Genomic DNA, 57,671 nt, shown 5'->3' with positions numbered 1-57,671 from the left:
GCAAGGCAAAACCGTGTTATTAGCAAATAAAGAAGCTTTGGTGATGACCGGCGAGCTCTTTATGCAAAAAGTGGCAACACATGGTGCGCGTTTGTTGCCGATTGACAGTGAACATAATGCCATTTTTCAATGTTTGCCCGCGCATTTGCAGCAGCAGTGCTATAAGGCAGACTTATCAGCACAAGGTATAGCGCGGCTATTATTAACCGGTAGTGGCGGGCCCTTTTTGCAGCGGCCGCTAGATAGCTTTAAGCAGATCAGCGTAGCCGAAGCTGTGGCGCATCCGAACTGGAACATGGGGCAAAAAATTTCCGTCGACAGCGCGACCATGATGAACAAAGGCCTGGAGTTTATTGAAGCGCGTTGGTTGTTTAATTGCCCGGCAGCGGCAATACAGGTCGTTATTCACCCGCAAAGTATTATTCATTCAATGGTGCAATATACTGATGGCTCAGTGCTGGCGCAACTGGGGCAACCCGATATGCGCACGCCAATTGCTCATGCGCTGGCTTATCCGGAGCGGATCAGCAGCCCGGTAGCTGCGCTGGATTTTTTCAATTTACCTGCCTTTAGCTTTAGCGCCCCTGAGCCTGAACGTTATCCTAATTTATATCTGGCTATCGCGGCGTGTAGCGCCGGACAGGGCGCCACCACGGCGTTAAATGCTGCTAATGAAGTGGCAGTAGCGGCTTTTCTGGCACAGCAGCTGAGCTTTACCGGCATCCACCGTGTTAATGAAAGCTGCCTCAACCGGTTTCTGGGGTATCATGCACAGTCACTGGATGATATATTAGCGCTCGATGCAGAGGCCCGCGCCTTTGCCAAGCAACAGCTGAGGGTGTTAAGTTAATGTCGGTTTTTTTGTGGAATGCGCTGACCTTTATCGTGGCGTTAGGTGTGCTGATTACCGTACACGAGTTCGGCCACTTTTGGGTAGCGCGTCGTAACAACGTGTTAGTTAAGACGTTCTCTATTGGTTTTGGTAAAGCACTGTTTAGCTGGCGGGATCGTCAGGGCACTGAGTTTATTATTGCCGCCATTCCATTAGGTGGCTATGTCCGAATGCTGGATGAGCGGGTTGATCCGGTATTGCCGCAATTTAAGGATCTAGCCTTTAACCATAAAACCGTGTGGCAACGCATGGCTATTATTGTGGCTGGCCCGGCTGCTAACTTTATTTTTGCTATTTTTGTGCTCTGTATGATGTATCTGATTGGCGTACCAGAGGTGAAGCCTGTGGTGTCCTCGGTGCAGCCGCAGTCCATTGCCGCGTCAGCCAGACTCAGTGAAAATGATCAGATTGTCAGTGTCAACGGCCATCCGTCCCGTGATTTGCGTACCTTAAATTTGCTGTTAGTGGAGCAAATTGGCCGTGCTGATATTCGCTTAGGTGTTGAGGATAGCAGAGGTGTTCGCACTGAGCGGCTACTGGATACCCGGCAGTGGCAGTTTAATCCTGAGCAGCAAACGGTATTTGACAGCCTGGGGATCAATTTACAAGTGCCTGAACGTACCACAGAGTTGGCGCATATTAGCCCGGGCTCTGCTGCGGAACGAGCTGGCTTGCTGGCAGGTGATAAAATATTGATGGCCAATGGTGAGGCGATACTCAGTTGGTTGCCGTTTGAACAAGCTATTCAGAATAGCCCTGAGCAACCACTGGAATTGCTGATTGAACGTGATGGTCAAACGCTGACGCTGACAGCGATACCGGAGCGTGCTGTACGCGCAGATGGTTTTAGCCAAGGTTTATTAGGGGTGTTACCTGTCGTTACAGACTGGCCAGAAGGGATCCGTTACACTCAGCGCTATGGTCCTGTGGCGGCATTGACAGAGGGCGTGGCGCAAACCTGGCAATTGACCCGTTTAAGCTTTGCTATGATTGGCAAGCTGCTTACTGGCAATGTATCGGTTAAGCATTTAAGCGGGCCCATTTCTATTGCTCAGGGCGCAGGTGCCACGGCTAGTATAGGGCTTATTGCCTTTTTATCCTTTTTAGCGCTGATCAGCGTTAATCTGGCAGTTATTAATTTATTGCCGTTACCTATTCTGGATGGCGGGCATTTAATGTATCTTGTGGTGGAACTAATACGCGGTAAACCTGTCTCTGAGAGAGCGCAGGAAATAGGTTTTCGCTTCGGTGCTTTAGTCCTGCTGATGTTAATGGGAATTGCGCTGCTCAACGATATTTCTCGTTTGTAATAAACTAATCATAAGTAGTTCAAATAATGACAATTAAACGATTAGTAGCTGCGATGTTGCTTGCTACAGGCAGTAACTCGGTGCTTGCTGAAGAATCTTTTACCGTACAGGACATTCAGGTCGAAGGTCTGCAACGTGTTGCCTTAGGAGCTGCGTTGAATAACCTACCGTTCAGTATTGGCGATAATGTGACAGACTATACGCTGTCGCGCAGTATCCGTACGCTATATAGCGCCGGTCATTTAGATGATATCCGGGTGTTTCGCGACGGTAATACTATCATTTACCGCTTAAAAGAGCGGCCTACCATCAACAATATTGAGTTCTCTGGCAACAAAGATATTAAAGAAGAGCAGCTAAACGAAAGTTTGGCTGGTAATCGTATTCAGGTGGGTGAACCACTGGATAAAACCATTCTGAAAAATATCGAAAATGGTTTAACCGAATTCTATCATGGCGTGGGTAAGTATCAGGCTAAGGTGGAAGTACAGGTCACTTATTTACCGCGCAACCGGGTAAACCTGAAGTTTGATTTTGTTGAAGGTGATGCGGCTTCCGTACGGCAAATCAATATTGTTGGCAATGAGTTGTTCTCAAATGAAGAATTGCTCAGTGTCATTGAGTCGAAACAAGATCTGCCATGGTGGCGTTTTTACCAGTCTGATCGTTATCAGAAGCAAACCTTGCAGGGCGATTTTGAAAAAATTAACAGTTACTATCTGGATCGGGGCTACCTGCGCTTTAGCGTAGACTCATCTCAGGTTTCGGTAAGTCCGGATAAGACGGCCGTTTACGTGACATTAAATGTTACTGAAGGCGAGCAATACAAAATCAGCGGTGTCAGTTTTGTTGGTGATTTAATCGGTCAGGATGAACTGGTCAAAGCCATTTTACCGCTGCGCGAAGGCCAACTTTATAACGGTGCTCTGGTTACCTTTACAGAAGAAAGCATTGGCCGTTTAATGGCGCGTTTTGGTTACGCTAACTCTCAGGTTCGTACTATCCCCAAAATTGATGAAGAAAATAAAGAAGTTGAGTTAACCATCAATGTGGATCCGGGCAAACGGGTCTATGTCAGAAGGATCGACATCAAAGGAAATAGTAATACCCGTGATGAAGTTATTCGTCGCGAATTACGGCAAATGGAAGGCGCCTGGTTGTCAAATGACTATCTGGAAATGTCTAAAAACTGGATCCAACGTTTGCCTTACATCGAAGATGTCAATTTTGACACTTCGCCTGTAGCTGGTGTCGATGATCAGGTTGATGTAGCCTTTACTATTAAAGAACAGCCTTCAGGCAGCTTTAACGCTGGTATTTCCTATGGCTCTTATCAGGGATTGTCATTCCAGGTGGGGGTACAGCAGGAAAACTTTTTTGGTTCCGGCAACAGTGCCGGTATCAGCCTGAGTACCAATAAATTTCAAAAATCGATCAGCCTGAGTTACACCGATCCGTATTACACTCTGGATGGTGTCAGCCTGGGTGGTCAAGTCTTTTATATGGATACAGACTACAGCAGTGCGGCGTCTAACCTGGAAGCCTACAATCAGCGCCGTTATGGTATAGGTGCTAATGTGGGTTACCCGATAAGCGAGTTTAACAGGTTGAATTTCGGTGCTAACTATGTAGTTAACAAAATTAACTCGATTCAGGAATATGATCAGTTGCGTCACTTCAGGGCCGTGCTATTAGATGCGCAAAACCCGGATGGTGGTTACAACTTCACTAACTATGAACTGAGTGCCGGCTGGATGCACAGCACATTAAACCGTGGCTTGTTCCCTACAGCGGGGCGGATGGTTAGCCTGAATATTCGCGCGACCACCCCTAATTCAGATTTGCAGTACTTTAAAACCATGTTTGATGCACAGCAATATATTCCGATTAGCTTTGATCATCAGTGGACCTTCCGCACTAAGTTAGAACTGGGCTATGGGAATGGTTATGGTAGTAAAAATGGTTATGATTACACCTTACCCTTTACCGAAAACTTTTATGCTGGCGGCTATAACCTGCGCGGATTCGAAAACCGTATTATCGGGCCTCATGCCATTTTCCGCCAGGCCAGCATAGTACCGGGCGTGCCAGATCCTGTTGCCGGCGGTGGCGCTTTCCCGTCAGATCCCTCTAATGATCAATTTCAGGTTTCGCAACGTTCGATTGGTGGTAATGCTATGGGCGTGCTGACATTGGAGTTAATCACGCCAACGCCGTTTTTAAAAGATGAAAATCGTAACTCAGTGCGCACCAGTGTGTTTATTGATGCGGGTAACGTCTGGGATACCGAGTTTGATATTAACCGGTACGCTGCTTTGCAACAGGTTCGTGGTTCTGACCGCGAACCACCGTTAATTGACTACGCAGATCCGAGTTTTATTCGGGCGTCAGCTGGTGTATCGTTACAATGGATATCGCCAATGGGGCCGTTAACCTTCAGTCTGGCAAAAATCATCAGAAAATATGATGGCGATTTGCAAGAAAATTTCAGTTTCAACATTGGTACAACATTCTAATTAAAGGTATAAGGAAAATGATGTTTAATAATTCTCTGACAAAAGCTGCAGTATTGTTGGCCGCCACACTGTTTATGGCTTCTACTGCCATGGCCAATACGGTCAAAATTGGTTTTGTGGATGTGCAAGCCGTTGCTGCCAGTATCCCTCAGTCTGCCACTATGCAAGAAACACTGCGCACCGAATTTGCTGCTCGCATTGAGCAAGTAAATCAACTGGAAACAGATATCGGTTTTAACATGGAAAAATTGCGTCGCGACGGCCCGACCATGAGTGAACAACAGCAGCAAGAGCTGGCAAAAAAGATTGGTGAACTGCGCCAGCAATATGAAACCCTGGCCCGGCCATTAGATGAGCAGATGCGTGCACGTCAAAATGAAGAGCGTAATAAAATTTTAGGTTTAATTAAAACTGCCATTGACGTGGTTGCTGAGCGCGAAAAATTTGATATCGTGCTCAATGCCACCTCTGCAGTATACGCCAAGCCACAATATGATATTTCAGATGCTGTTGCGGCCCAGGCCAGTAAAGCTAAGTAATGCAAGTGTTAACCCTGGTAAGCCTGGCTGAGCAGCTTAAGGCGCAATTAATTGGAGACGCCGCTTGCGGCGTCTCTGCCGTTGCCTCGTTAGAGCATGCTACCGTCGGTCAGATAAGCTTCCTGTCAAACAGTAAACTTCGTCATTATCTGGCCAACACTCAAGCTTCTGCCGTGTTGGTTAAGCAAGAAGATGTTGCTTTTGTGCCGCCCGGTGTCAATATCCTGGTGTTGGCCGATCCTTATGTAGGTTTTGCCAAAGTCGCCAGACTGCTAGATACCACACCTATGGCCGCTACAGCGGTACATCCGTCTGCTATAATTGATGCTGAAGCCAGTGTAGCGTCCACTGCCAGTATCGGGGCAAATGCGGTTATTTCTGCCGGTGCAGTGATTGCTGAACAGGTGCAAATTGGTGCTGGTTGTTTTATCGGTGAGAATGCTCAGATTGGCGCGGGTAGCAGGCTGTGGGCTAATGTTAGTGTTTACCACAATGTGGTCATGGGTAAAAACTGTACAGTGCAGAGCGGTGCCGTAATAGGTTCAGATGGCTTTGGTTTTGCCAATGAGCGTGGTCAGTGGCTGAAAATTCCGCAAACGGGTGCTGTTCGTATTGGTGATGATTGTGAAATTGGTGCCAATACCTGTATCGATCGTGGTGCTATTGAAGATACGGTTATTGGTAATAACGTGATTATTGATAACTTATGTCAGATTGCGCACAACGTGAAAATTGGTGATCATTCAGCCATAGCTGGCGCCACAGCGGTTGCGGGCAGTACTCAGATAGGCCGATATTGTGTTATTGGTGGTGCAGCCGTCATTAATGGGCACATTACTATCTGTGACGGTGTTCAAATCACTGGCATGAGTATGGTAATGAAGTCCATTACCGATAAAGGTGTGTATTCTTCTGGTATTCCAGCTACCGCAAATAGTGACTGGCGCCGTAATACCGCTAAAATAAGACAAATAGAGCACCTATACCAGCGTGTTAAACAGCTGGAAAAACATCTGCCGGCAGCTGATGCTGTCGAAGCAGGGTTATCGCCTACAGAGGATTAATTTTTGGCTAACCAACTTAATACCCTGCAAGTGCAGGACATTATGGCTTTATTGCCACATCGCTATCCCTTTTTACTGATTGACAGGGTGTTAGATTACGTTCCGGGTGAGTCTTTGACTGCACTTAAAAATGTCACTATTAATGAGCCGATTTTTACCGGACACTTTCCGGGTATGCCAATATTTCCTGGTGTTTTGATCCTTGAAGCTATGGCGCAAGCTACAGGTATTCTTGGTTTTAAAACGGTGACTGAACGTGATCCTAATGAGTTGTATTTGTTTGCCGCTATAGATGAAGCCCGTTTTAAAAAGCCGGTGGTGCCCGGTGATACTATGATAATTGAAGTAAAATTTTTAAAAGAACGCCGCAATATGTGGAAATTTTATGCTGAAGCTAAGGTTGAAGGGCAGGTGGTCTGCTGCGCTGAACTAATGTGTGCCAGAAGGGTAATATCGTGATCCATGCTACTGCTGTCATAGAATCTACTGCTAAAATTGGCAAAAATGTCAAAATTGGTGCTTTTAGTTATATAGGCCATGATGTCGAGTTAGGCGATGACTGTATTGTCGAGTCGCATGTAGCGATAAAAGGCCCGAGCATTATTGGTAAGGGTAACCACTTTTTCCAGTTTGCCAGTATTGGCGAAGCTTGCCAGGACAAAAAATACAAGGGTGAAGCCACCCAGTTGCTTGTTGGTGATTACAATGTGTTTCGCGAAGGCTGTTCGGTACATCGCGGCACAGTGCAAGATCAGGGTAAAACGATTATTGGCAGCCACAACCTCTTTATGAACACTACCCATGTGGCGCATGACTGTGTGATTGGCAGCCATATCATTTTCGCCAGTGGAGCTCAGGCTGCAGGCCATGTGCATGTGGGAGACTGGGCGATCCTGGGTGGTATGACTGGCGTGCACCAATTTGTGCATATAGGTGCTCATAGCTTCTGTGGTGGTGGCTCTATTGTACTAAAAGATGTGCCGCCTTATTTGATGGTGCATGGTGCGCCTTGTCAGCCGGCCGGTATTAACAGCGAAGGCTTAAAACGCCGGGGCTTCAGCCCTGAAGCGCTGTTGGAAATTCGTCGTGCTTACAAAGAAGTGTACCGCAAAGGGCAAACTGTCAGTGAGGCGTTAGCGGCGCTGACAGACAAAGCTGAGCAACTGCCAGAGCTGAAGGTATTTACCGATTTTATTGCGAATGCCAGTCGCGGTATAGTGCGGTAATGTCATCCAAACCGTCTTTACGTATTGCTATTATCGCCGGGGAACACTCCGGCGATATTTTAGGCGCTGATCTGATTAAAGCGTTGCAGCGGCATCACCCTGATGCAGTATTTTACGGCATTGGTGGCCCACGTATGCAAGCGCTTGGCTTTGATGCCTTGTTTGACATGGAAGAATTAGCGGTAATGGGCCTGGTAGAAGTATTAGGTCGGCTGCCGCGCTTATTGAAAGTAAAGCGCGATATAATAGCGGCACTATTGCGCGATAAACCGGATGTGTTTGTCGGCATAGACGCGCCAGATTTTAACCTGCCGGTAGAATTACAGTTAAAAAAAGCGGACATTAAAACCGTGCATTATGTCAGCCCTTCTGTTTGGGCCTGGCGACACAAGCGTATTTTTAAGATTGCTAAAGCCACCAACATGGTGCTGTCGCTGCTGCCGTTTGAAAAAGCCTTTTACGATAAGTATCAGGTGCCTTGTACCTTTGTCGGTCATACCATGGCAGACAATATGCCACTTGACGTGGATAAAGCCGCCGCCAAGGCAAGCCTGGGTTTAGACTCACAACAGCCGGTGCTGGCAATCATGCCGGGAAGCCGTAGTAACGAAATAAAACTGCTGGCCGGCGATTTTTTACTAGCCGCAAAGCAACTGCAGCAACAGATGCCCCAGCTGCAGTTGGTGACTAATATGGTTACCTTGGCTAAAGCTGAACAATTTAATGCTATTAAACAGCAGATAGCCCCGGAGCTTAAGATTACAACCTTTACCGGTCAGGCGCGTGACGTGCTGCTGGCTGCTGATGCCACCTTTATTGCCTCGGGTACCGCCACGCTGGAGGGGATGCTGGCAAAATGCTTAATGGTGGTCGCTTACCGGGTTAACTGGTTAACCTATCAGATTGGCTTACGCTTAGTGACGCTAAAACATTTTAGTTTGCCCAATTTGCTGGCAGACCGGGCGCTGGTCACGGAATTACTGCAACACCAGGTCACGCCAGACGCACTCTGTGCGGCGATGATGCCGTTATTGCAAACTGACAACACGGATGTTATCGCCGACTATCGGCGTTTGCACCAGAGCATCCAATGCCAAGCCAGTGAAAAAGCGGCAGAAGCTATACTTGAGGTTATTCATTCTGATGTTGTATCAACGACCTGACGTAAAACTGCTGTGTGGTGTCGATGAAGTCGGTCGCGGCCCTTTGGTCGGCGCTGTGGTCACTGCTGCGGTGATCTTAGACCCTTTGCGGCCGATAGTGGGCTTAACGGATTCCAAAAAGTTATCTGAAAAACGCCGGGACGAGCTAGCGCAGCTCATTAAGCAGCACGCTTTGTGCTGGGCGCTGGGACGGGCTGAGCCGCATGAAATTGATCAGTTAAATATCTTACATGCCACTATGCTGGCGATGCGCCGTGCCGTCGCAGCGCTGAGTATGACCCCTGACTGGGTGTTAGTAGATGGTAATCGTACTCCGGATTTTGGTCTGCCTGCCAGTAGCGTAATAAAGGGCGATTTATTGGTGGCGGAAATCAGCGCCGCTTCCATTTTAGCCAAGGTCGCGCGGGATGCCGAAATGCAGGCATTGCATCAGCAGTACCCGCAGTATGGTTTTGACAACCATAAAGGCTACCCAACAGCCGCGCATCTGCAGGCAATAGCCCAGCATGGCATTATTGACCAGCACAGACGCAGTTTTAAGCCGGTGCGTATGTTAGTTCAGCAGGAGCCATAACATGGCAGAACCGGCCTTTGTGCACCTGAGGGTACATAGTGACTTTTCCATGATAGATGGGGTCGCCAAAATAAAGCCGATTGTCAAAGCCGCCGCCGCAGCAGGTATGCCGGCGTTGGCGCTGACCGATCAGATGAACCTTTGTGGCTTGGTGCGCTTTTACAGTACAGCGCATGATGCCGGTATTAAACCGTTAGTGGGTGCCGACTGCTGGGTACGACATCCGTTGTTTCCGAATGAAGCCAGCCGGCTGTTACTGCTGTGTATCGATAACACCGGTTATCAAAACCTGACCATGTTGTTGTCAAAAGCGTATTTGCGCGGCCATGTTGATGGCAAACCGCAACTGGATCATCACTGGCTGGTTGAGCATGCTGCCGGCTTAATAGTGTTATCAGCCGGTAAAGATGGTTTGCTGGGTAAAGCGCTGCTTAAAGAAAACCCGCAGAGCGTAGCTGAGCTGCTCAGTTTTTATCAACAACATTTTGCTGAGCGTTTTTATCTGGAGCTGATACGAAGCGGCCGGCCTGATGAAGAGCGCTATATCCAGTTAGCGGTCAATTTAGCTGAGCAATACCAGCTGCCGGTGGTTGCCACTAATGAAGTGGTGTTTTTAACCCCTGACGACTTTGCTGCCCATGAAATCAGAGTCGCTATTCATGATGGGTATACGCTGGATGACAAGCGCCGTCCAAAAAACTATTCAGCTCAACAATACCTGCGCACTGAGGCAGAGATGCAGCAGTTGTTTGCCGATTTACCTGAAGCGCTTGAAAACTCGGTAGAGATTGCCAAACGCTGCAATGTTACCATCCGCTTAGGCGAGTATTTTTTGCCGGCCTTCCCTACTGGCGGTATGTCGGATGCGGATTTTCTGGTCTTAAAATCGCGCGAAGGCTTAGCGCAGCGGCTAGAGCAGTTATTTCCCGATCCGCAAGTGAGAGCACAACAGCGTGCGCCTTATGATGAGCGCTTAGAAATCGAACTGGGTGTGATAAACCAGATGGGTTTTCCTGGTTACTTCCTGGTGGTAATGGAATTTATCCAGTGGAGTAAAGATAATGATATTCCGGTAGGTCCGGGGCGGGGCTCGGGCGCCGGCTCATTAGTGGCTTATGCTTTAAAAATTACTGATTTGGATCCGCTGGAATTTGATTTACTGTTCGAGCGCTTTTTGAACCCGGAGCGGGTGTCGATGCCCGACTTTGACGTCGATTTTTGCATGGACAGGCGCGACGAAGTCATAGAACACGTAGCCCAGATGTATGGCCGTGAAGCGGTATCGCAAATTATCACCTTTGGTACTATGGCGGCCAAAGCCGTGATCCGTGATGTCGGCCGGGTGCTGGGCCACCCTTATGGCTTTGTTGATCGCATCTCTAAACTGATCCCGCCAACGCCAGGTATGACGCTGGAGCAAGCTTTTAAAGAAGAGCCGCGTTTACCTGAGCTCTACGCCCAGGATCAGGAAGTAAAAGATCTGATTGATATGGCACGGCAGTTAGAAGGGGTAACCCGCAATGCTGGTAAGCATGCTGGTGGTGTGGTTATTGCCCCCACCAAAATTACCGATTTTTCGCCGCTGTACTGTGACGATGAAGGCAATAATCCTGTCACCCAGTTTGATAAAAACGATGTGGAATATGCCGGCTTAGTCAAGTTTGACTTTTTAGGCTTACGCACCCTGACCATCTTACAGTGGGCGGTGCAAATGGCGAACAGCCGGTTGAGCAAAGAAGGTCGGCCGCTGATTAATATTGATAAAATCCCGCTGGTTGACAGAGCCAGCTTTGATTTACTGCAGCGTGCCGATACCACAGCCGTTTTTCAGCTGGAATCGCGCGGCATGAAAGACTTGATCCGCCGCCTGCAGCCGGACTGTTTTGAAGATATGATAGCGCTGGTGGCGCTGTTCCGGCCAGGCCCATTGCAATCGGGCATGGTGGATAACTTTATCGATCGTAAGCGGGGCCGCGAAGAAATCTCGTACCCGGATGCGACCTGGCAGCATGAATCGCTAAAGCCTATTCTGGAGCCGACTTACGGCATTATCCTGTATCAAGAGCAGGTGATGCAGATAGCCCAGGTGCTGTCTGGTTACTCCTTGGGCGGTGCTGACTTACTGCGCCGGGCTATGGGTAAAAAGAAACCCGAAGAAATGGCCAAGCAACGTGATACCTTTCAGGAGGGCGCAGCCAAAAACGGTATTGACCCTGAGCTGGCGATTAAAATCTTTGACCTTGTAGAAAAATTCGCTGGCTATGGTTTTAACAAGTCGCACTCAGCTGCCTATGCACTAGTGTCATATCAAACACTGTGGATGAAAGCGCATTTCCCGGCTGAATTTATGGCGGCGGTGATGTCGGCCGATATGGATAATACCGACAAAATCGTGACGCTGGTAGACGAATGCGAGCGCATGAAGCTGCAGCTGATGCCGCCGGATGTCAATAGCGGCCAGTATAAGTTTACCGTTAATTCAGAGGGCCAGATTGTTTATGGCATAGGGGCTATTAAAGGCGTTGGTGAAAGCCCGATAGAAGCTATTATTGAAGCCCGCCAGCAATATGGCCACTTTACTGATTTATTCGATTTTTGCGCTAAGGTAGACTTAAAGCGCTTAAACCGGCGGGTGATGGAAAAACTCATTTTATCTGGTGCCATGGACCGCTTAGGGCCGCACCGTGCAGCCTTAATGGCCAGTTTGGAAGAGGCGATGAAAGCTGCCGAGCAGCATGCCCGGGCACAGGCGGTAGGGCAGGATGATTTATTCGGCTTATTAAGCCCACAGCCAGAGCAAGCGGCGAAAAGCTTTAAACAGGTGCCAGCCTGGCCGGATGAAGTCTGGCTAGAGGGGGAACGTGAAACCCTGGGCTTGTATTTAACCGGCCATCCTATCAATCGTTATCTGGACGAGCTAAAACACTATGTGTCTTGCCGGTTAGTAGATTTGCAGCCGACCAAAAAAGATCAACTGGTCAGTGTCGCCGGGCTGGTGGTATCTGTGCGGGTGATGATTAACAAAAAAGGCCGGCGCTGGGCTATTGTTACGCTGGATGATAAATCGGCGCGGTTGGATGTGCGGTTTTTTACGGAGCAACTAGAGACATTTGAAGCACTACTACAAAAAGATCGGATCCTGGTGATCAGTGGACAGGTCAGCTTTGATGATTTTAATGGTGGCCTTACAATGTCCAGCCGCGACGTCAGCGAAATTACCGCGGTTCGGGAAAAAACCCTGAAATCTTTGAATATTACTGTACAATCGACGCAGATAGACCACAATTACCTGCAAAGATTACAACAGGCACTGGAAGAGTTTAACGCAGGTACTGTACCGGTTCGGCTATGTTACCAACGACCGGAAGGGCAGATAAGCCTGCAGCTAGGGACAGCCTGGTGGGTTACCCCCACGGACGCTTTGTTGCATCAGTTAAGACAATTAGCAACAATTGAACTGCAATTTAATTAATTAGGTAGTGATAGTCGATGATGCTGAATTATTTAGAGTTTGAGCAACCGATTGCTGAACTTGAAGCAAAAATAGACGAATTACGTAACGTCAGTCGCAATGGCGATTATGATCTTGGTTTAGAAGAAGAAATTAACAAGCTTAAAGAGAAAAGTCTGACGCTGACCAAGAAGATATTCTCTGAGTTAGGCGCCTGGCAGGTTGCGCAATTAGCGCGTCACCCACGCCGGCCCTACACGCTGGATTATTTACAGCATATTTTTACTGATTTTGATGAGTTAGCTGGCGACAGAACTTATGCTAATGACAATGCTATTGTCGCTGGTACTGCCCGTTTAGGTGAGCAGGCAGTGATGGTGATTGGCCATCAGAAAGGTCGTGACACTAAAGAAAAAATCCGTCGTAACTTTGGTATGCCGCGCCCGGAAGGGTATCGCAAGGCATTACGCTTAATGGAAATGGCCGAGCGCTTTAAGCTGCCGATCATTACCTTTATTGATACACCGGGTGCTTATCCGGGGATTGGTGCTGAAGAGCGGGGGCAGTCTGAAGCAATTGCCCGTAATCTCAAAGTCATGGCGGGTTTAAAAGTACCGGTACTTTGTACGGTAATTGGTGAGGGCGGCTCGGGTGGTGCCTTGGCTATTGGTGTCGGTGATAAAGTCAATATGCTGCAATACAGCACCTATTCGGTGATTTCTCCTGAGGGCTGCGCCTCTATTCTGTGGAAAAGCGCTGATAAAGCGCCATTAGCTGCAGAGGCGATGGGGATAACCGCAGGACGCTTAAAAGAGCTGGATTTAATTGATGACGTGATTGCTGAGCCTTTAGGTGGTGCGCATCGCTCGCCAGAGCAAATGGCGCAGTCGTTGAAAAAAATCCTGATCCGCGATTTGGAAAAACTGCAGCAATTAAGCACCAAAGAGCTGCTGGATAAACGCTACAAACGCTTAATGTCTTTCGGTTACTGCTGATTTACAACGACGTTAAAAACCAAAAAAACCAGCCTGCAGGCTGGTTTTTTTTTGCTACACTAGCGCCAGTGATTTTTTAACGACTTTGCATTATGAATGCGCCTTTACTCAGCCCTACGCTAATACAACAGAGCCTGCAGCAGCAGGGTGCGAAGCATCTGGTGCTGGCCTGCAGTGGTGGCTTAGATTCAATGGTGCTGCTGGATTTGCTGGCGAGCATGCCGCAGCGACAGCAGTTTAGCTTGCAGGTGGTCTATATTAACCATGGCTTACACCCGGATGCGGCAGAGTGGGGCGCCTTGGTAGAGCAGCAATGCCAGCAACATCAACTTAGTTTTAACCATGTAAAGGTGCAAGTCGCTAAAGGTGACAGTGTGGAAAGCGCGGCCCGTGATGCCCGTTACCAGGCCTTAGCCGCTTTTGTCACTGCTGCTGATAGCTATTTACTGACCGCGCATCACGCGGATGATCAAGTAGAAACTTTATTGCTGGCACTAAAACGCGGAGCGGGTGCCGCGGGTTTGTCCGGCATGGCGGCTTGCCGGCCTTTTGCCAATGGGCACTTGCTGCGTCCCCTGCTTGATGTTAGCCGGCAGCAACTAGCCGCTTATGCCCAAGCGCGACAGTTAGACTTTGTTGAGGATAGCAGTAATCAGGATTTACGTTTTGATCGCAACTTTTTACGTCATCAGATCACGCCGCTACTGAGTGCCCGCTGGCCGGCTTTTGTTAAAACGGCAGCGCGCAGCATGCAACAGCTGGCTCAATTGCAACAGCTGGCTGATGAGCTCGCTGAGCAGGGCTTGCAACAGTGTCTGGTACAACAACGCCCACCATCGCCGCTTTTTTTAACACGGCCTCTGTCAATCTGCATACTGCAAAGCTATCCCATGCAGCAACAGCAGCTTATTGTTCGTCGCTGGCTCAGTCTTTATCAGTTAAACCCATCGCAGCAATGGTTGCAGACGTTGCAATCAGACGTGATAGCTGCCAAAGCCGATGCCATGCCGCAACTACAGTTAGCGCAGTATCAGCTAAAGCGATTTAATGGCTGTTTATATCTGCTGATGCCAAGGGCGGAGCCAGCTGCTGGTCATTATGGGATCTGGGATGGTAGTAGCAGTCTCAATCTTCCACTGCAGTTGGGTACTTTACAGCTTAGCAGCAGTGAGCAAAACGGTGCTGTGGCATTTTTACGCCAGCCGGTTGATGTAGTGTTTGGCCAGTACAGTTTGCTGTTTAAACCGGCCGGTCAGCCGACCAAGCCACTAAAACAATGGTTGAAGTTGTGGCAGCTGGCGCCCTGGCAACGTAATGTGACACCGCTTTTGCTAGCCAATGGTCAGGTGCTGGCGGTAGCGGGGCAGGCGTCAGCCATCAGCGCTTTCGCAGCTGACAGCTGGCTTAGCTGGCAATTGCCTGAGCCTCATTAAAGCCATTTAGAGGCCCGGGTTAACTGTTTTGCCGAACGTTATTTTTGCCTGATTGTTTAGCCGCATACAAGGCTTGATCAGTGGCCATAAATAATTGATGAGCAAATTGCTCTGGTTGTAAGTGGCCCAGGCCTAAACTAGCGGTGACACCATAACGCTGACACAGATGATGCTGGTTAATGGCTTTAAGCAGACGCCGGGCAATTAAATCAGCACTGTCACTGTCTTCGGCCGACAGCACGACGGCAAACTCATCGCCGCCAAAACGGAACAAGCTGTCGGTAGCTCTGAGCGTATCGCGCATTGCATCGGCCACAGCGATCAGTACTTCATCGCCGATGGCATGACCATAATGGTCGTTAACCTGCTTAAAGTTGTCTAAATCTAATAGTATCAATACACAAGCATGCTGCCGGCGTTTGGCTAACTGTACAGCTTTATCAAAGCTGTCGTCAAAAAAGCGCCGGTTACCCAGGCTGGTCAGCGGATCTTTTAACGCCATTTGCTGTAATCGCGCTACCACTAACGCATTACGCAATGCAAACAACCATTCAGTTTCAAGCAGCAGCAATTCCCGCTGTAGCATAGGGCTAAAGGGATAATCACTGTGATATTGCAGCTGCGCCAAGCATTGCTGCTCTAACATCAACAAGCTTTTATGCTGATAGCTTGCCGGTTGTGAACCCATAGCCTGATGTTCACCCAGAGCAGTTTGTAGTTTAACACTGGCCAGCGGCATGATTTTGCCGGCAGCCATAGAGAACATATTCAACTGCTGTTGCACATCCAGCGTGGTTTGCAACTGGCTTAGCAGGCTACTGTCCGGACAGGGGCTAATGTCAGGCCAGGGGTAGCTGGGGGTCACAGTGGCATAACTTGGCGCAGCACTCAGTGCTACGTCCTGCAAAGGAATAAATTCCATTATCCGGTCCTGATGGTTAATCTTGACTGGTTAAAGCAATTTTTAAGCCATTATTAAATATTTTTATTTTTCAAGTGCTTACATTTAGTGTTGACGATGGTGATAGCGAAAAATAGCAACACTAGTCAAGGCTTTGACGCCTTTTTAGTGATCATCGGCAAGAAATTGCAGTAACGCATCCATTTGCGCTAAACCATCGTGATAGCCCAGTTCAATTAAGCGGCTGGTATAGCTTTGCTCAAACAGCAGGTAACTGGCCAGGCTTGAATCTGAATGTTGACGAATACCCATGGTTCGCAGCAGCGTACGAACCGCTAAGGGTAAGGATAAAAAATGCTCTGACGCCAGCTGATTAAAATTTTGGCTGGGGTTAATAATAAAGCTATCAACCGGTTTTAAGTCGGTTTTAATCTGATGTTGTTGTAACGTCTCTACGTTGCGGTTAATCCGTTGCATCCGTTCTAAATCAAAGTTCAGTGTATCGGTAAATACGGTATCAAGCAGATGGCCGGAGACGGTTGCCAAATCCGGATGGTGTAAAAGCTGATGTCGGGCAGCGGATTTACGCGGATCAGCCACACCTATAATTAAAATTTTATCTGCCCCCAAATGAATAGGCGCACTTAACGGCGCTAATTGATTAACAGAGCCATCACCAAAATATTGCTGGTGGATACGTACTGAAGGAAACATTATCGGAATAGCGGCCGAGGCCATTAAATGATGAACACCCAACAAGGTGCGCTGCCCACAGCGCTTAGCGCGGCGCCATTCGCTGGCATGATCGGACTGAAAAAAGGTAATAGAGTCGCCGTTGTTATAACACGAAGCGGTGACGGAAAAACTCGACAGATAGCCGTTCATAATATTGCGGTCAATGCGCTGTAAATCCAGAATGCGGGTTAGCAGTTGTTTCAGCGGCTTGTTATCAAATACACTGACCGGCTTTTTATTGGCGTAATCGGCTTGAAAGGCACTAAAAAAGCTACTGAGTAAATGCCAGCTTAGTCTGGGGTAGTCAGAGTAATACACCTGATTGGTATGAAAATTACGCCACACCGATTCAATTTTTTTTACGCCTAACTGAAAACAAGAGGCATAGCAGGCAATGCCAGCACCATTGATGGCTCCGGCCGATGTGCCACTAATGATCTTAAAGGGGATAGGGCTAGCCCTGGGATAATGTTCAGCTAAGGCTTTGAGCACCCCTACCTGATAGGCCGCTCTGGCGCCGCCGCCGGTAAGCAGTAACGCAGTTTTTTTTGCAGAAGGAACAGCGGGTTTGGCCATAATAAGGTTGAACTTTTCCAGGGGATTGCGTTCTTTAACTTAGTATATTGCTGATATTTCAAATTAATGCAATGCTAAATGTGTTTTGGGTTCATTCGATGTTGTCAGGTGGAGCGTTATGTCAGAGCAAGTGTCAGGAAAAGGGCAAACCGGCTATTACGCTGGCTTAGCGGCGGCCATAATAGTCGTTTTTATCGCCTTATGGTTTTTGTTATCAGGCCCATCATCGCAGCCTGCTCCCCCAGTCATTTTGCCTCTGCCTGAGCCTGCTATAGTAGAGCCTGAGGTAGCGCTGATACCTGAGCCACCAGCCATAGAGGTTGAGTTGCCAGAACCTGTGCCCCTGGCTGAGCCGACGCCACTTGCAACTGAACCTGTGGTAATAATTGAGACTCCCTTACCCAGTTTAGAGCAAGCAGACAGCGTATTAAAAGATGAATTACTGGCGCTAGACTGGCGCCCGGGGTTGGCTTCTTTGCTGGTGACAAAAGAGATGGTACGCAATTTTGTGGTGACGGTGGATAACCTGGCGCAAGGCCGGCTGGTGACTGAGCATGACGTGTTTAAGCGCCTGGAGCAGGGCTATCGAGCTACTGCTACCGAAGATGGCCGTTATCTGGCGCATCCTGCTAACACCGAGCGTTATGAACCTTATTTGTTGTTATTAGAAAGCGTCCCCCCAGCCCAACTTAAGGCGTTAAAGCAGCGCTATAAACCGCTTTTAGATCAAGCTTTTTCCGAGCTTGGCTATGAAAATCTGCAGTTTGACCAACGTTTGCAGCAGGCGATAGCGCTATTACTGGCTAGCCCTGAACTGCAAGAGCCAGCATTATTAGAACGGCCGTCGGTGTATTTTACCTATGCCAATCCACAGCTGGAGCAATTACCCGAGGCGCAGAAGCAATTACTGCGTTTGTCGGCTACTCAGCAACAACGCGCCAGACAGTTGTTAAAGCGTTGGCAGCAGACACTTTTTAATGACTAGCAGCAAGATGATAGCAATAGGTTGCCGAGAATATTTCATTTTGTTAAATCGTACTTGGACCCTGTAAGTTACTGATTTGATGCACTAGGCTGAAACTGATGTTTATCACAGTGGATAGCACTATGCTTAACCAAATTACAGTCAAAATGCGTCTTTTGTTGTTAGCTCTTATCCCATTAGTCGTGCTCACCCTTGTCACGCTAATCGCCATACATCAAATGCAAACACTGAATGCGGGCATTGGTTCACTTTATAATGACCGCATTCAGCCTTTGCGGCAAATCAAAGAAATCTCAGATGCCTATGCAGTGACCATGGTGGATACGCTGCATAAGCATAAAGCTGGCTTAATCGCCCAGCCTGAAGCGCAGCGTTTGATGCAGCAGGCTGAACGACATGCTGCTGATTTTTGGCAAGCCTATTTAAACACTGAGCTGACGGCCGAGGAGCGTCGCTTAGTGCAACAAGCAGAGACAGTCAGGGCGCCATTTTTGCAGCAAATGCGTCAATTTAACGACAAGCTACAGAATAACAGTTTGCAAGATTTGCCGGCTGAACGCTTCAATCAGCAGCTATACGATGCTGCCGATCCGTTAATTAAGGCTTTAAATGCCTTAATACTGCTACAACTTGAGGAGTCACAGATATTCAGGCAGAAAGCACAACAAGCGGCAGCATTGTTTCGTAGCTTGTTCAGCTGGTCTTTAAGTATGGTGATATTGCTGCTGGGAGTGATGGCCTGGTTGACCTATAAATCGATACACCGGCCGTTATTGTCATTACAAGATGCTATAGAGCAGGTAGGCGCCAAACTGGATTTACGAATAAGGGCCACTATAGCAGGTAAAGATGAACTAGCCGTTGCAGCTCAATCCTTTAATAGTACCCAGCAACGCCTACAGCAGTTTTTTGCCGAGTTAGCCCAGGCCATTACCCAGTTAGCCGCAGCAGCAGAAGAAATGAACAACATCAGCGATCAGGTATCTGGCACGGCTTATCAGCAAGAGCATAAAGCCACGTTAATTGCCACGGCGGTGACTGAAATGTCTGCCGCTATTCAAGAGGTCGCGGGCAGTGCACTTCGAACCTCAGAGCAAGCGAATGAAACTGATAGCTACTCGCAACAGGGCTATCAAAGTGTGCGGGAAAATCTTAGCGCCATTGGCCGCTTGTCAGAATCATTAGCAGCTGTCTCTGCAGTCATTACTAACTTGAATAGTGAGACGGATAAGATTAGTCAGGTATTAGCGGTTATACGCACTATCGCCGAGCAGACGAATTTACTCGCCTTAAATGCTGCCATTGAAGCGGCACGGGCGGGCGATGCCGGCCGAGGCTTTGCCGTAGTCGCTGATGAAGTCAGGCAGTTGGCTACCAATACCCAAAAAGCCACCGAGTCTATCCGGGGCATGATTGAAAACCTGCAAGGCTCATCGCAAGCGGCGGTGAGTTCGATGCAGGCCTCAGAAAATTTTGCTCAGGCCAGTGTGAGTAAGGCCAAAGAGGCTGGAGAAGTGATCGAACTTATCAAAAGTTCGGTTAGCAGTATTGTTGATATGAATGTGCAAATTTCTACGGCAACCGAGGAGCAAACCATAGTGGCAGAGGATATTAGTAAAAATATCAGTGACTTTACGGTCAGCATTGGTGAGGTAACTCATAGCGCCAAACAAAGCGCAAAAGCCAGCTCGATGCTGGCGCAACTGGCGGCCAAATTGCAGTTACAAGCCGCCGCGTTTAAAATTTAGCCAGGGCTGATATTACAGCGTGTTCAGGGCAGTTTTCGTGGCAGTACCAGCGTAAAGCAACTGCCATGCTCTGCCCTTCTGCTTACGTCAATAGTGCCCTGCAGCGGGCCGGTGACCAAGTGATAGCATAATAGCCTAGTTTTTAAGCAGTTGAGCGGCTGCCAATTATCAACCCTTGCAAGCAGAGGCGCTTTTACGGATAATGCCCACCTGCTAGTTTTAGCAGTCAATGGTAATCCCATTGGTCCTCTCGCAATGCTAGTAGGTTAACCTGGTCAGGTCCGGAAGGAAGCAGCCACAGCTTATGACGCATGTGCCGGGATGTGGCTGGTGGGGTTGCCACCCACTTCTCCTGATGTTATCCAAAATTATTTGTTACTATCCAGAAATTCGCGCGCCCGGGTTACCGCTTCTGTCACTTTCATTTGCATTTCATAGCGCTCGCTTTGTGGCAGATAAAACGCCATATCCACTTCATAGCGAATGTAACGTGGCGGAAGCAGGTTTAATGAAATACAGCATAGGTCAGCAAGGTATTCGTTATCTTTCTCCTGATCTAGCCCCAGCTCACTGATATGATCTAACAACATTTTTTCGTAATAATTATGAATATCATCATCTAATTTCATACTAACCTCATTGCCTCAGAGTATAGGCTTAAGCATAATCAGCTTAAGTTAAAAATACCATACAAAGATTGAGTTAGTTCACTTGACTGCTACAATGCCGCTGTCAGATTTAGTGGATAGCACTCATGCAAAAAAATACCAGTCCATGTTACTACGGTGACTACCTGCAATTAGATAAAATCTTAACGGCACAGGCGCCGGAAAGTGCCAAATATGCTGCAGAAGCCCATGATGAAACCCTGTTTATTATTGTGCACCAGGTATACGAATTATGGTTTAAACAAATACTGCACGAATTAGCTGCTGTGCAGCAGGTGTTTGCTGCAGAGCAGGTAAAGGATGAACAACTCACCGGTATAGTTCATAAATTAAAACGCGTTATTACTATACAACGTCATTTAAATCAACAGATTGCGGTAATGGAAACCATGACGCCGCAAGATTTTATGTCGTTTCGGGATTATTTAGTACCGGCCTCAGGTTTTCAGAGTATCCAGTTTAAAATGCTGGAAATTGGTTTAGGCCTGAAAAGCGAATTCCGTATTGATTTTGATAAAAATCAGTTTTACAGCCGCTTAAATGAGAAAGATCGGCTGTTTTTACAGCAGCTAGAGCATGCGCCGAGCTTATTTGAGCGTCTTGAGCAGTGGTTAGAGCGTATGCCATTTTTAGAGTTTGCCGATTTTAGCTTCTGGCAGATGTACCGTCAGGCCACCGACACTATGCTGGCCAATGATAAAACCACCGTGCAAAGCATCGAGCAAATATCGGTAGCTGAGCGCGAGTTGCAGTTAGCGGAAATTGCCCGAACTGAGGATCAATTCCGTGCCTTGTTAGATGCCGATCAATATCAGCAATTACAACAGCAGGGTAGTTTCCGCTTAAGCCAGAAAGCCTTACTCTCAGCACTATTTATTAATCTATATCAGGAAGAGCCGATGTTTAACCTGCCTTATCAGCTGTTAACCTGCCTGACCGATATTGACGAGCAGCTGACAATTTGGCGTTACAAGCATGCGATGATGGTGCAACGGATGCTAGGTACAAAAATCGGCACTGGTGGTTCGTCTGGCCATGATTATTTAAAACGCACTACTGAGAAAAACCGTATTTACACTGACTTATTTAATATGGCGACTTTTTTATTGCCAAAGCATGCCTTACCGGTGCTGCCGCCGACCATTAAGCGGCAGTTAGGTTTTTATTTTGCTGGCCAAGTCTGAGCCAGTAAGCGTAAATGCCGCTTTAAACAGCTGCAGGTGAATGGCGGTTAGAGCGTTAATATCGCGCTGATAACCGCCACCAATTACTGCCGCGACCGGAATGTGCAGCTCGCGGCAACGGCTTAACACCAGTTGATCACGCTGATAAATAGCCGAGGTACTGATATTTAACAGTCCCAGCTCATCCTTTACATGCACATCAATACCCGCATCGTATAGCACCAGCTCCGGCCGGTGCCACTGCAGTAAGGCATCGAGGCTTTGTTGCACGGTCTCTAAGTAGTGCGCATCCTCACAGCCTCGAGGCAACCCGACATCCCAGTCTGAAGGCTGCTTGCGGGCCGGAAAATTTTTTTCACAGTGAATAGATGCGGTGATAATGTGCGGATCGTCGGCAAAAATGGCGGCCGTGCCATCACCCTGATGCACATCTAAATCAAAAATCAGAATGGGGCCCACGCCTTGTTGCTGCATCAGGCGGGCGGCCACTGCTAAATCGTTAAACAAGCAAAAACCGGCACCTTCAGCCGCCAGCGCATGGTGATAACCACCACTTAAATGAATAGCCAGTCCTTGCTCTAAGGCCAGTCTGGTGGTCTGTAATGTGCCGCCAACGGATTGCAGCGCACGTGTTATTAACGCCTCAGACCAGGGAAAACCAATGCGGCGCATGGCTTTGCTAGAAAGATTACCGCTGATTAAGGCACTAACGTAATCTGGCTGGTGTAAACGGCAAAGCTCAGCTGCAGTGATTGGCGCAGCCGGATAAAAATCGGCAGGACGAAGCCCGAGGTTAAGCAGTGCCTGATGCAAGGCGTGGTATTTGCCAATGGGGTAGCGGTGATTTGCTGGCAGCGCCAACGCACTATAGCAGGCATCATAAACCAGTGCCGGCAGCGGTTGCATGTCAGGCCCCCGTGTCCAGGCGCATAATAGCAGCTTCTACTTCGGCAATGGCTTTACGGCAGCGGCCGAGGCGGGCATGTAGTACCAGGGTGCGATCGACTGAGCCTTGAACATCCTCAGCACCCCCTGAATTGTGGCGCTGGGCCTGGCTAATCATATCCTGCAGGCGCTGTTCAAATTGTTTGTATTCACTGAGTTGTTGATATAGTTGCTGGCTGGAGGCCGCCTGAGTTTTTGCGACTACCGGTGCTACCGCTTTTAACCGGCGGGTGGGCAGACGGTTATGTTGGTTAACAAAGGCCCGGCTTAATGCGGCTACCTGTTGGTGTAAATGCTCGGCTAAACGCTGGCGGGCGGCAGCAGACAAACGCTGTTCTGATTGTTGCAACCGTTGTAAATTTCGCTGCGCTTCATGCACATAATCAGCTAACTTGGGGGAGTGGCAACTAAACAGGGCGGAATCAAACCAGTGTTGCGGTTTACCCGCACTCACTTGCTGATCCAGCTGCTGCGCCCGCTGCTCAAGTTGCTGCAACTGGCCTGTTAAGGTTTCTAGTAAGCTCATTTTTTGCGACTCCAGATTAGCGACTCTAGCTCAGCGACTCCAAGCCTGCCAGGCCAGTCTGAGTGCTATGCCTATCACCACCAGGATAAATACCGGACGGATAAACTTACTGCCAAAGCGGATAGCCGAATGGGCGCCGAGCCAGGCACCGAACATTAAACATAGCCCCATGGCAATGCCCAGCGTAAAGTGCACATGGCCTAAAATAATAAATGCCGCCAGCGAAAAGCCGTTACTGATAAAATTCATGGTGCGGGCAACACCGCTGGTCAGCAATAAATTTATCCGGTACAGCGCCATGGTAGATACCATCCAGAAGGCGCCGGTACCAGGGCCGGCCACCCCATCATAAAAGCCCAGTGTTAAGCCTTGCAGCCGCTGCTGCCAGTAGAGTTTTTTGGTGGTGGCAGGCAATGCCAGTCTGTCGTCCGGTTGAATACGGTTGAATAGTGTATAGATGGCGGCCAGTAAAATCAAAATAGGTAATATTTTTTCCAGCAAAGCGGTACTCAGCTGATCTACTACCAGGGTGCCAAGCAGCGCACCAATGGCGGTATAGGCCAGGCTGCGTCGCCAATACCAGGGGTTAAACAATTTTTTACGGTAAAAAGTAATACTTGCTGTCAGTGAGCCAAAGGTCGCCGCCAGTTTATTCGTGCCCAGTACCACATGAGGTGGCAGACCTGCAGTGAGCAAGGCCGGCACTGTTAACAAGCCACCACCACCAGCAATAGCATCAATGTATCCGGCAACAAAGGCCACACTGCATAAAATTAAGATGAGCTCCATGCTCATAGTCAGTTCGGCCATCAGTTCCTGCACTTACCTTGCGCTAAAAATGTTAAAATCAATGATAAATCATCATTCTTCTGTCGATATTACAGCGATATCAAGCTGACTCAGGCGTTGAAAAGGCGGCAGGCTGTCCAGCATGGCCTTACCGTAGGCTTTAGTGCGTAAACGCTGATCAAAGATGATTACCCGGCCTTTGTCCTGCTCTTGCCTGAGCAGTCTACCACAAGCTTGCACCAGTTTTCTTGCAGTTACCGGGACGGTTAACTGTAAAAAAGGGTTGCCGCCACGGGCGCTGATGGCTTCACTTAGCGCCTGTTCCAGCGGAGAGGTTGGGACAGCAAAAGGCAGCTTGGTAATAATCAGGTTAGTTAACAGCTTGCCTGGTAGGTCCAGGCCTTCAGAAAAACTCTGGGTACCAAACAAAATACTGGTGTGGCCATGCTCACACTGCGTCTGATGCAGTTGTAATAATGCCTGACGTGATGCTTCGCCCTGCACCAATAAAGAATATCCCTGCTCGCGAATTGCCTTAGCGACTTGCTGCATCTGCCAGTAGGAGGCAAACAATACTAAGCTGGCTTGCTCTTTCGGCAGATAAGAGGGCAGTACCTTGATTAATTCTTCGGTAAAGCCGGCATCGGTCGGCTCTGTATTCATTGCCGGCAAGATCAGCTGGGCATGCTTGGCATAATCAAAAGGCGAGCTCACCTGCAGGCACTGCAAGCCTTCGCTGTCATTTAAGCCGAGCTCACGCTGAATAGGCGTAAAGGAGTTTAATGCGGTAAGGGTGGCTGAGCATAAAATGCAGGCAAAAGCCGGGCTGAACAGCAATTGCTGTAATTGCTGACCGACGCCCAGCGGGCAGGCATGCGCAGATAACTGCTGCTGTTGCCGGCTTACCCAGCGGGCTTGCCAGGCTGGCTCAGATTGACGTTGCGCATAACTTTGCCACAGGCCCGATTGCTGACTGAATTTTTGCTGATAAAACACCAGTTCCTGCAACAAGGCGATGCTGTGTTTGGCGGCAATACGCCCCTCGTTGATCGCCTCTTGCAGTATAGGGATGACCTTATCCAGAAAATTTAGCGCTTGTTGGCTGCTTTGCTGCAAGGGCTCACTTTGAGTTTGCCATAATGACGGTAAGGCAGCATGGCTGAAACGGTATTCAGTACTATTGTCTTGTGCAAACCATACCGGCAGGTAGTCACTAAGGCTGCGCTCTATCGGTTTGAGAGCGGCAGCAAAGTCACTGCAGGCATCATCCAGCTTTAGTAACGTAGCCAGCGCGCTATCGGGCAGGTTGCTGTGCAGTTGTTGCAGGGTTTTACGTAGCTTTTCCAACCACAGCGTGTTGTCGGTCAGTTGGGCCTCTGCAGCAAAATAGTCGCGGCCACAATCTGGCAAATGATGGGCTTCATCAATCACATAAATGCAGGCTTCTGGTTCAGGTAATACGGCATTACCATTGGCCAGATCGGCCAGCAATAAACTGTGATTGACCACCAACACCTGGCTATTGTCCAACTCTGCCCGGGCCAGTTGGAACGGGCAATGTTTATGCCGGTGATCATGTTTTGGACACTGATGCGGTGCCGCGCTGATTAACTGCCACAAGGCATCAGGTACTGTTTCTGGCAGGCTGTCTCTGTCACCCAACCAGCTGCGTTGTTGCCAAGCCTTTAACAGCCGTTGTAACAACACAGATTCGTCATGGCTGGCGGCAAAGGAAAATAGCTCAGGTTGTTTCAGTCTTTGCTGCAGCCGTTGCATGCAGGCATAACGCTGCCGGCCTTTTACCAGACTAAATTCAAACGCCAGGCCGGTGGCCTGGCGAAAAAACGGCAAATCTTTGTTGACCAGTTGCTCTTGCAGCGCCACTGTTGCGGTAGCAATGATCAGAGTTTTTTGCTTGCTTAATGCATAAGGTAAACAACCTAATAAATAAGCCAGCGATTTACCGGTACCGGTACCGGCTTCGATTAAGGCAATACGCTGATGACGGTGATAGTCACCGGCCACCACCTTGGCCATTTCAGCAATCAAGCGGTTTTGTCCAGGCCGGGCATGGTAGTTGGGTAATGTTTGCTTAATAGCTTGTTGCAGTTGCCGAATTTGGGTTTTTAACGCATCGTTAAGCATAAAAAATCTGTATAAATTTACAGTTGAACTCATTTTAGCGGCTGTAGCCATCGCTGCAAAGCAGTAATTAGCTGAAAAACGTTAAAAATAGTTTTAGTTCAGCTGTTGCAATTAAATTAATCTGGACGTACCAATTTAATACGTAAATTTATCTATACACCAAAAAGCGGTGTTTGTATACGAAATAGAAAAGTAAAGCAGGAAAATTGCCGGAAGTACTTAACTGTTGAGCAATAAAATCATAGGGTTATAAAAGTTTTTTATTGGTGCTAGTGGGCAAGCTCCGCTTAATTACAAAAAAAAAGCACTGTCTAAAAAATCAGCAAACGCACTGTCAGACCACTAAATATCATAATTGTTCCATTAAAGCGGTTGACCCTGTGGAAAAATACCGTTTATTATCAGTCGGCGATAACCGGAGTGAAATCCGGGGTAAACGGAGAGCCAAACGCCGTAAATAAAGAATGGTAACTGCAAAATTAGAATCACGCATTGTGATCCAGGGAGAAATACATGTATACGAATAATAAATTAAGCAAGGCTGTGCGCTTAGCCATTGCCTTTGGTGCTGCCTCTGCTACTGCCTTTACTGCGTCAGTAACTGCGGCTGAAGAAGATGATGCTGCGGCGAAAGTCGAACGCATTGAAGTCACAGGTTCACGTATCAAACGTACTGACATGGAAGGTGCTTTACCGGTAACCGTCATTGACCGTGAAGCTATTGAACTGTCAGGTGAAATTTCAGTTGCTGACTTAATCCGTAACACGACGTTCAACAGCGCCGGTTCATTCCGTCCGCAATCTGGTAGTTCTGCGCAGGGCGTGAGCCAGGTGAGTTTACGTGGTTTAGGCGCAAGCCGTACTTTGGTTCTGGTAGATGGTCGTCGTCTGACTATGTCTCCATCAACCGGTTCTTCACAAGATTTGAACTCCATTCCTATGGCGATGGTTGAGCGTATTGAAATTCTGTCTGATGGTGCATCAGCAGTATACGGTTCTGACGCTATCGGTGGTGTTATCAACGTTATTACCCGTCGCGATTTTAACGGCGCTGAGTTAACTGTTGGTGCAGGCCGCGTAAGTGTTCCCTCTGATGGTGGTGAACGTGAAAACGGTTCTTTTGTTTTTGGTTCTGCTAATGATACTACCCGTGTAATCGGTGGTGTATCATGGAACAAGCGCGCAATCATTTTCGAAAACGCTTTCCCATGGGTACGGCCGGGTAGCTCGATTTTTGGTAATAACTATCGCGGTGCAGCATTCTCTGGATTTAAAGAAGTGCCGGGTGGTTGTGAAGAGCCAAACTTTATTAAAGGTCCTATCGCTGGTTTAGATCGTTGTCAGTTTAACTTTAACGCGACTAACGCTAACGAAGCCTCAATTGGTAACGAAGCGGTATTCGTTAAAATGGATCATGAGTTTGCTAACGACTGGTCAATTTATGCTAACGCCAGCGTAGCAAAAACAAACTCTTTTGGCCGCTATGCGCCAGCGCCGGATTCAAACATTTTTTACAGCGGATTAGCCACTCCGGTTGACTCATACAACAACCCCACTAACCCGGGCGCCTGGATGTATGATGCGAACAACCCTAACCGCGTTCCATTTAACGCGGAGCTTGCAGGGCCAAACCAGCCAGTATTCTTCTATCACCGTTTTGCCGCCATGGGTAACCGTGATAATGACATTAACAACGAAAATATCGATTTCCTGATTGGCTCGCAAGGCCGTGTTGGTGAAGTTGACGTAGATTTTGGTGTGCGTCGCGTGCGCAATACCACCTTAGGTTTAGGTAATGGTTATCTGGCGGCCTCTACTGCCTGGAGTAATGTTAATAACTTTAACCCAGGTTATTGTTCAGACGGCACTTTCAATCCGCAATCATGCCGTTTTGGTTATGATATTCAAAGCCCTGGTGCTAACCCATTGGATGTTTTGCAAGCAGGCGTGGTAACTACTGCTCGTAAATCAACTTTTGACATCAATGAGTATTATGTCTCTGGTGCTTTTGACCTGTTCGAAATGGCCGGTGGTTTTGCTCAGGCGTCAGTGGGTATGGAACGTCGCGAAGAGTTTTATGCTGATATTTATGACTCACAATCAGCGGCTGGTTTAGTGGGTGGTTCTTCAGGTTCTTCTGCTGGTGGTTCACGTTCAGTAAATGCGGCTTATTTTGAAGCGTTATTACCTGCCACTGACGACTTAGAAGTCTCATTAGCAGGCCGTATGGATAACTATTCAGATTATGGTTCAGATTTCTCGCCTAAAGTAGGTGTTAAATATACCGCGATGGATGGTTTATTGTTACGTGCTTCTTACGGTTTAGGTTTCCGTGCGCCAACCTTAGATATCTTAACCCAGGCAACGTCGTTTTCTGCTGATTCCGTATCAGATCCTGTTACCTGTTTAGCACTTACCGGTAATGCAGATAACCCATGTCAGATTAACGCGTTTTATATCGCCAACCCTGATTTATCGTCTGAGTCATCAACGCAGATTGCTTTTGGTGCGGTTTATCAGCCTACTGACTGGTTAAACTTAACTGTTGACTACTACAACATCGAAATTGAAGACCGTATCCGCTCGTTTGACTCACAAACGCTGATTAACCGTACCACCTCTGGTGACACAATTCCAGCAGGTTTAGGTGTGACCCGTGATGCTGGTGGACTTATCACTCGTATCGATGCCGGTTTTGGTAACGAAGGTACCTTGCAAACTTCAGGTATTGATTTAAACATCCGTGCTAACTTTGACTTTGGCAATGCCGGCCGTTTAATCAATAATTTGTATGTTTCTCACATCCTTGATTTCAGCGTTGACAGTGGCCGTAATAACGTAAAAGACCCAGGCTTGCCACAGCAACGTATCAACATTAACAACCAGTACGTCTTCGGTGACTTCGACATTGCGTGGAACATCAACGTAATCGGTTCACAGTACAACACTGTTACTGCTGGCGTTCAAGCTGGTCACATTGCAACCTGGACTACCCATGATTTGCAAGTAACCTACAATGCTCCTTGGAATGCGAAAATTTCAATCGGTGCACAGAATGCTTTCGAGAAGTTACCTCAGTTTGGTACTTCAGCAGCAGCCCGTGGTTCGCGTGATTACAACTTTGACCTGTACAATGCTTTCGGTCGTATAACTTACCTTCGTTATACTCAAAGCTTCTAATTGTAATTTGGTTTAAACGATTTAAGGCAGGGTAATACCTGCCTTTTTCTTTGGGAATACACTATGCAAACCTCGCAGCATTGGAATGACTACTGGTTGCATTCCAGCAGTCTGAGTAGTTTTGCCGAAGGTACAGCAGCTGCCGGTTATCAAGGCGAGCTATTAGCATTTTGGCAGAGATACTTTGCTGCCCTTGCCCCGGCAGCAATATTGGTTGACATAGGCACTGGCAATGGTGCCATAGCTGTAGCTGCAAGGCAGTTTTCTAATCAACAACAATTGGCCTTTGATATTCACGCCACCGATGCTGCTAATATTAATCCACTAGTGACTTTTGCACACAATGCGCAATTGCTTGATGTACTGAAGCAAATTAAGTTTTATCCCTGTTGTCCTGCGGAGCAACTTCCCTTCCCCGATAACAGTATTAACCTGATCACCAGTCAGTTTGCATTGGAGTATGCAAATATAGAGCTTGCTGTGACTGAGCTACTGCGTGTTTTGGCGCCAATGGGCACACTGGTCGCCGTTATGCACCACAACGATACTCAGCTGGCGCAGGATTGCCTGGCAGGTATAAAGGTGTTGCAGCTATTTTTAGAACAAAAACCATTTTTTGAGTGCGCCAGACAGTTAATCAGCAGCCTTATTCAACAGCAGCTAAGCGCGGCAAACCCAGCTATACAACGTCAATGCCAGCAGCATAATCAGCAGCTTTTAACGCTGGTCAGTAGTATAAAACAGCAGCTTAAAGAAGAGCATCAGTTATGGTTTACTGATGTGATGGCTAAAGTAGCTAAGCTGATTATGCAGCCTGCTGAAGGTGCGCTACAGGCATTAGAGAAATATGAGAATCAATATAAAGCCAATTTGCTTCGGCTGTTAGATCAACGACAAGCCGCTTTTAATGCTGATAAACTAGCGGCGTTGCAAGCATTCCTTCAACAACAAGCTTGCCATTTCAGTTTAGAATTATTAGAGATCGAAAATCAATTATTTGGCCAGGTATTAATTATCCAGAAATAATTTGTAATACTTTTAATCTAGAATTAGTTTTTTTATCAACGTACAATAGAGAAAAATTTTGTAAATGGAGTTAATTTTGAAACAAATAATACTGATATTTTTTGTCCTTATGTTTTCTGGCATGCCAGCTCTGGCAGAGCAACCGATCCCGGTAAGGCATTTTTTTGAGCATGCCAAATTTAACAATATTAAGTTATCACCGAACGGTCAGAATATAGCTTTCACCTTTCAGGAGGATACCGAAGTAAAGTTGGCGGTAATGCGCTTGAAAGATAAAGCTATTCTGTCTAGTTTTGCTTTTGGCGAAAACATGCATGTTTTGAATTTTCATTGGGGTAACGATACCCGCGTGTTGATGGAAGTTGCTGAGATAACAGGCAATCTCGTTAGCATGACTGGCACGCCCGTGAATTTATACGCCGCTAATATTGACGGTAGCCGCCGTACTGAGTTATTCAGGACCGAAATGTCGGCTTACACCATTTTGCATTTGCTGCCAGATCAGCCCGATCGCATTTTAATTGGTAAACGTCATTACGCTGAACGTAATGGTATGCGGGCTTTTACTTTAGATATTAACCGTGCCCGCGAGCGCTACCTTGATGATCAACCACGCGGAGTGATTGCAGGGTTATTGCCAGATAACAGTGGTGCCATCCGGGTTGGTATAGAATTTATTGAAGGAAAAACCTTTGATGAAAACCGCGCCGTTATTCATTACAAACGCGGTAATGATTGGCAACAACTGTCATTGCCATCTAAGCGGGCTAATCCAGAGGTTAATCCGTTGGGCTTTTCGGCTGACAACACTAAAGCTTACTTTTCATCTAACCATGATATGGCCGAAGATGATGTAGCCGGACTTTTCGTCTACGATTTTGCAACTTCAGAACTGAATTTAATTGCCCGCCATAGTTACTCTGATATTGGTCGTGGTTTTTACAGCCACGATGGTGAGGTACTGGCTATTAGCTACACGGCAACCGCTAATGAAATTGAGTTTATTAATGCTGAGCATAAAGACGCAAAATTACTAGCAGGCTTAAAAGCCGCATTCCCTGGTCAATTGGTCAGTATTACCTCCTTTGATCGTAAAGGAAAACTGGCGTTGTTCCGGGTGTCCAGTGATCGCAATCCTGGTGAATTCTTCTTATTTGACACTGAGCAGGGCAAGGCAACCTACCTGGCCGCTGCTATGCCTCAGCTGAAACCTCAACAGTTACATCCGATGCAGGCCATCGAGTTTTCAGCTCGCGATGGTAAAATTATCCGGGGTTTATTAACTACACCAGCCAATGTAAATAAAGATTTGCCACTAATTGTAAATGTGCATGGCGGTCCTTTCGGCGTCGTAGACACCTGGGGCTTTAACCGAGAAGCACAATTTTTTGCCAGTCGAGGCTACGCCACTTTGCAAATTAATTTCCGTGGTTCTGGTGGCCATGGGGATGATTTTTATCGAGCTGGCCGTTTACAGTGGGGCAAGGCGATGCAGGACGATGTGACTGATGGCACTTTATGGGCAATTGAGCAAGGTATAGCTGCCAAGGATCGGGTGTGTATTTATGGAGGAAGCTATGGCGGTTATGCTGCGGTTTGGGGTGTAATTAAAGAGCCTGATTTGTATCAATGTAGTGTCGGTTATGTTGGTGTGTACGATATGCCATTGTTTTTCCGCGGAGATGGCTCTGATGCCAGTCGAAGCAGAACTATCGGCCAGTTTATCACTTCCCATGTCGGTGAGGGCGATGACTATATGCGCAGTATTTCCCCGGTGCATCATGTTGATAAAATTAAAGCGCCTTTGTTTATTGTCCATGGCAGCAAAGATGTGCGTGTACCCATTGTGCATGCCAATAACTTACGTCAGGCGCTGGATGCTGCGGGCAAGCCTTACGAATGGATGGTAAAAGAAGATGGCCATGGTTTCTTTAATGTCGATAACAGAGAAGCGTTGTATACCAAAATGCTTGAATTTTTTGATAAGCACATCGGTAAAAAACCAGACTAACATATTATAAAAAAGGCCTCAGTAGAGGCCTTTATCTTTTTAGAGTCTAGGCGGTTTGGCTTAGCGCATAGTTTGTTAATGATTGTGCTTTGGCAATGTCAGAATACAGCTCCCAAAAATACTGATGGCTGTCATACTGCAGTTGATTAGGGTCAATACTGACCAGGGAGTTTGGATCGCTTACGGTAAACTCACATGGTGCAAAGTGACTTAGTGGTTGTTTTGGCTGTGCTGACTGCTGAAAATAAGCCACCACGTTATGCGCCAGTGTGATGGTTCTGGGGTAGGTTAATGCGTCGTCAGGCATGACTGCCTGGTTTAGGCTAATAATACAGTTCAAAGCGCTGTCTGCATTAATGCCAAATTCAGTGCTGAGCATTTGCGTTATTTCCTGATAAAAACGTTGCCAGCCGAAAACGATTGATTTATCCAAATTAAAGGTACGACAGGTCCAGTTGACTACCGGATAATCATGCGCCTGGTGGCGGACTATATGAAATAACTTATCTAAAAATACTGTAGAATCAATAGCTTTTTCCCATTGTAAAAAGCGCATAATGTAGCGCAGCAGTCCATAGCCTTCACATAGGGTATACAGCTCAAACAAAGCTTTCATTTTTAATAAATCTTGCTCGGTGTAACTGATGCTGGATATCAGGTAATTGTCTTTATCCACCTTAATTTGATATTTATGTATGTAGTCTGGTGCTGCCATTGGACTATTTGGTAGTAGCTGTGTAGGGTAAGCTTTTACCGTAACATCCATATCAATGTATTTTTGTAAATCTGCCATAAAAGCCGCAACGGTAATGCCGGGTAAACCCAGCATTAAATCGGTTGATAAGGGTAATCGTAGCTCTTTAAATAAAGCGGCCAGCTCATCATAACGGTCTGTTCTGATGTTTTTGCGGTTAATGACGTCTAGTGTGTGCTCATCAGTAGTTTGAATAGAAATAATACCCTGACTGATAATATTGCCTTGCGTCAGAATACGCACAATTTCAACCAGTTTTTTATTGGCATTTTTTGTGTAATTAACAACGATTTCTTTTGGATAACCATATTTCTTTTTAGTGTCTACTATAGTTTGCGCGATGCCGATATCGCGTTCAAACATGCCAAAATTGGCATCTGCTATCCACATTACCCGGATGTGATGTTTGCCAATCCAGTCAATTTCTTCGTTTACCCGTTCAAGATTGTATTTGCTAATTTTCTGGTTGGTGGCGCTGCCCCAGTCGCAAAATGTACAGCCATAGGGACAACCACGGTTGGTTTCAATGATTGCTGCCTCTACCCGGCCGTCATACTGGTCAAAAACCCCGCTAAGATAAGGTGACGGTATGGCCTCGGGCTGACTCATTCTGGCTCGGTCAGCTGTGCGAAGACTTTGTTTACTGAGCGGATCTCGGTAAGTAATGCCCTCAACTTTTGCCAGTTTAAAAGCGTCTACATTAAGCCGGGGTGGCGTTGTATCTGTTGTGAGCTGCGCCAGTAATTCGACGATAGTTATTTCACCTTCGCCATGCACGCAAATATCAACACTTGAGTGCTTATCCATATAATTTTTACAGGCATCTGGATAATTCGGAGTGCTTGGGCCGCCATGTATGGTCAAATTGCCAGCATTATGCCGTTTGACATAATCAGACAAGCGATTATTTAGATCAGCAGACCACATGTAGTTTGAAAATAACCAAATACCTGGGCCAAATTTCTGATACGGTCCCTGCAAGTAGGCATTAGGTTCCATATATTGAATGGGCACCAGCTGATATTGCATAAGCAAACCCTGTTGTTGTGCTGCGCTAATTGCGCTGTATAACATGCCCAATGCTAACGGAAAATGGTTCTCCATGTGGGGCACAAAGTAAACAGGTATCGCCTGGCGTGTGGCTAAGCTTTGCCAGTCTTGATGGGTTGAATGCGTTAACCTGAACGGCAGCATTTGTTGTTGCTCTTGTTGCGCAAAGCGAGTTCGGGTGATCAGTAATCCTGCGTGAAACAACAGTTTTAAATCCTTTTTAATGGTATCAAGATCTTTAAAAAAGTGTTTTTTAAGATGATAAAAATGCTCTGCAGAGTACTCAGGCTGCCAATGTAAAATAAGTAGCGCTTGCTCTAATGACAAGCTTATATAGTTGCCGCTACGAGATGACCAACTATAAAAGCCATTAAGATCAATGCCGATGGTACAGTTTCTGCCAACAGCCAGATTGTCCGGGAGCGGGGTGTCAGATAATTCGATAGCAGGTTTTTGGTGTGGGATAAGCTGGGTATTGCTATAAGGGATAAGTTTTTGTTGTTGGTAAAAAGCTATTCGCTGTGCAATGGCCTGAGCATGAGGGGTTTGTGTTAAGGCGGTTACCCAGGGGTGAGCCATAAAATAAGGCACCACAGCCTCGGTTTTATGTTCACGGCACAGTGCTAACAATAGTAAATCCATTTCTGAGATGACAACGGGTTTATCTAGTGCCTGGCTAATGCTTAAGTAGCTCTGACCTTTACGTTGAAACAGGAAAAACGGTATCTTTTGGTACACGAATAAACTCCGTAGACTTCCACACAGCATCATACGGATAAAATAACGCAAATTACTTGCTATGTATAATCATAAGACAGCTAGCTACATAACCAGTCATCTTCTGCGGCACTCACTGCAGCACTGAAATGAAACGTCTTTACTTGATTTTAACGGCCGTAAAGTCTGCTTTGCAACCTCAGTGGATAAAGTTCAATTTATTTGCGTATTTGCGTATTTGCGTATTTGCGTATTTGCGTATTTGCGATAAATAGCCCATCCCTTGTATTGACCCTGCAAAAACTTAGTGCATATTATGATGGTGTTGTTTTGGGTTAAGCGCAAGATAACATCTCAGGTAACAAATAATAGTCACTATACTAAAAACGACAAACTCTACGAAAGAGTGGTCCAGGGAGATCCAAATGTTCACCAATGATAAGCTAAGTAAAGCCATCCGGCTTGCCATTGCTTTTGGTGCTGTCTCAACACTGGCCCTAGCGGGCAGTGTCGGTGCGCAAGAAACCGAAAGTGATGAAGAAGCAAAAGAAGAAGAAAAAGCGGAGCGTATTTCGGTAGTCGGTTCCCGTATCAGAACCGACGGCCTGGATAACGCTACCCCCATCACTATCATCAGCGCCGAGTTAGCCAAAGATCAAGGCTTATCTACTCTGGGTGAATTACTGCGGACTACCACTATTGCTGCGGGTTCCAGCCAGTTAGTATCAGCATTAACCGTAGGTTTTGTTACTGCGGGTGGTGCGGGTAACGAATCTATTTCTATGCGTGGTCTGGGTGCTAACCGTACTCTGGTTTTGTTAAATGGTCGTCGTGCTGGTCCTGCCGGTACCCGTGGCCAGGTTTCAGCCTTTGACTTAAACTCTATTCCATTATCAGCCGTTGAGCGCATCGAAGTATTAAAAGATGGTGCCTCTTCTCTGTACGGTTCTGATGCGGTAGCTGGTGTTATTAACATCATCACCAAAAGAGGTGATGAAGCCAATATCACTGCAAACTTTTCACAGCCGCAAGAATCTGGCGGTGAACAATACCGGTTAAACGCTACCTATGGTAAAACCTTTGACCGTGGTTCATTTCGTGTAGTGGGTGACTATAACCTGCAAACTGAATTAGCCCGTGGTGATCGTGATTTCTTTGCTTGCCCACAGCGGTTGTTCTCTGATCAAACTACCGGCGAGCGCACTGACCCTATCGATCCGCGTACCGGCGATTATCACTGTAATGCGCTGCAGTACGGTATCTGGATGTTTAACTATGCACCTGGTGCGTCTAACTTCCGTCCAGGCGTTAAAGCACAGTTCGACTATGATGGCTTCTTTGCCCGTAACAACCGTCCAACCTTTGACAGCTTAATCACTGCACCGGGTCCAAACAATGCGACTGTGCCTAATGGCTGGTATCCGGTGTCTTATAACCGTGAAACTGACGGCTGGGCTGATGCTGACCACCCGTTCCAGGATCTTCAGTCTATGATCCCAAGAACGCGCACTGCATCAGTGTTTGCTATGGGCGATTATGATTTAACCGATAATGTTTCTGCATTTGCAGAGTTAATCGTGAGTCAACGTAAAACTGAAGTTAACAGCTTCCGGCAGTTCTGGACGGCACAGTTAGCCGGTAGCCGTTATATTCGGGGCGGTACCTTACCAGGTTGGGGTGGTGATGCAATTGGTTATATGCCAGTAGCCATGACTGACCATTCAGGTAATGATACTACCATTGACTATAATCGTTATGTATTAGGCTTAGAAGGCAGCTTAGGCGATTGGGCCTGGGAAGCATCTTACCAAAATAGCTATAACAAAGGCGCATACGACACCAAAGTTATCCTGTTTGATGCGATGTTAATGGCGCAGAATGCCGTTTACGGCGGCCCTTGTGCTGGTGCCTTATCACCGGTATCGGGCAAGCCTTGTGTGCAGGTTGACTGGTTAGGCGCAGATCATATCAATGGTAATCAATCACAAGCGGTGAAAGACTTCTTGTTTGATGTTGACTATGGTACTACCAGCTACAGACAACAAACTTTTGATGCCTTTATGACAGGCGATTTGTTTGATTTACCAGCTGGTACTGTAGCCACGGCTTTTGGTGTGTCATACCAGACTGATGCAATCAATGACGTACCAGGTGAAGCAACATTAAACAACAACCTGTGGGGTTCTACCGGCGCTGGTATTACGGCTGGCCGTGCTGAAACTAAAGCCGCCTATGCTGAATTTAATATTCCGCTGTTGCGCGACATGTTCCTGGCAGAATCCTTTGATTTAACGGCTTCTGGCCGTTGGACTGATGTTTCTACCTATGGTAAAGGCACGACTTATAAAGTCAGTGCTAACTGGGTAATTGGTAACGGCTTCCAGGTACGCGCCTCTCGTGGTACGTCTTTCCGTGCTCCAGCGTTGTTTGAACTGTACCTGCAAAACCAAACTGGTTTCCTGAATCAGAGCGGCAATGATCCATGCTTAAACTGGTCTGGCCGTTTAGCTGAAGGTACTATTGATCCACGTGTTGCAACAAACTGTGAAGCCGGTGGCGTTCCAGCCAGTTATGTCACGCCTGGCAGCTCTATGACCTCAATTACCGGTGGTGGTGCTGGTCAATTAGAAGCTGAAACCTCTGTTTCTAAGGGTATTGGTTTAGTGTGGAAGAGCCCGGAAAACGTCTGGGGCTTCTCAGCGGATTACTACAATGTAGAAATCAATGGCCAGGTAGCTAACATCGGTGGTGGTACTGTTATTGGTCTTTGCTACAGATCTGAAAATTTCCCAACTGATCCGTTCTGTAATCAGTTCACCCGCCGTGATGGTACTGCCGGTGACTATGGTGTAGCAACCGTGCGCGGTGGTTATGTCAACGTATCACAGCAAGTGGTGCGCGGCGGTGACTTTATGCTGACTTACGAAGATGACTTCTCTTTTGGTCGTTTGCGTCTGCGTTTAGATCACACGGTGCAACTGGAGCGTTCATTCAAGCAATTCCCGGACAGCACACCATCTCAATATGTGGGTGATGTCGGTGATCCGAAGCACATTGGTAACATGAGTGCGACCTTGAACCGTGATGGCTGGCGCTATACCTGGAGTACACGTTACGTTGATAAAGTTGATGATTATCAATACTTTGTTAACGAAAACCGTACCACATACCGTGGTATTCCGTCCACCTTCGTCGCTGAAGCTCCACGTACTTTCTACCATTCACTTTCTGTACAAACAGATGTGATGGGCTTTGACGTGACCTTCGGTGTGGCTAACTTGTTCGATAAAGAGCCGCCTAAAGGTTCTCCGGCAGGTGTGCGTACAGCAGGTAACGCCATACTGTATTCGCAGTATGACTTTTACGGTCGTCGCTTCTTCACCAATATCGCTTACAATTTCTGATAAGCGCTGTTTATCCTGATAAAACCCCGCTTTAAACAGCGGGGTTTTTGTTTAGAGAGCCCATTTAAACAAATGACCATAGATTAAGTGTTAATACTAAAGCTTTTCAAAAGCGGGCAAATTCATTACCATGGTCGGCCTTTTTGAATGCGGTACCCTGATTAATTAATACGGGCTTAGAAGAGTGAGTATGATGGCTGACGACAATTTTAAAGATTCGTTTAACCTGTGGCAGTTTCTGGCCTTTGTGGCCGTATTTGTCGCCCTGTTGTGTTTAGTGCCAATAGTCCGTTGGCTGCAAATTTTAATATAAAGTCTGGAGGCTCTATGGATTTTCAGCTGTTAGCGACTGAATTAAAGCAAGTGATCAAAACGGTACCTGATCACCCTAAGCCAGGGATAGTGTTTCGTGATGTTACCAGCCTGATGCAAGACGGTGCCGCCTTTAAAAAAGTAATTGATGCTTTTGCTGCTTTTTATGCGGATAAAGGTATAAACAAAATTATTGGTACTGAATCCCGTGGCTTTATTTTTGGCGCGCCACTGGCATATGTATTGGGTATTCCTTTTGTGCCGGTCCGTAAACCGGGCAAACTACCGCGTGAACGTATCAGCCAGGCGTATACCCTGGAATACGGAGAAGACGCGCTGGAGTTGCACGCCGATGCGATAGTGGCCGGTGATAAAGTATTACTGGTGGATGATTTGCTGGCGACCGGTGGTACTATAGATGCTACTACTAAACTGGTGCGCCGCTTAGGTGGCGAGGTGCATGATGCAGCCTTTGTCATTACCTTACCCGAGCTGGGTGGTGTGAGCCGTTTGCAGCAATTAGGCTTAAATATTTTTAGTCTGGTTGAGTATAGCGGCGAATAAGTTTAGGCTGTGCTTTAAGCGAGTCAGCGCAGGATCCCGCAACGCATGAGTTATCAGGTATTAGCCCGCAAATGGCGACCACAACAGTTTGCACAGCTGGTGGGTCAGCAACATGTTAAAACGGCTCTGGCCAATGCCCTTGGTAGCAACCGATTGCATCATGCCTACCTTTTTACCGGCACCCGTGGTGTCGGTAAAACCACTATAGCGCGTATTTTTGCCAAAAGTCTGAACTGTGAAACCGGTGTCACTGCCACCCCTTGTGGGGAGTGCAGCGCTTGCCTGGAAATTGATGCCGGTAATTTTGTGGATTTACTGGAAATTGATGCCGCATCGCGCACTAAAGTAGAAGACACCCGCGACCTACTTGATAATGTGCAATATGCACCCAGCCGTGGCCGTTTTAAGGTGTATCTGATTGATGAAGTGCACATGCTATCGCGGCACAGTTTTAATGCGCTGCTAAAAACCCTGGAAGAGCCACCGCCGCACGTTAAATTCTTACTGGCCACCACGGATCCGCAAAAGCTGCCGGTGACGGTATTATCACGCTGTTTGCAATTTAGCTTAAAAGCGCTGACCACAGAGCAAATTCAACAGCATCTGGCTTTTGTACTACAACAAGAGCAAATTCCTTATCAGGATGATGCCCTGGCCCTGTTAGCGAAAGCGGCGAAAGGCAGCTTGCGTGATTCCTTAAGTTTGACCGATCAGGCTATAGCGCAAAGTAATGCCAATATTGATGCGGATGTGATCCGCAGTATGCTGGGGTTATTGGATCAACGTTTTGCTGAGCAATTACTGCAGGCGGTATTAACCCGTGATCTGGCACAGTTGCAGCAGCAACTGGCAGCCGTAGCCAGCCAGCAAGCCGAATTAAGCCAGGTACTGGATGATATGCTGTCATTACTGCATCTGGCTGCCCTGACCCAATTACAGCCTGCGGCCGCGCAGCTGGCAGCAGAGCCCGCGTTTATTCAGCAAGTCGCATCAACGCAAAGTCCGGAAGCCTTGCAACTGTATTATCAGTTACTGATAAGCGGCAAGCGTGAACTGCCTTATGCCCCTGATCCTTTTACCGGTCTGCAGATGAGTTTATTGCGGGCGCTGGCCTTTGTGCCGCAAGCTGTTGATGCGACCGGGCCCACTACTAGCACTGTTGCTCAGCCCAAAGTTATACAGTCTGCTGCGCCATTAACAGCAACGCCACCTGCTGGGCTAGCGGCGCCAACCGCAGAGCCAACCGCAGAGCCAATTGCAGAGCCAATTGCAGAGCCAACAGCAGAGCCAACAGCGGAGCCAACAGCGGAGCCAACAGTAGAGCCAACAGCAGAGTCTGCACCTGAGGCCGCTGCGCCCGGTATGGATTCACTTACCTTAAGCATATTACAGCGACGCGGTGTCACGTCGACAGCCGTTAAAGTGCCCAGTGCGCCACCGCCATCAGCACAACAGCCAAGAGTGCCGCCTGCAAAAAAGTTTGAGCGCCCCTTGGCGCAGCCTATGCCAGTTATCCAGCATGCGCCAGATATAAACACAGCTCCATTATCACAGCCTGAGCCAGCTGCAGAAGTGCTTATTGCTAAGCCTGATAGGGCTAATCAGCAGCTCGTCGATGATGTCTCAGGTATTGACCCCTTTGATAGCAGCTCAGATGATGGTTTTGATAGCAGTGCAGATAATGACTTCGCTGAGCAACAGCAGCTTACCGAATCATTGTGGCAGCAGGTCTATCAGAGTACTGAGCGGGCAGAGTTTAGTGATGAAATTAATGAGCAGAATTTCTCTATTCGTTATGCCGCTGAGGTAGATAATTGGGCCGCGCTGATTGAGCAATTAACGGTTGGTGGCCTGATGCGGCTATTTTTATTGCACAGCGCCATGGCGTTACAGCAAAACCAGTTACAGCTGACGGTTGCCAGCAGCCAGCAACACTTAGATACGCCTGATTTTCGGCTAACCTTGCAGCGTTTGCTTGAGCCGGCATTGCAGCGACAACTGCAGATAACCGTTAACTACCAGAACGAGGTGGCGCAAAGTCCACTGGCAATTCAGCAGCGTATCGAACAAGAGCGGCGGCACTATGTCAGCCGTTTATTGCAGCAGGATCCGAATATTCTGCAGCTACAACAACAGTTTCAGGCAAGCTTATTGCCAGACAGCCTGCAGGTTAGCTAAGGCAGTTAACGCGGGTAACGCTTGTAAAATGCGGGTCAAGACTTTATCTTGTCGCCAGTAATTAATCCGGAGAAAAAATTATGTTTAAAGGTGGAATGGGCAACATCATGAAGCAGGCGCAAGCCATGCAGGAAAAGATGCAAAAAGCACAGGCTGAAATTGCCCTGATGGAAGTCACAGGCGAAGCCGGCGCCGGTTTGGTAAAAGTGACCATGGCTGGAAACCACAATGTGAAGCGCATCAGTATTGATGACAGCCTGCTGGCGGATGACAAAGACATGCTGGAAGACTTAGTGGCTGCCGCTATTAATGATGCCGTGCGTCGGGTAGAAGAAAACAACAAAGAGCAGATGGCAAAAATTACCGGCGGCTTACAATTGCCACCGGGTATGAAATTACCCTTTTAAGGCCTAACACCCCAGATGGCAAAATTGACGCCGTTACTGCAGCAGTTGATTGAAGCGCTGCGCTTATTACCCGGAGTGGGCCCTAAATCGGCGCAGCGTATGGCGTTTCAACTGTTGGAGCGTAATCGCAGTGGCGGTGCTAAATTAGGTGCAGCCTTAACCGAGGCGATGGCAAAGATTGGTCATTGTCAGTGTTGCCGTACCTTTAGCGAATTGCCGCTGTGCCCGATTTGTGTCGACCCACAGCGCCAGCAAGCTAGTATCCTCTGTGTAGTCGGCTCAGCAGCTGATCAGCTGGCCATTGAACAAACCGGGCACTTTAGTGGCCGCTATTTTGTCTTGATGGGCTATTTATCACCGCTGGACGGCGTTGGCCCTGAGCAACTAGGGCTAGACAGTCTGGCTGCGCTTATCCGCAGCGGCCAGATAGAGGAAGTGATCCTCGCCACTAACCCAACGGTCGAGGGCGAAGCCACCGCCTTTTATATTGCGGAATTGTGTCATCAGCAGCAGATCACCGTCAGTCGTCTGGCACAAGGGGTGCCGGTGGGGGGCGAGCTGGAATATCTCGATGGCTCAACCTTATCCCATGCTTTTAGTGGCCGCAAAAGTTTTTAAGCGGCCGCTGTATCCCAAACACTTAATCTGACCGCTTGAATTTAGCGCCAGCCCTCCCCATATACTGCCTGGTAACAGGGCGTAATGCCCGACTTTGTTCACTAACAATATTTGGTTGAGGAATTATCAATGAGTGACACCACTGCTACCCAGACGGGGCAAAAACAAACCCATGGCTTTCAGGCGGAAGTAAAACAGCTGTTGCAGCTGATGATCCACTCGCTGTATTCAAACAAAGAAATCTTTTTACGTGAGCTAGTCTCTAATGCCTCTGATGCAGCCGACAAACTGCGCTTTTTAGCCTTATCAGACAGCAGTCTGTATGCGGATGATGGCGACTTGCGGGTGCGTATTAGCCTGGATGAAAAAGCGCGTACTTTGACCATTAGTGATAACGGCATCGGTATGAATGAAGCCGAGGTGATTTCTCACTTAGGTACTATTGCCAAATCAGGCACCAAAGAATTCTTTTCCCAGCTGTCGGGCGATCAAAGTAAAGATTCTAAATTGATTGGCCAGTTTGGTGTTGGCTTTTACTCAGCCTTTATCGTCGCCGATAAGGTGACAGTGCGTACCCGTAAAGCCGGTACTGCCGAAGATGCGGCCGTAGAGTGGGAGTCTGCCGGCGAGGGCGATTACAGCATTACCCCTATCAGCAAAGCCAGCCGTGGTACTGACATTGTATTGCACCTGCGTGACGGCGAAGACGAATTTTTAACGCGCTGGAAAGTAGAAAGTATTGTCACTAAATACTCTGATCACATCAGCATTCCGGTGGAGATGTGGCAGGAAGGCACACCAGAGCGTGAAGAAGACGGCGAAACCATAGCCGCAACAGAGGGGCACTGGCAGCCGGTGAACAAGGCTACCGCCTTGTGGACGCGCGATAAGTCAGATATTTCAGATGAAGAATATCAGGAATTCTACAAGCATATTTCGCATGACTGGAGTGAGCCACTGAGTTGGAGCCATAACAAGGTTGAAGGCAATTCAAACTACACCAGCTTGCTGTATGTGCCGAAAAAAGCGCCATTTGATATGTGGAACCGTGAGTCGAAGCATGGCCTGAAACTCTACGTACAACGCGTCTTTATTATGGATGACGCTGAGCAGTTTATGCCAAGCTATCTGCGCTTTATTAAGGGCGTGCTGGATTCCAGTGACTTACCGCTAAACGTGTCGCGTGAAATCCTGCAGGACACTAAAGTCAGCCAGAGCCTGCGCAAAGGCTGTACCAGCCGTGCCCTGAAGATGCTGGAAAAACTGGCGAAAGACACTGAGCAATATCAGTTGTTCTGGAATGAATTTGGTCAGGTATTAAAAGAAGGCCCGGCTGAAGATCATGCCAACAAAGAGCAAATTGCCGGCTTATTGCGTTTTGCGTCAACCGAGCAGGATGACAGCAAGCAACAGGTGTCACTGGCAGACTATGTCGGCCGCATGAAAGAGCAGCAGGACGAAATTTACTACCTGGTGGCAGACAGTTTTGAAGCCGCCAAGCACAGCCCGCATTTGGAAGTGTTCCGCAAAAAAGGGCTGGAAGTGTTGTTATTATCAGATCGTATCGACGAATGGTTAGTACAGCATTTATCTGAGTTTGCCGGCAAAAAACTGCGCTCAGTCGCGAAAGGCGGCCTGGATTTATCCAAGCTGGATGATGATGAAACCAAACAGGCGCAACAGCAAACCGAAGAAGCCTTTAAATCTGTGGTCGAGCGCTTTAAAACGGCCTTAGGTGAGCAGGTAAAAGATGTCAAAGTCAGCCACCGTTTAACCGACAGCCCGGCCTGTGTGGTTACCGATGAGTTTGATATGAGCACTCAGATGATCAAGCTCATGGAGTCTGTTGGCCAGAAAGCGCCTGAGGTGAAGCCGATATTTGAGCTGAACCCGGAGCATCAACTAGTGAAACATATTGCTGATGAAGCCGATGAAAGTCGCTTTAAACAATGGGCCGAGGTGCTGTTTGAACAAGCGCTGCTCGCCGAGCGCGGCAGCCTGAAAAACCCGGCCAGTTTTGTTAGCCGCTTAAACAACCTGCTGTTATCTTTAGCTAAATAATGCACAGCCTGTCAATCAAAGCAGTCAGCGTCCGCTGGCTGCTTTTTTTTTAACATGCTACAAACTTTAGTCGATAGCAGTAACAAAAGTCTTATTAAAATTGTGCTTTTTAGCTGTTAGCCCGTTTAAAATGGGCTTAACGGCTGTATAGTCAAGGCTATCGACTAAAGGCGAGTGAAATAGCCACCTCAGGTAGCACCAGTCGACAAACATCTTGTTTCGAATGACGCATTGTGTAAAGATCCGAACCCTAATACTAAGTAATTATTCCCAAAACACGAGGGTGTTGCTATGCGCATAATTTTGTTGGGTGCTCCTGGTGCCGGTAAAGGAACTCAGGCACAATTTTTAATGAATAAATATGGCATCCCGCAAATTTCGACCGGTGATATGCTAAGAGCGGCCATCAAAGAAGGCACCGAGCTGGGGCTGGCCGCAAAGAAAGTGATGGATGCCGGTCAGCTGGTATCGGATGAATTGATTATTGGTCTGGTAAAAGAGCGTATTGCTAAAGAAGATTGTGCCAAAGGTTTTTTACTGGATGGCTTTCCGCGTACTATTCCGCAAGCTGATGCGATGAAAGAAAACGGCATTAAGGTAGACCATGTAATTGAATTTGATGTGCCAGATGACGTCATTGTAGAGCGAATGAGTGGCCGTCGGGTGCACCCTGCATCTGGTCGGGTTTATCACTTAACTTATAATCCGCCTAAAGTTGCCGGTAAAGATGATGACACCGGTGAAGAGCTGGTTATCCGCGTTGATGATATCGAAGAAACCGTTCGAAAGCGTTTGGCTATTTACCACGAGCAAACGAAGTTACTGGTTGGTTACTACCGGCAGGAAGCAGATGCAGGTAATACCCAGTATCATCACCTGGATGGTACCCTTGCTGTTGATGATGTCAGCGCAAAATTAGTTACGCTGTTAGGGTAAGTTAACGCTTTCAAAAAAGCCTGGCGTAGTTTTTTGGGCCAGGCTTTTTAATAGTATGCTTTTTATCGCGAACCTTATGTTTCAATAATAGGCAGGAGCTTATTGCTTTAACAATTGCTGCAAGTGGCTCAAGGCCTCGTCATAGTCGGGTTCGGCTGTCAACTCTGACACTAATTGTTTATAAGCCAGCTTACCTTTATTATCAATAATCAAAATAGTTCGGGTTAACATCCCCATATCTTTAATCAGCAAGCCGTATTTGCTACCAAAATCACGCCATACCGCATCAGATAGAACCGGCATCGCATCAATTTGCTCGGCCTGACAAAAACGTTTTTGCGCAAAAGGTAAATCTGTACTGATGGTAATGACCCTGACCTCAGCCGGTAATTGCGCGACTTCGCGGTTAAAGCGCTGGGTTTGCAGTGAGCAAATGCCAATGTCAATGCTGGGCACTACGCTAATAAGCAGGGTTTTTCCTGCGAAATCAGTAGAGTGGATAGTTCTGAACTGATTGTCCACCACTTTAAATGCTGGTGCTTTATTCCCGACTTGTTGCGTCTGCCCCAACAATACCACCTGCTCCGGACCCGACTTTACTTCGCTGAGCCTGGATGTCAGGCCTCGATTAATGTCATAGGCCAGACTATCAGAGCTAAGCAATAACGCCATCAGGCAGGTTAACATGGCAACAAAATGTGACGATAAAAAGTAGCTTTTAGAGCGCATCTTCGAATTCCTGTTTGATCAAAATCAGCATAACGACATAAAATTTAGAAAAAAACAGCAAAAAATTGCGGTTAACGGTTTATTCTGCTCGGTTAGCGGCTATGATGAGCTATATCTGTTTTGTAACGAGGATCTGATGACGCCCGCAGTTCTGATATGCGATGATTCCAACTTAGCCCGCAAACAACTTGCCCGCATACTACCACAAGAGTGGCAGCAGGGGATCTGTTTTGCCGGTCATGGTGCAGATGCCCTGGCGACTTTGCAAAACAAGGTCATCGACTGGCTTTTTCTGGATTTAAATATGCCTACCATGGATGGCTATCAGGTGTTGGCTGAATTAAAACAGCGTGAGTTAGCGGTAAAGGTTGTGGTGGTGTCCGGTGATGTGCAGCCGGAAGCCTATCAACGGGTGATGGCGCTGGGTGCCATCGATTTTATTAAAAAACCGGTCGACCGGGCAAAACTCGAGCATATTTTACAATCAGTCGGTGCAGAAGAGTTACCCAGTGCCCATCGTAAAACCGCTGAACCCCTGGCACGAAAAAAAGTCGAGATTAGTAATGAAATGCGCGATGTGTTTCAGGAAATTACCAATGTCGCTATGGGCCAGGCGGGGGATTTATTAGCGCGCTTGCTCAATGTTTTTGTTAAGCTGCCTATACCTAATGTTAATCTTATTGAAGTCAGTGAATTGCATATGGCGCTGGCCTCGATTGAAGGTGAAGCCAGCACTTCGGCTGTTTGTCAGGGCTTTATTGGTGGCGGTGTCGCAGGCGAAGCCCTGCTAATTTTGACCGACTCCAGTTTTAAAGATATCGCCACTTTAATGAATTACCAGGGAGAGCTGACACCAGCAATCGAACTCGAATTACTGATGGATGTTGCCAATATCTTAATTGGCTCAGTGTTAAAAGGTATAGCCGAGCAAATTGACATGAGTTTTAGCCAGGGCCACCCTGTGGTGTTGGGGCAGCATGCGCCAGTCAGTGAACTGATTAAAGCTAATGTGCAGCGCTGGCGTAAAACGCTGGCGATTGAGCTCAGCTACGGCATTGAAAATCATCAGATAAATTGTGATTTGTTATTATTATTTACCGAAGACAGCTTAAAAACACTGAGCTATAAAGTCGCCTTTTTGCTGGAAGAATAACGATGTCCAATGCGCAGGTAGATGTATCAGAAATTCATTGGTTAATGGATATGTTCCAAACGGTGGATGTGGGATTAGTGGTGCTTAATTGTGACTACCGCATCCAGGTTTGGAATGGCTTTATGGAAAATCACAGTGGCTTAACGCCAAGGCAGGTGCGAGACAAATACCTGTTTGATTTATTCCCTGAAATTGATGAAGACTGGCTCAGACGCAAGTGCGATCCGGTGATGCTGTTGAAAAACCGGGCTTTTACTATTTGGGAGCAGCGTCCTTATATCTTCAAGTTTAAAAACTATCGGCCCATTACCGGTAGTGCTGATTACATGTATCAGAACAGCACTATATTTCCTATCACTGACAGTCGCGGCAATGTCACTCATCTGTGTTTTATTATTTATGATATGACAGATGCAGCGGTTAGTGCACTGGAACTGGCCTCGATGAATGGTCGTTTGCGTCAGCTGTCAAAGATTGATTTTCTGACTCAACTAAGCAATCGCGGCCACTGGGAAGATGGGTTAAAACAAGAATTCACCCGTTTACAACGCTACTCACAGCATATCAGCACTTTATTAATGTGTGATATAGACCATTTCAAACGGGTCAATGATACCTATGGTCATGCCGCAGGCGATGCGGTCATTAAAGCGGTATCTGCGGTGATTAGTAGCAGCTTGCGTAGCACCGACTTAGCAGGGCGCTATGGCGGCGAAGAATTTGCAGTATTGCTGGTCGATACCACCTTAGAGCAAGCTAACTATCTGGCTGAGCGGCTTCGAAGCAAAGTGGAAAAGTTGCTGATCCCTTACAACGAGCAGCAGCTAAAGGTCACTATCAGTTTGGGATTGGCACAGCGCGACCAGCATATGCAGTACCATACCAACTGGATTGAAGCTGCTGATAAAGCCTTGTATCAATCTAAGGTAGACGGTCGTAATAAAGTCAGCTGCTTTGTGCCAGAGTCAGAAGCTTAACTGAGTGACATTGTCCAAGAGCTTAAACTGTTGGTTTATACCTGTGCAGGCTCCGGGCAACGGTAGAGGATCGTCAGGCTGCCATCTTCTTGCTGTTGCTGTAAAATAACCTCAAAGCCCCATAACCGATGCAGGTGGCGCAGCACCTCTTTGGCACTCTCTGCCAGCGGCACCCGGTTTTGCGGAATATAGCGCAAGGTCAGCGCCCGATCGCTGTTCACATTGACATTATAAATCTGAATATTGGGCTCAATCTGGCTCAAATTGTACTGCGCCGACAACATCTGCCGGATACGTTGATAGCCTTCGGCATTATGGATAGCAGCCACTTCCAACGCGGCTTGTTGTTCATCATCGACCACGGCAAATAAATGAAAGTCGCGAATAACTTTGGGCGATAAATACTGGCTGATAAAACTCTCGTCTTTAAAGTTTTGCATAGCAAAGTGCAGCGTGTCCAGCCAGTCACTGCCAGCAATATCCGGGAACCATTCTTTATCTTCTGCCGTTGGCGCCTGGCAAATGCGCTTAATATCGCAAAACATGGCAAAGCCCAGCGCATAGGGGTTAATGCCTGAGTAATAGCGGCTGTTATAGTCAGGCTGTGCCACTACATTGGTGTGACTGTGCAGGACTTCCAGCATGAAACGATCACTGACTTTTTCCTCATCGTACAGGTGCTGCAAAATGGTGTAATGCCAAAATGTAGCCCAACCTTCATTCATGACCTGAGTTTGTTTTTGTGGATAAAAATACTGCGAAATTTTGCGTACTATGCGCACGATTTCGCGCTGCCACGGCTTGAGTAAAGGGGCATTTTTTTCCAAAAAGTACAGCATGTTTTCCTGCGGCTCGGCCGGAAAGCGCAGCTTTTGTTGCTCGGTGGCTGCCGCCTGGCGCGGAATAGTGCGCCATAAGTCATTTACCTGCGACTGCAAATAGTCTTCACGCTGCTGCTGGCGCTTTTGCTCATTTTCTAACGAGATTTTTTGCGGTCTTTTATAACGATCTACGCCGTAGTTCATTAACGCATGACAGGAATCCAGCGTATCTTCTACTTCACTGATACCGTATTTTTCTTCACAGCGGCTGATGTACTGTTTGGCAAACACCAGATAATCAATAATAGAGCCGGCATCGGTCCAGGTTTTAAACAGATAGTTATTTTTAAAAAAGGAGTTATGACCATAACAGGCATGTGCCATCACCAGTGCCTGCATGGTAATGGTATTTTCTTCCATTAAATAAGCGATACAAGGGTTGGAGTTGATCACAATTTCGTACGCCAGCCCCATCTGGCCGCGTTTATAATGCTGCTCGGTCTGAATAAATTTTTTGCCATAGGACCAGTGGTTATATCCCAGCGGCATGCCCACGCTGGAATAGGCATCCATCATTTGCTCGGCGGTGATCACTTCAATCTGATTCGGGTAAGTATCAAGCCGATAGTGTGCAGCCACCCGGGCAATTTCCTGATGGTAGGCGTCCAGTAACTCAAAGTTCCAGTCTGGCCCGTCAGGCAGGCATTGACTGGCTTGTTTGCTTGCTTTGGCCATAATCGCCTCACTCGTTAGCTAAGATTTAGCACAAGGGCCTACGCGGCCTGCTTTTTAAATAATTCCCGGAATACCGGATAAATATCACTGACATTGCGGATCGGTTGTATCGCCAGATTATCAAACTGGCTCAACAGTTTTTCATACTCGTGCCACAGGCTTTGATGAGCGCGCTGAGTAATTTCAATGTAGGCATAGTAACGCACCAGCGGCAGCAACTTATTGGCCAGTAGCTCAGCGCAGGGCGCGCTGTCATCTGTCCAGTTATCGCCATCTGAGGCCTGAGCGGCGTAGATATTCCACTGCGTTGGATCATAACGTTCGGTCACAATATCATGCATCAGTTTTAACGCCGATGAGACAATGGTACCGCCGGTTTCCTGCGAGTAAAAAAACTCCTGCTCGTCTACTTCTTTGGCCTGGGTATGATGGCGGATATACACCACCTCGACATTGCGGTAGCTGCGGCTTAAAAACAAGTACAGCAAGATGTAAAAGCGTTTCGCCATATCTTTGGTCGCTTGATCCATCGAGCCCGACACATCCATCAGGCAAAACATCACCGCTTTGGATGTGGGTTCAGGTTTCTTCTGAAAATTGCGAAAGCGCAAATCAAAGCTATCAATAAAAGGAACAGCGGCAATACGCTGCCGCAATTCGCTGATCTGCTCTGTTAATAAGTGCCGCTGTTGCTCATCGGCTATTGGCGCCTTATCCAGCTCTGCCAGCTCTTGCTCTAATAAGGCCAGGCGACGTTTTTTATCAGCACGCATCGCTACTCTACGTGCCAGTGAGCCACGTAAGGAACGGACTATATCAATATTTGACGGCACGCCCTGCGAGCGGTAACCCGCGCGAACGTTTTTGTAAAGCACCAGCTTATCCAGCTGGTTTTTTTGCAGATTTGGTAACTCTAAATCCTCAAACAGCAAGTCGAGGTATTCCTCCTTGGAGATGGAAAACACAAACTCATCTGCGCCCTCGCCATCCTGACTGGCATCACCCTGACCACTGCCGCTTGCGCCACCCTCTGGACGTTTTATGCGGTCGCCCGGGCTGAATTGATCATTACCCTGGTGCACAATTTGCCGGCGACCACCTTTTCCCTGGTGAAAAAAAGGTTCACTGATGTCCTTTTTCGGAATAGTGACACTTTCACCACTGCTAATGTCGGTGACACTGCGCTGGCTAATGGCATCAGACACTGCCTTTTTAATTTGCTGCTTATAACGCCGAATAAAGCGCTGTCGGTTTACTGCGCTTTTGTTTTTACCATTGAGCCGGCGATCAATAAAATGCGCCATACTACCTCCGGCGGTTATTGCGATTTACGTACCCGTAAATACCATTCTGACAGTAATCTGACCTGTTTTCGGGTATAGCCCTTCTCCATCATCCGGTTGACAAAGTCATCATGTTTTTTCTGATCTTCAGTACTGGTTTTGGCATTAAAAGAAATTACCGGTAACAGCTCTTCGGTGCTGGAGAACATTTTTTTCTCAATAACGGTTCTGAGTTTTTCATAACTAGTCCAGCTGGGGTTTTTGCCATTGTTTTTGGCTTTGGCTCTGAGCACAAAGTTAACAATTTCATTGCGAAAATCTTTTGGGTTACTTATCCCCGCTGGTTTTTCAATTTTCTCCAGCTCGGCATTCAGTGCTGAGCGGTCAAACAGCTGGCCGGTTTCCGGATCGCGGTACTCTTGATCCTGGATCCAGAAATCGGCATAAATCACATAGCGATCAAAAATATTCTGGCCGTATTCAGAATAAGACTCCAGATAGGCGGTTTGAATTTCCTTACCAATAAACTCAATGTATTTTGGTGTCAGGTAGCCCTTCAGATGTTCCAGATAGCGCTCGGCTACATCGGCAGCAAACTGCTCCCGTTCAATTTGCTGCTCTAACACATAAAACAGGTGTACCGGGTTGGCAGCTACTTCAGTACTGTCAAAATTAAACACCCGCGATAAAATTTTAAAGGCAAAGCGGGTAGACAGGCCGGTCATGCCTTCATCTACCCCGGCATAATCCCGATACTCTTGATAAGATTTAGCCTTAGGATCAGTATCTTTCAGGCTCTCGCCATCATATACGCGCATCTTAGAATAAATGCTTGAGTTATCTGGGGTTTTTAAGCGTGATAACACGGCAAATTGTGCCAGCGCACTTAGAGTGCCAGGCGCACAGGGGGCTTGATTTAACTCACTGTGTTCCAGCAGTTTCTGGTAGATTTTCATCTCTTCGCTGACCCTTAAGCAATAGGGTACTTTAACAATATAGACCCGGTCTAAAAATGCCTCGTTGTTTTTGTTATTACGAAATGTTTGCCATTCCGACTCATTACTGTGGGCCAGAATAATGCCGTCAAACGGCAGTGCAGCCAGGCCCTCAGTGCCGTTATAATTACCTTCCTGGGTGGCCGTGAGCAATGGGTGCAGCACCTTAATCGGCGCTTTAAACATTTCCACAAACTCCATCAGGCCCTGATTTGCCCGGCACAAAGCACCTGAATAACTGTAGGCATCGGGGTCATTCTGGGCAAAATGCTCCAACATGCGGATGTCGACTTTACCGACTAAGGCGGCAATATCCTGGTTGTTTTCATCGCCGGGTTCTGTTTTGGCAATGGCAATCTGATCAAGAATAGACGGATATTTTTTCACCACGGTAAACTGGCTGATATCGCCATTAAACTCATGTAGCCGCTTACTGGCCCAGGGCGATAAAATATTGCGTAAATAGCGTTTTGGAATGCCATATTCCTGCTGCAAAATCTGGCCATCTTCTGCGGCATCAAACAGGGATAACGGATGATCGTACACCGGGGAGCCTTTCAGATAATAAATTGGTACCTGTTGCATTAAAAATTTCAGTTTTTCGGCTAAGGACGATTTGCCACCGCCAACAGGGCCTAGTAAATACAGAATTTGTTTGCGCTCTTCCAGCCCCTGAGCGGAGTGTTTCAGATAGGAGACGATTTGCTCTATGGCGTCTTCCATGCCATAAAATTCCCGAAACGCTGGGTAACGGGCGATAACTCTGTTAGAAAACAAGCGGCTTAATTTTGGATCTTGTGCGGTATCTATCAGTTCAGGTTGGCCAATGGCCATTAGTAAGCGTTCTGCCGCGGTGGCGTAACAACTTTTATCTTCCTTACACAGCGCCAGGAATTCCTGAATGCTGTACTCCTCCTCTCTGCTAGCCTCATAGCGCGATTTGTAGTGCTCAAAAATACCCATATGCACCTCCAGCCATTAACATTGGGATTCAAACTAAGCTGTTAACTTAAGGTTAGACAGTAAAACGGGGCTTCGCTGAACTTATTGACAGAAAAATCCGTTGTTTAGTCTTAATTACGCGGATTTAAGCGAATGAGATGACTGCCGACAATTGAGATTTTGTAAACTAATGCGGACGGTGATGCGCGGTTAAACTGCAGAAAAAACCCGGCAGTTGCCGGGTTATGTAGCCATAAGGCGCTGAACAGTGCTGTTAACCAGCGAAGTTACTCGCAGCAAAATCCCAGTTAGCTAAAGCCCAGAACGCATCCAGATAGGTTGGACGGGCGTTACGGTAATCAATGTAGTAAGCATGTTCCCACAGATCGACAGTGATGATAGGAGTCACTGCAGCGTCTTGAATCGGGGTGCCGGCGTTGCTGGTATTAACAATGTCCAGGCTGCCATCAGCTTTTTTCACTAACCAGGTCCAGCTGGAACCAAAGTTATTGACGGCTTTGTCATTAAAGGCTGTTTTAAAAGCAGCAAATGAGCCCCATTTAGCATTAATGGCATCGGCTAAAGCGCCAGTAGGCTCTTTGCCGCCATTTGGAGATAAACAGTGCCAGTAAAAGGTGTGGTTCCATACCTGGGCTGCGTTGTTAAATACGCCGCCTTCGCTGCTGCGAATGATCTCTTCCAGAGATTTATCAGCAAAAGGGGTGCCTTCAATTAAACCGTTTAGTTTAACGACATAGGTGTTGTGATGCTTACCATGGTGATATTCCAGCGTCTCAGCAGAAATATGTGGTACTAAAGCATCTTTTGCATAGGGCAGGGCGGGTAATTCAAAGGCCATTGTTGATCTCCATTGGTGTGATGTCATGTGTCTGCACAAACCAGATTACAAAACCTGACTAAAATACTCAAGTTTAAGCTGTACTGTTCAAGCTGTACTCTGGCTATTAACGTTATTATACGATGTTTAGCCTGCTTCGGTTTGTGCCAAGGCAAGCACGACTTATAGCTTAGTGGGGATTTTTATTGAAATCTCAAGTGTAACTGCGGCCTAAACACGGTAAAATAGCTAAATTACATGTCATCGACGAGGTTATTATGGAAACGCTGGATAAAATTAAGCAACAAATTGCCGAAAATCCAATATTACTCTTTATGAAAGGTTCGCCTAAATTCCCCAGCTGTGGTTTTTCTGCGCAGGCTTCACAGGCACTGATTGCCTGTGGTGAGCAATTTGCGTTTGTCGATATACTGCAGCATCCGGATATCCGCGCTGAATTGCCGGCTTACGCAAACTGGCCAACCTTTCCGCAGTTGTGGGTAGAAGGTGAGTTAATTGGTGGTTGTGATATCGTGCTGGAAATGTTTCAGCGTGGTGAGTTGCAACCTATTATCAAAGAAGCTGCTGCCCGTCATCAGCCTGACACCACGGCTGAGTAATCTTTGATATGACACCAGGCCGGCGTTGCTGGTCTGGTGATCCGAGCTGCGGCCTTTAAGCGGTGGCAATCTCATCAGCATTTTCATTGTCTCCAGCATCCGAGTCATCTGCACTAACGGGCAATGGCCAGCCCCCGAGTTGCTGCCAGCGATTGACCATAAAACAAAATAATTCTGCCGTACGCTCAGTATCATACAAGGCGCTATGCGCTTCTTTGCTGTTAAATTCAATGCCCGCTGCCTGACAGGCTTTGGCGAGTACGGTTTGCCCCAGTACCAGTGCCGACAAGCTGGTGGTATCAAAAGACACAAAAGCGTGAAACGGTGAGCGTTTATAATTGAGACGGGCGATAGCCGCATTAACAAAGCTTTGATCAAAGGTAGCATTATGCGCCACTATGACTGAGCGTTGGCAACCTGCTTCCTTTTGTGCTTTGCGCACTGCTTTACAAATTTCTGTAATGGCTTCACGCTCATGCACTGCCCCACGTAAAGGGTTAAAAGGGTCAATACCGTTAAAGGCCAATGAGCTGGCATCCAGGTTAGCGCCCTCAAAGGGTTCGATATGAAAATGCAGGGTTTCACCGGGCTGCAACTGGCCCTGTTCATCCATCGTCGGTAAATTAACAGCAATTTCCAGCAACGCATCGGTAGTGGCATTAAAGCCTGCCGTTTCCACGTCGATAACTACAGGATAGTAGCCGCGAAAACGCCGCGACAATAAAGATGAAGGAGCTGTCATAATCAAACCATTATCAGAATTCGGCGCTAGTATGCCAAAAAAAGCCTGCGCCGTCTTGCTTTCGGCATAGTGCTTGCTTAGATATTTTAACTTCCCTGTTGATACAGGCCATTTTCATTAGCACAGGATAGACAGATGCAAGTGAATACCCTTGGCAGCCTTACGCTGCTGTTGCTGCTTAGCAGTTGGACTTTGTCGGCCAGCCCGACGCAGTTGCGTCAATATTCTGCCACTTTGCAACAATCGCAGTGGCAACTCAGTAGTGCTACTCCAATCCAATGCCGGTTGGAACACGTTATTCCAAACTTTGGTACCGCGGTCTTCACTAGTGTCGCCAACCGGGCATTAAATATTGATTTTGAGCTAAAAATGCTGCGGCTGCCCGATCACTACGGCTTGGCAGAAGTGCTGTCTGTACCGCCACAGTGGCGCCCCGGTGAGCCGAGTAAAGCCGTGGCCAGCATGAAGCTGTTAAAACAGTTTAATGGTGATCTCCCGAAAAAAACCGCCTGGACCTTATTGACTGAGCTGGAGCAGGGCTTTAGCCCAACGTTTTATTTTGCCGATTGGTACAGCCCCTATGATCGTATTGCTGCGGCGTTAAATCCGGTGCAGTTTCCCTCCAGCTATCATCAGTTTAATCAGTGTATTGCTAATTTATTACCATACAGCTTTGAAGATATTGCCTTTATTGTACTGAGTTATGAAAGTGGCGGCGATCAGTTGACCCGGGAGTCTCGCCGTAGGTTATCTCAGGTTGCTGAATACCTTAAACACGATCCAGATATCGACTATATAGAACTGCAAGGTTATACCGACAGTTTCGGTGGTCGTTGGATGAATGAGCAACTGTCACTTAGTCGCGCTAATAAAATAAAGGCTTTGTTGCTGGATGCCGGGGTAACTGAGGATAAAGTGCGGGTAGACGGCTATGGTGAGCGTAGGCATGTGGCTTCCAATGAAACCAGTTTGGGCCGGGCCACAAACCGCAGGGTAGTGCTGCAGATGGCCAGGCCTTGAGCCTGGTTATTCAACCATGATATCAACCTGACGCCAATCTTGCTGCTCAGAAATCAAAATACGCACCGAGCGTTGGCCAACACTGTAGTACAGATTTAAGCGGCCATGTACCATTTGCGTATTGCGTGGCGAGCCTAACTGCTGTTGATAATATTGTTGTAATGCTGGCATAGATTGCTGGCTGAAATAGCTCATCACCGCAGGTAGTTTGGTATCAAGCCGGGCAAATTCTCGGGCATCCGCCGGAACCGGTACCTGGTGAAAGTCTGCTGCCAACAGCTGGTTGCTGGCGCCCAGCATAAGCAGGGATGAACATAAAAGGGCAATACGCCGCATGGTGAGTCCTTATCGTTATTCCGGTTTACATCTTATACCATAGCAAATAATTGCTGGTGTTGACCAGTATCAAACACGGTCAATCTTGCTCTGTTATCCGGCAATGTCTTTCAAATAACTTAAGCGCCGACAATATCTTATCGCCAGTAAAGGGTTTGACAATAAAACCGCTTGCCCCGGCTTTGAGACTGGCTTGTACATTTTCGAGAGTGCTATTGGCACTGACCATAATAATAATACATTCTGGCCGGCTCTTTTTAAATTTTTCCAATAAATCAAGGCCGGAGCAATCAGGTAGTTCGATATCTAAAAATATCAGATCCGGCTTTTGCATACTAAACATACTCAGCGCATTACTGGCACAACTGGCATTGTAAAAATTATACTGACGTTGCTTGAGCTGACCTTCATTACTTAGAGCAATAATGTTGTTTCGCAGTAATTGCCGGCTGTAATCAACATCATCTACTAACAGTATTTTTTTCTCAGCCATGAACCTGGCTCCCAACCTGCTGTAAAGTAGATACAAAATGTTGGCTTGCTTGTTGTTTAGTGTGTTCTGTTACCGGACTTTTCAGCAGCTGCATCAGATCATTAGCCAGGTTGCTTAGTGTTAATTCGCCAAAACTAGCGGCTCCTCCTTTAACCTTATGAGCAATTCGAGCCATACTTTGCCAATCGGCTTGTTGCAACGCATTTATAGCCGAAGCTGTGTCTTGCGCCAATGTTTGATAAAACAACTGAATGAGTTCTTCGCTTAATCCTAGATCAAGTACAGGGACCACATCTAATTGTTGTAAAAATTGCCTGAGTTGTTGAAAATTCAAAGGCTTTAGGAACACTTTATCAAATCCTTCGGCCTGAACATCGTCAGAAGACATGGCAATAATCGGCCGT

General features: G+C 47.3%; 47 protein-coding genes and 1 other RNA gene (1 of these 48 running past the window's edge). 31 read left to right on the top strand and 17 right to left on the bottom strand.

Features of this window, described 5'->3' with window-relative positions:
* The 12 genes from ispC to tilS all read left to right on the top strand — a co-directional run.
* Positions 1–850, top strand: the 3' portion of a protein-coding gene (gene ispC, locus V7D78_RS00900; protein WP_333606537.1) for a 1-deoxy-D-xylulose-5-phosphate reductoisomerase. The gene continues 344 nt to the left of window position 1, outside the view; 850 of the gene's 1,194 nt are visible here — the last part of the coding sequence; the start codon falls outside the window, past its left edge; its stop codon occupies positions 848–850.
* The gene (rseP, locus tag V7D78_RS00895) at positions 850–2,202 is read left to right on the top strand and encodes a sigma E protease regulator RseP (protein WP_333606536.1); all 1,353 of its coding nucleotides are present in this window, start codon (positions 850–852) and stop codon (positions 2,200–2,202) included. The genes ispC and rseP overlap by 1 nt, the downstream gene beginning before the upstream one ends.
* Positions 2,203–2,228: 26 nt before the next feature.
* Complete coding sequence (gene bamA, locus V7D78_RS00890) at positions 2,229–4,718, top strand: outer membrane protein assembly factor BamA (protein ID WP_333606535.1); 2,490 nt, start codon at positions 2,229–2,231, stop codon at positions 4,716–4,718.
* A 20-nt stretch (positions 4,719–4,738) separates the two neighbouring features.
* The gene (locus V7D78_RS00885; protein ID WP_333606534.1) at positions 4,739–5,257 is read left to right on the top strand and encodes an OmpH family outer membrane protein; all 519 of its coding nucleotides are present in this window, start codon (positions 4,739–4,741) and stop codon (positions 5,255–5,257) included.
* Positions 5,257–6,321 (top strand): UDP-3-O-(3-hydroxymyristoyl)glucosamine N-acyltransferase, encoded by a 1,065-nt coding sequence (gene lpxD, locus V7D78_RS00880; RefSeq protein ID WP_333606533.1) that lies wholly within the window; start codon positions 5,257–5,259, stop codon positions 6,319–6,321. The genes V7D78_RS00885 and lpxD overlap by 1 nt, the downstream gene beginning before the upstream one ends.
* Positions 6,322–6,324: 3 nt before the next feature.
* A complete protein-coding gene (fabZ, locus tag V7D78_RS00875; protein WP_333606532.1) occupies positions 6,325–6,780 on the top strand; it encodes a 3-hydroxyacyl-ACP dehydratase FabZ in 456 nt (151 codons plus the stop codon).
* Positions 6,777–7,547 (top strand): acyl-ACP--UDP-N-acetylglucosamine O-acyltransferase, encoded by a 771-nt coding sequence (gene lpxA / locus V7D78_RS00870; RefSeq protein WP_333606531.1) that lies wholly within the window; start codon positions 6,777–6,779, stop codon positions 7,545–7,547. The genes fabZ and lpxA overlap by 4 nt, the downstream gene beginning before the upstream one ends.
* Complete coding sequence (lpxB, locus tag V7D78_RS00865; protein ID WP_333606530.1) at positions 7,547–8,710, top strand: lipid-A-disaccharide synthase; 1,164 nt, start codon at positions 7,547–7,549, stop codon at positions 8,708–8,710. Before lpxA ends, lpxB begins: the two co-directional genes overlap by 1 nt.
* Positions 8,691–9,284 (top strand): ribonuclease HII, encoded by a 594-nt coding sequence (rnhB, locus tag V7D78_RS00860; protein WP_333606529.1) that lies wholly within the window; start codon positions 8,691–8,693, stop codon positions 9,282–9,284. The genes lpxB and rnhB overlap by 20 nt, the downstream gene beginning before the upstream one ends.
* 1 nt (position 9,285) lies before the next feature.
* On the top strand, positions 9,286–12,756 hold the full coding sequence (dnaE, locus tag V7D78_RS00855; protein ID WP_333606528.1) for a DNA polymerase III subunit alpha: 3,471 nt from the start codon (positions 9,286–9,288) through the stop codon (positions 12,754–12,756).
* Positions 12,757–12,773: 17 nt separating this feature from the next.
* Positions 12,774–13,730, top strand: coding sequence for an acetyl-CoA carboxylase carboxyl transferase subunit alpha (accA, locus tag V7D78_RS00850; protein WP_333606527.1), 957 nt, complete (start codon positions 12,774–12,776; stop codon positions 13,728–13,730).
* 92 nt (positions 13,731–13,822) lie between these two features.
* Positions 13,823–15,163, top strand: a complete 1,341-nt coding sequence (gene tilS / locus V7D78_RS00845) for a tRNA lysidine(34) synthetase TilS (protein ID WP_333606526.1) — start codon at positions 13,823–13,825, stop codon at positions 15,161–15,163.
* Positions 15,164–15,182: 19 nt separating this feature from the next.
* On the opposite strand, the gene V7D78_RS00840 is transcribed toward tilS, so the two are convergent.
* Together V7D78_RS00840 and V7D78_RS00835 are read right to left on the bottom strand one after the other, a co-directional pair.
* Positions 15,183–16,085, bottom strand: a complete 903-nt coding sequence (locus tag V7D78_RS00840; RefSeq protein WP_333606525.1) for a GGDEF domain-containing protein — start codon at positions 16,083–16,085, stop codon at positions 15,183–15,185.
* 144 nt (positions 16,086–16,229) lie between these two features.
* Positions 16,230–17,375 (bottom strand): patatin-like phospholipase family protein, encoded by a 1,146-nt coding sequence (locus tag V7D78_RS00835; RefSeq protein WP_333606524.1) that lies wholly within the window; start codon positions 17,373–17,375, stop codon positions 16,230–16,232.
* A 118-nt stretch (positions 17,376–17,493) separates the two neighbouring features.
* Here V7D78_RS00835 and V7D78_RS00830 point away from each other — a divergent pair, with 118 nt between their 5' ends.
* The 3 genes from V7D78_RS00830 to ffs all read left to right on the top strand — a co-directional run bounded on the left by V7D78_RS00830 (position 17,494) and on the right by ffs (position 20,444).
* Positions 17,494–18,360, top strand: coding sequence for a DUF3014 domain-containing protein (locus tag V7D78_RS00830; protein ID WP_333606523.1), 867 nt, complete (start codon positions 17,494–17,496; stop codon positions 18,358–18,360).
* A gap of 122 nt (positions 18,361–18,482) precedes the next feature.
* Entirely contained in the window at positions 18,483–20,108 is a 1,626-nt protein-coding gene (locus tag V7D78_RS00825; RefSeq protein WP_333606522.1) for a methyl-accepting chemotaxis protein, read from the top strand.
* Positions 20,109–20,347: 239 nt separating this feature from the next.
* Positions 20,348–20,444, top strand: an RNA gene (gene ffs / locus V7D78_RS00820) — signal recognition particle sRNA small type.
* Between the two features lie 32 nt (positions 20,445–20,476).
* On the opposite strand, the gene V7D78_RS00815 is transcribed toward ffs, so the two are convergent.
* Complete coding sequence (locus tag V7D78_RS00815; protein ID WP_333606521.1) at positions 20,477–20,737, bottom strand: late competence development ComFB family protein; 261 nt, start codon at positions 20,735–20,737, stop codon at positions 20,477–20,479.
* 125 nt (positions 20,738–20,862) lie between these two features.
* On the opposite strand from V7D78_RS00815, the gene V7D78_RS00810 reads away from it, so the two are divergent.
* Positions 20,863–21,960: a tryptophan 2,3-dioxygenase family protein gene (locus V7D78_RS00810; RefSeq protein ID WP_333606520.1), complete on the top strand. Its 1,098-nt coding sequence runs from the start codon at positions 20,863–20,865 to the stop codon at positions 21,958–21,960.
* Here V7D78_RS00810 and V7D78_RS00805 read toward each other — a convergent pair.
* Genes V7D78_RS00805 through dinG form a run of 4 tightly spaced genes read right to left on the bottom strand, consistent with a single transcriptional unit; the run spans position 21,931 to position 26,398 of the window.
* Positions 21,931–22,866 (bottom strand): histone deacetylase family protein, encoded by a 936-nt coding sequence (locus V7D78_RS00805; protein ID WP_333606519.1) that lies wholly within the window; start codon positions 22,864–22,866, stop codon positions 21,931–21,933. The genes V7D78_RS00810 and V7D78_RS00805 overlap by 30 nt on opposite strands.
* Position 22,867: 1 nt before the next feature.
* Complete coding sequence (priC, locus tag V7D78_RS00800) at positions 22,868–23,431, bottom strand: primosomal replication protein PriC (RefSeq protein WP_333606518.1); 564 nt, start codon at positions 23,429–23,431, stop codon at positions 22,868–22,870.
* Positions 23,432–23,461: 30 nt separating this feature from the next.
* On the bottom strand, positions 23,462–24,241 hold the full coding sequence (locus tag V7D78_RS00795) for a TSUP family transporter (protein ID WP_333606517.1): 780 nt from the start codon (positions 24,239–24,241) through the stop codon (positions 23,462–23,464).
* Positions 24,242–24,292: 51 nt separating this feature from the next.
* On the bottom strand, positions 24,293–26,398 hold the full coding sequence (gene dinG / locus V7D78_RS00790; protein WP_333606516.1) for an ATP-dependent DNA helicase DinG: 2,106 nt from the start codon (positions 26,396–26,398) through the stop codon (positions 24,293–24,295).
* A 510-nt stretch (positions 26,399–26,908) separates the two neighbouring features.
* On the opposite strand from dinG, the gene V7D78_RS00785 reads away from it, so the two are divergent.
* The 3 genes from V7D78_RS00785 (at position 26,909) to V7D78_RS00775 (ending at position 32,582) form a co-directional block, all read left to right on the top strand.
* On the top strand, positions 26,909–29,545 hold the full coding sequence (locus V7D78_RS00785) for a TonB-dependent receptor plug domain-containing protein (RefSeq protein ID WP_333606515.1): 2,637 nt from the start codon (positions 26,909–26,911) through the stop codon (positions 29,543–29,545).
* A 63-nt stretch (positions 29,546–29,608) separates the two neighbouring features.
* Positions 29,609–30,571, top strand: a complete 963-nt coding sequence (locus V7D78_RS00780; RefSeq protein WP_333606514.1) for a class I SAM-dependent methyltransferase — start codon at positions 29,609–29,611, stop codon at positions 30,569–30,571.
* A 76-nt stretch (positions 30,572–30,647) separates the two neighbouring features.
* Complete coding sequence (locus V7D78_RS00775) at positions 30,648–32,582, top strand: alpha/beta hydrolase family protein (RefSeq protein ID WP_333606513.1); 1,935 nt, start codon at positions 30,648–30,650, stop codon at positions 32,580–32,582.
* Positions 32,583–32,628: 46 nt separating this feature from the next.
* Here V7D78_RS00775 and V7D78_RS00770 read toward each other — a convergent pair whose 3' ends face one another.
* Complete coding sequence (locus tag V7D78_RS00770; protein ID WP_333606512.1) at positions 32,629–35,124, bottom strand: B12-binding domain-containing radical SAM protein; 2,496 nt, start codon at positions 35,122–35,124, stop codon at positions 32,629–32,631.
* A 404-nt stretch (positions 35,125–35,528) separates the two neighbouring features.
* Here V7D78_RS00770 and V7D78_RS00765 point away from each other — a divergent pair, with 404 nt between their 5' ends.
* The 8 genes from V7D78_RS00765 to adk all read left to right on the top strand — a co-directional run bounded on the left by V7D78_RS00765 (position 35,529) and on the right by adk (position 45,583).
* Positions 35,529–38,507 (top strand): TonB-dependent receptor domain-containing protein, encoded by a 2,979-nt coding sequence (locus tag V7D78_RS00765; RefSeq protein ID WP_333606511.1) that lies wholly within the window; start codon positions 35,529–35,531, stop codon positions 38,505–38,507.
* A gap of 190 nt (positions 38,508–38,697) precedes the next feature.
* Positions 38,698–38,820 (top strand): hypothetical protein, encoded by a 123-nt coding sequence (locus V7D78_RS00760; RefSeq protein ID WP_333606510.1) that lies wholly within the window; start codon positions 38,698–38,700, stop codon positions 38,818–38,820.
* A gap of 14 nt (positions 38,821–38,834) precedes the next feature.
* Positions 38,835–39,383, top strand: a complete 549-nt coding sequence (gene apt / locus V7D78_RS00755; RefSeq protein WP_333606509.1) for an adenine phosphoribosyltransferase — start codon at positions 38,835–38,837, stop codon at positions 39,381–39,383.
* A 45-nt stretch (positions 39,384–39,428) separates the two neighbouring features.
* Positions 39,429–41,561 (top strand): DNA polymerase III subunit gamma/tau, encoded by a 2,133-nt coding sequence (gene dnaX / locus V7D78_RS00750; RefSeq protein WP_333606508.1) that lies wholly within the window; start codon positions 39,429–39,431, stop codon positions 41,559–41,561.
* An 80-nt stretch (positions 41,562–41,641) separates the two neighbouring features.
* Positions 41,642–41,968: a YbaB/EbfC family nucleoid-associated protein gene (locus V7D78_RS00745; RefSeq protein ID WP_333606507.1), complete on the top strand. Its 327-nt coding sequence runs from the start codon at positions 41,642–41,644 to the stop codon at positions 41,966–41,968.
* 15 nt (positions 41,969–41,983) lie between these two features.
* Positions 41,984–42,586, top strand: coding sequence for a recombination mediator RecR (gene recR / locus V7D78_RS00740; protein ID WP_333606506.1), 603 nt, complete (start codon positions 41,984–41,986; stop codon positions 42,584–42,586).
* A gap of 129 nt (positions 42,587–42,715) precedes the next feature.
* The gene (gene htpG, locus V7D78_RS00735; RefSeq protein WP_333606505.1) at positions 42,716–44,647 is read left to right on the top strand and encodes a molecular chaperone HtpG; all 1,932 of its coding nucleotides are present in this window, start codon (positions 42,716–42,718) and stop codon (positions 44,645–44,647) included.
* Between the two features lie 291 nt (positions 44,648–44,938).
* Positions 44,939–45,583 (top strand): adenylate kinase, encoded by a 645-nt coding sequence (gene adk / locus V7D78_RS00730; protein ID WP_333606504.1) that lies wholly within the window; start codon positions 44,939–44,941, stop codon positions 45,581–45,583.
* Between the two features lie 99 nt (positions 45,584–45,682).
* Here adk and tpx read toward each other — a convergent pair whose 3' ends face one another.
* Entirely contained in the window at positions 45,683–46,312 is a 630-nt protein-coding gene (tpx, locus tag V7D78_RS00725) for a thiol peroxidase (RefSeq protein WP_333606503.1), read from the bottom strand.
* A gap of 136 nt (positions 46,313–46,448) precedes the next feature.
* On the opposite strand from tpx, the gene V7D78_RS00720 reads away from it, so the two are divergent.
* Together V7D78_RS00720 and V7D78_RS00715 are read left to right on the top strand one after the other, a co-directional pair.
* Entirely contained in the window at positions 46,449–47,465 is a 1,017-nt protein-coding gene (locus tag V7D78_RS00720; RefSeq protein WP_333606502.1) for a response regulator, read from the top strand.
* A gap of 2 nt (positions 47,466–47,467) precedes the next feature.
* Positions 47,468–48,442, top strand: coding sequence for a sensor domain-containing diguanylate cyclase (locus V7D78_RS00715; protein ID WP_333606501.1), 975 nt, complete (start codon positions 47,468–47,470; stop codon positions 48,440–48,442).
* A gap of 35 nt (positions 48,443–48,477) precedes the next feature.
* On the opposite strand, the gene V7D78_RS00710 is transcribed toward V7D78_RS00715, so the two are convergent.
* The 4 genes from V7D78_RS00710 to sodB form a co-directional block, all read right to left on the bottom strand.
* Positions 48,478–49,998 carry a SpoVR family protein gene (locus V7D78_RS00710; RefSeq protein ID WP_333606500.1) on the bottom strand — a complete coding sequence of 507 codons (1,521 nt, stop codon included), beginning with the start codon at positions 49,996–49,998 and terminating at the stop codon, positions 48,478–48,480.
* 38 nt (positions 49,999–50,036) lie between these two features.
* The gene (locus V7D78_RS00705) at positions 50,037–51,302 is read right to left on the bottom strand and encodes a YeaH/YhbH family protein (protein ID WP_333606499.1); all 1,266 of its coding nucleotides are present in this window, start codon (positions 51,300–51,302) and stop codon (positions 50,037–50,039) included.
* A gap of 14 nt (positions 51,303–51,316) precedes the next feature.
* The gene (locus V7D78_RS00700; protein ID WP_333606498.1) at positions 51,317–53,239 is read right to left on the bottom strand and encodes a PrkA family serine protein kinase; all 1,923 of its coding nucleotides are present in this window, start codon (positions 53,237–53,239) and stop codon (positions 51,317–51,319) included.
* A gap of 253 nt (positions 53,240–53,492) precedes the next feature.
* A complete protein-coding gene (gene sodB, locus V7D78_RS00695) occupies positions 53,493–54,077 on the bottom strand; it encodes a superoxide dismutase [Fe] (RefSeq protein ID WP_333606497.1) in 585 nt (194 codons plus the stop codon).
* Between the two features lie 257 nt (positions 54,078–54,334).
* Between sodB and V7D78_RS00690 the strand changes: the two genes are divergently transcribed.
* Positions 54,335–54,676: a Grx4 family monothiol glutaredoxin gene (locus V7D78_RS00690; protein ID WP_442886488.1), complete on the top strand. Its 342-nt coding sequence runs from the start codon at positions 54,335–54,337 to the stop codon at positions 54,674–54,676.
* 55 nt (positions 54,677–54,731) lie between these two features.
* Here V7D78_RS00690 and rnt read toward each other — a convergent pair whose 3' ends face one another.
* Positions 54,732–55,418, bottom strand: coding sequence for a ribonuclease T (rnt, locus tag V7D78_RS00685; RefSeq protein WP_333606496.1), 687 nt, complete (start codon positions 55,416–55,418; stop codon positions 54,732–54,734).
* 135 nt (positions 55,419–55,553) lie between these two features.
* Here rnt and V7D78_RS00680 point away from each other — a divergent pair, with 135 nt between their 5' ends.
* Positions 55,554–56,438, top strand: a complete 885-nt coding sequence (locus V7D78_RS00680; RefSeq protein WP_333606495.1) for a flagellar protein MotY — start codon at positions 55,554–55,556, stop codon at positions 56,436–56,438.
* 6 nt (positions 56,439–56,444) lie between these two features.
* Here the strand turns inward: V7D78_RS00680 and V7D78_RS00675 are convergent, their stop codons facing one another.
* The 3 genes from V7D78_RS00675 to V7D78_RS00665 form a co-directional block, all read right to left on the bottom strand.
* Positions 56,445–56,774, bottom strand: a complete 330-nt coding sequence (locus V7D78_RS00675) for a hypothetical protein (protein WP_333606494.1) — start codon at positions 56,772–56,774, stop codon at positions 56,445–56,447.
* Between the two features lie 79 nt (positions 56,775–56,853).
* Entirely contained in the window at positions 56,854–57,267 is a 414-nt protein-coding gene (locus V7D78_RS00670) for a response regulator (protein ID WP_333606493.1), read from the bottom strand.
* Positions 57,260–57,671 (bottom strand): Hpt domain-containing protein (locus V7D78_RS00665; RefSeq protein ID WP_333606492.1); only part of this gene is annotated, 412 nt, incomplete at its 5' end. The genes V7D78_RS00670 and V7D78_RS00665, both read right to left, overlap by 8 nt.

The sequence above is a fragment of the Arsukibacterium sp. genome (genome assembly GCF_036735525.1).
Lineage (GTDB): Bacteria > Pseudomonadota > Gammaproteobacteria > Enterobacterales > Alteromonadaceae > Alishewanella.
This window is presented reverse-complemented; position numbering and strand designations above follow the sequence as displayed.

Bases quoted from the DNA above. Each gene is read 5' to 3' on its own strand.
- rseP (WP_333606536.1), top strand. From the start codon at position 850: ATGTCGGTTTTTTTGTGGAATGCGCTGACCTTTATCGTGGCGTTAGGT.
- bamA (WP_333606535.1), top strand. From the start codon at position 2,229: ATGACAATTAAACGATTAGTAGCTGCGATGTTGCTTGCTACAGGCAGT.
- V7D78_RS00885 (WP_333606534.1), top strand. From the start codon at position 4,739: ATGTTTAATAATTCTCTGACAAAAGCTGCAGTATTGTTGGCCGCCACA.
- lpxD (WP_333606533.1), top strand. From the start codon at position 5,257: ATGCAAGTGTTAACCCTGGTAAGCCTGGCTGAGCAGCTTAAGGCGCAA.
- lpxB (WP_333606530.1), top strand. From the start codon at position 7,547: ATGTCATCCAAACCGTCTTTACGTATTGCTATTATCGCCGGGGAACAC.
- rnhB (WP_333606529.1), top strand. From the start codon at position 8,691: ATGTTGTATCAACGACCTGACGTAAAACTGCTGTGTGGTGTCGATGAA.
- dnaE (WP_333606528.1), top strand. From the start codon at position 9,286: ATGGCAGAACCGGCCTTTGTGCACCTGAGGGTACATAGTGACTTTTCC.
- accA (WP_333606527.1), top strand. From the start codon at position 12,774: ATGATGCTGAATTATTTAGAGTTTGAGCAACCGATTGCTGAACTTGAA.
- tilS (WP_333606526.1), top strand. From the start codon at position 13,823: ATGAATGCGCCTTTACTCAGCCCTACGCTAATACAACAGAGCCTGCAG.
- V7D78_RS00840 (WP_333606525.1), bottom strand. From the start codon at position 16,085: ATGGAATTTATTCCTTTGCAGGACGTAGCACTGAGTGCTGCGCCAAGT.
- V7D78_RS00835 (WP_333606524.1), bottom strand. From the start codon at position 17,375: ATGGCCAAACCCGCTGTTCCTTCTGCAAAAAAAACTGCGTTACTGCTT.
- V7D78_RS00830 (WP_333606523.1), top strand. From the start codon at position 17,494: ATGTCAGAGCAAGTGTCAGGAAAAGGGCAAACCGGCTATTACGCTGGC.
- V7D78_RS00825 (WP_333606522.1), top strand. From the start codon at position 18,483: ATGCTTAACCAAATTACAGTCAAAATGCGTCTTTTGTTGTTAGCTCTT.
- V7D78_RS00815 (WP_333606521.1), bottom strand. From the start codon at position 20,737: ATGAAATTAGATGATGATATTCATAATTATTACGAAAAAATGTTGTTA.
- V7D78_RS00810 (WP_333606520.1), top strand. From the start codon at position 20,863: ATGCAAAAAAATACCAGTCCATGTTACTACGGTGACTACCTGCAATTA.
- V7D78_RS00805 (WP_333606519.1), bottom strand. From the start codon at position 22,866: ATGCAACCGCTGCCGGCACTGGTTTATGATGCCTGCTATAGTGCGTTG.
- priC (WP_333606518.1), bottom strand. From the start codon at position 23,431: ATGAGCTTACTAGAAACCTTAACAGGCCAGTTGCAGCAACTTGAGCAG.
- V7D78_RS00795 (WP_333606517.1), bottom strand. From the start codon at position 24,241: ATGGCCGAACTGACTATGAGCATGGAGCTCATCTTAATTTTATGCAGT.
- dinG (WP_333606516.1), bottom strand. From the start codon at position 26,398: ATGAGTTCAACTGTAAATTTATACAGATTTTTTATGCTTAACGATGCG.
- V7D78_RS00780 (WP_333606514.1), top strand. From the start codon at position 29,609: ATGCAAACCTCGCAGCATTGGAATGACTACTGGTTGCATTCCAGCAGT.
- V7D78_RS00765 (WP_333606511.1), top strand. From the start codon at position 35,529: ATGTTCACCAATGATAAGCTAAGTAAAGCCATCCGGCTTGCCATTGCT.
- V7D78_RS00760 (WP_333606510.1), top strand. From the start codon at position 38,698: ATGATGGCTGACGACAATTTTAAAGATTCGTTTAACCTGTGGCAGTTT.
- apt (WP_333606509.1), top strand. From the start codon at position 38,835: ATGGATTTTCAGCTGTTAGCGACTGAATTAAAGCAAGTGATCAAAACG.
- dnaX (WP_333606508.1), top strand. From the start codon at position 39,429: ATGAGTTATCAGGTATTAGCCCGCAAATGGCGACCACAACAGTTTGCA.
- V7D78_RS00745 (WP_333606507.1), top strand. From the start codon at position 41,642: ATGTTTAAAGGTGGAATGGGCAACATCATGAAGCAGGCGCAAGCCATG.
- recR (WP_333606506.1), top strand. From the start codon at position 41,984: ATGGCAAAATTGACGCCGTTACTGCAGCAGTTGATTGAAGCGCTGCGC.
- htpG (WP_333606505.1), top strand. From the start codon at position 42,716: ATGAGTGACACCACTGCTACCCAGACGGGGCAAAAACAAACCCATGGC.
- adk (WP_333606504.1), top strand. From the start codon at position 44,939: ATGCGCATAATTTTGTTGGGTGCTCCTGGTGCCGGTAAAGGAACTCAG.
- tpx (WP_333606503.1), bottom strand. From the start codon at position 46,312: ATGCGCTCTAAAAGCTACTTTTTATCGTCACATTTTGTTGCCATGTTA.
- V7D78_RS00720 (WP_333606502.1), top strand. From the start codon at position 46,449: ATGACGCCCGCAGTTCTGATATGCGATGATTCCAACTTAGCCCGCAAA.
- V7D78_RS00715 (WP_333606501.1), top strand. From the start codon at position 47,468: ATGTCCAATGCGCAGGTAGATGTATCAGAAATTCATTGGTTAATGGAT.
- V7D78_RS00710 (WP_333606500.1), bottom strand. From the start codon at position 49,998: ATGGCCAAAGCAAGCAAACAAGCCAGTCAATGCCTGCCTGACGGGCCA.
- V7D78_RS00705 (WP_333606499.1), bottom strand. From the start codon at position 51,302: ATGGCGCATTTTATTGATCGCCGGCTCAATGGTAAAAACAAAAGCGCA.
- V7D78_RS00700 (WP_333606498.1), bottom strand. From the start codon at position 53,239: ATGGGTATTTTTGAGCACTACAAATCGCGCTATGAGGCTAGCAGAGAG.
- sodB (WP_333606497.1), bottom strand. From the start codon at position 54,077: ATGGCCTTTGAATTACCCGCCCTGCCCTATGCAAAAGATGCTTTAGTA.
- V7D78_RS00690 (WP_442886488.1), top strand. From the start codon at position 54,335: ATGGAAACGCTGGATAAAATTAAGCAACAAATTGCCGAAAATCCAATA.
- rnt (WP_333606496.1), bottom strand. From the start codon at position 55,418: ATGACAGCTCCTTCATCTTTATTGTCGCGGCGTTTTCGCGGCTACTAT.
- V7D78_RS00680 (WP_333606495.1), top strand. From the start codon at position 55,554: ATGCAAGTGAATACCCTTGGCAGCCTTACGCTGCTGTTGCTGCTTAGC.
- V7D78_RS00675 (WP_333606494.1), bottom strand. From the start codon at position 56,774: ATGCGGCGTATTGCCCTTTTATGTTCATCCCTGCTTATGCTGGGCGCC.
- V7D78_RS00670 (WP_333606493.1), bottom strand. From the start codon at position 57,267: ATGGCTGAGAAAAAAATACTGTTAGTAGATGATGTTGATTACAGCCGG.